52 protein-coding genes (1 of these 52 only partly in view) are annotated in these 57,671 nt (G+C 37.7%); 30 read left to right on the forward strand and 22 right to left on the reverse strand.

Features of this window, described 5'->3' with window-relative positions:
• Positions 1–99: 99 nt before the first annotated feature.
• The 5 genes from H4J62_RS03075 to H4J62_RS20615 form a co-directional block, all read right to left on the reverse strand.
• Positions 100–1,314, reverse strand: a complete 1,215-nt coding sequence (locus tag H4J62_RS03075) for an aspartate aminotransferase family protein (protein ID WP_070375700.1) — start codon at positions 1,312–1,314, stop codon at positions 100–102.
• Between the two features lie 335 nt (positions 1,315–1,649).
• Positions 1,650–2,795 carry an HDOD domain-containing protein gene (locus H4J62_RS03080; protein ID WP_182169190.1) on the reverse strand — a complete coding sequence of 382 codons (1,146 nt, stop codon included), beginning with the start codon at positions 2,793–2,795 and terminating at the stop codon, positions 1,650–1,652.
• A 115-nt stretch (positions 2,796–2,910) separates the two neighbouring features.
• Positions 2,911–3,495, reverse strand: a complete 585-nt coding sequence (locus H4J62_RS03085; RefSeq protein WP_070375702.1) for an aminodeoxychorismate/anthranilate synthase component II — start codon at positions 3,493–3,495, stop codon at positions 2,911–2,913.
• Positions 3,496–3,690: 195 nt separating this feature from the next.
• A complete protein-coding gene (locus tag H4J62_RS03090; protein WP_182213795.1) occupies positions 3,691–4,926 on the reverse strand; it encodes an alginate export family protein in 1,236 nt (411 codons plus the stop codon).
• Between the two features lie 498 nt (positions 4,927–5,424).
• On the reverse strand, positions 5,425–6,603 hold the full coding sequence (locus tag H4J62_RS20615; protein WP_182213793.1) for an MOSC N-terminal beta barrel domain-containing protein: 1,179 nt from the start codon (positions 6,601–6,603) through the stop codon (positions 5,425–5,427).
• A gap of 167 nt (positions 6,604–6,770) precedes the next feature.
• Here H4J62_RS20615 and mpl point away from each other — a divergent pair, with 167 nt between their 5' ends.
• Positions 6,771–8,162, forward strand: a complete 1,392-nt coding sequence (gene mpl / locus H4J62_RS03100; protein ID WP_182213791.1) for a UDP-N-acetylmuramate:L-alanyl-gamma-D-glutamyl-meso-diaminopimelate ligase — start codon at positions 6,771–6,773, stop codon at positions 8,160–8,162.
• Between the two features lie 2 nt (positions 8,163–8,164).
• Positions 8,165–8,782 carry a flavin prenyltransferase UbiX gene (locus H4J62_RS03105; RefSeq protein ID WP_182213789.1) on the forward strand — a complete coding sequence of 206 codons (618 nt, stop codon included), beginning with the start codon at positions 8,165–8,167 and terminating at the stop codon, positions 8,780–8,782.
• Here the strand turns inward: H4J62_RS03105 and H4J62_RS03110 are convergent.
• Positions 8,754–8,963, reverse strand: coding sequence for a hypothetical protein (locus H4J62_RS03110; protein WP_182213787.1), 210 nt, complete (start codon positions 8,961–8,963; stop codon positions 8,754–8,756). The genes H4J62_RS03105 and H4J62_RS03110 overlap by 29 nt on opposite strands.
• A gap of 37 nt (positions 8,964–9,000) precedes the next feature.
• On the reverse strand, positions 9,001–9,438 hold the full coding sequence (locus tag H4J62_RS03115; protein WP_182169200.1) for a hypothetical protein: 438 nt from the start codon (positions 9,436–9,438) through the stop codon (positions 9,001–9,003).
• 243 nt (positions 9,439–9,681) lie between these two features.
• Here H4J62_RS03115 and H4J62_RS20730 point away from each other — a divergent pair, with 243 nt between their 5' ends.
• The 4 genes from H4J62_RS20730 (at position 9,682) to H4J62_RS03135 (ending at position 13,104) form a co-directional block, all read left to right on the forward strand.
• The gene (locus H4J62_RS20730; RefSeq protein WP_182213785.1) at positions 9,682–10,146 is read left to right on the forward strand and encodes a hypothetical protein; all 465 of its coding nucleotides are present in this window, start codon (positions 9,682–9,684) and stop codon (positions 10,144–10,146) included.
• A 144-nt stretch (positions 10,147–10,290) separates the two neighbouring features.
• The gene (locus tag H4J62_RS20735; protein ID WP_182213783.1) at positions 10,291–10,446 is read left to right on the forward strand and encodes a hypothetical protein; all 156 of its coding nucleotides are present in this window, start codon (positions 10,291–10,293) and stop codon (positions 10,444–10,446) included.
• Positions 10,447–10,568: 122 nt separating this feature from the next.
• Positions 10,569–11,657, forward strand: coding sequence for a hypothetical protein (locus H4J62_RS03130; RefSeq protein ID WP_182213782.1), 1,089 nt, complete (start codon positions 10,569–10,571; stop codon positions 11,655–11,657).
• 37 nt (positions 11,658–11,694) lie between these two features.
• On the forward strand, positions 11,695–13,104 hold the full coding sequence (locus H4J62_RS03135; protein ID WP_182213780.1) for a hypothetical protein: 1,410 nt from the start codon (positions 11,695–11,697) through the stop codon (positions 13,102–13,104).
• Between the two features lie 228 nt (positions 13,105–13,332).
• Here the strand turns inward: H4J62_RS03135 and H4J62_RS03140 are convergent, their stop codons facing one another.
• Both H4J62_RS03140 and H4J62_RS03145 read right to left on the reverse strand, forming a co-directional pair.
• Positions 13,333–13,875, reverse strand: coding sequence for a DUF2780 domain-containing protein (locus H4J62_RS03140; protein WP_182213778.1), 543 nt, complete (start codon positions 13,873–13,875; stop codon positions 13,333–13,335).
• A gap of 541 nt (positions 13,876–14,416) precedes the next feature.
• Complete coding sequence (locus H4J62_RS03145; RefSeq protein ID WP_182231313.1) at positions 14,417–17,506, reverse strand: hypothetical protein; 3,090 nt, start codon at positions 17,504–17,506, stop codon at positions 14,417–14,419.
• Between the two features lie 882 nt (positions 17,507–18,388).
• On the opposite strand from H4J62_RS03145, the gene hemE reads away from it, so the two are divergent.
• The 6 genes from hemE to H4J62_RS03175 all read left to right on the forward strand — a co-directional run bounded on the left by hemE (position 18,389) and on the right by H4J62_RS03175 (position 27,690).
• Positions 18,389–19,456, forward strand: a complete 1,068-nt coding sequence (gene hemE / locus H4J62_RS03150; protein WP_182213775.1) for a uroporphyrinogen decarboxylase — start codon at positions 18,389–18,391, stop codon at positions 19,454–19,456.
• A gap of 159 nt (positions 19,457–19,615) precedes the next feature.
• The gene (locus H4J62_RS03155) at positions 19,616–22,183 is read left to right on the forward strand and encodes an EAL domain-containing protein (protein ID WP_182213773.1); all 2,568 of its coding nucleotides are present in this window, start codon (positions 19,616–19,618) and stop codon (positions 22,181–22,183) included.
• Between the two features lie 195 nt (positions 22,184–22,378).
• Positions 22,379–24,037, forward strand: a complete 1,659-nt coding sequence (locus H4J62_RS03160) for a M28 family peptidase (RefSeq protein ID WP_182213771.1) — start codon at positions 22,379–22,381, stop codon at positions 24,035–24,037.
• Between the two features lie 121 nt (positions 24,038–24,158).
• Positions 24,159–25,001: an HDOD domain-containing protein gene (locus H4J62_RS03165; protein WP_083278183.1), complete on the forward strand. Its 843-nt coding sequence runs from the start codon at positions 24,159–24,161 to the stop codon at positions 24,999–25,001.
• 239 nt (positions 25,002–25,240) lie between these two features.
• A complete protein-coding gene (locus tag H4J62_RS03170; protein WP_070375723.1) occupies positions 25,241–26,665 on the forward strand; it encodes a sodium-dependent transporter in 1,425 nt (474 codons plus the stop codon).
• Between the two features lie 95 nt (positions 26,666–26,760).
• Positions 26,761–27,690 carry a class I SAM-dependent methyltransferase gene (locus H4J62_RS03175; RefSeq protein ID WP_182213770.1) on the forward strand — a complete coding sequence of 310 codons (930 nt, stop codon included), beginning with the start codon at positions 26,761–26,763 and terminating at the stop codon, positions 27,688–27,690.
• A gap of 10 nt (positions 27,691–27,700) precedes the next feature.
• Here the strand turns inward: H4J62_RS03175 and H4J62_RS03180 are convergent, their stop codons facing one another.
• Together H4J62_RS03180 and H4J62_RS03185 are read right to left on the reverse strand one after the other, a co-directional pair.
• The gene (locus tag H4J62_RS03180) at positions 27,701–28,315 is read right to left on the reverse strand and encodes a LysE family translocator (RefSeq protein WP_070375724.1); all 615 of its coding nucleotides are present in this window, start codon (positions 28,313–28,315) and stop codon (positions 27,701–27,703) included.
• A 48-nt stretch (positions 28,316–28,363) separates the two neighbouring features.
• Positions 28,364–29,242 (reverse strand): DNA ligase, encoded by an 879-nt coding sequence (locus tag H4J62_RS03185; protein WP_182213768.1) that lies wholly within the window; start codon positions 29,240–29,242, stop codon positions 28,364–28,366.
• 135 nt (positions 29,243–29,377) lie between these two features.
• Here H4J62_RS03185 and H4J62_RS03190 point away from each other — a divergent pair, with 135 nt between their 5' ends.
• Positions 29,378–29,923 carry a hypothetical protein gene (locus H4J62_RS03190; RefSeq protein ID WP_182213766.1) on the forward strand — a complete coding sequence of 182 codons (546 nt, stop codon included), beginning with the start codon at positions 29,378–29,380 and terminating at the stop codon, positions 29,921–29,923.
• 22 nt (positions 29,924–29,945) lie between these two features.
• On the opposite strand, the gene H4J62_RS03195 is transcribed toward H4J62_RS03190, so the two are convergent.
• Positions 29,946–30,653 carry a DUF3581 family protein gene (locus H4J62_RS03195; protein WP_182213764.1) on the reverse strand — a complete coding sequence of 236 codons (708 nt, stop codon included), beginning with the start codon at positions 30,651–30,653 and terminating at the stop codon, positions 29,946–29,948.
• Between the two features lie 111 nt (positions 30,654–30,764).
• Complete coding sequence (locus H4J62_RS03200; protein ID WP_182213763.1) at positions 30,765–31,058, reverse strand: GIY-YIG nuclease family protein; 294 nt, start codon at positions 31,056–31,058, stop codon at positions 30,765–30,767.
• Positions 31,059–31,204: 146 nt separating this feature from the next.
• Here H4J62_RS03200 and H4J62_RS03205 point away from each other — a divergent pair, with 146 nt between their 5' ends.
• From H4J62_RS03205 to H4J62_RS03225, 5 genes are all read left to right on the forward strand, one after another.
• Entirely contained in the window at positions 31,205–32,041 is an 837-nt protein-coding gene (locus H4J62_RS03205; protein ID WP_070375728.1) for a DUF2797 domain-containing protein, read from the forward strand.
• Positions 32,042–32,233: 192 nt separating this feature from the next.
• Complete coding sequence (locus H4J62_RS03210) at positions 32,234–33,079, forward strand: HDOD domain-containing protein (RefSeq protein ID WP_070375729.1); 846 nt, start codon at positions 32,234–32,236, stop codon at positions 33,077–33,079.
• Positions 33,080–33,510: 431 nt separating this feature from the next.
• A complete protein-coding gene (locus H4J62_RS03215; RefSeq protein ID WP_070375731.1) occupies positions 33,511–33,849 on the forward strand; it encodes a P-II family nitrogen regulator in 339 nt (112 codons plus the stop codon).
• A 10-nt stretch (positions 33,850–33,859) separates the two neighbouring features.
• On the forward strand, positions 33,860–35,119 hold the full coding sequence (locus H4J62_RS03220) for an ammonium transporter (protein WP_182213761.1): 1,260 nt from the start codon (positions 33,860–33,862) through the stop codon (positions 35,117–35,119).
• A 262-nt stretch (positions 35,120–35,381) separates the two neighbouring features.
• On the forward strand, positions 35,382–36,305 hold the full coding sequence (locus H4J62_RS03225) for a Dyp-type peroxidase (protein WP_182213759.1): 924 nt from the start codon (positions 35,382–35,384) through the stop codon (positions 36,303–36,305).
• Positions 36,306–36,356: 51 nt separating this feature from the next.
• Here the strand turns inward: H4J62_RS03225 and argR are convergent, their stop codons facing one another.
• Positions 36,357–36,830: a transcriptional regulator ArgR gene (gene argR, locus H4J62_RS03230; RefSeq protein ID WP_070375733.1), complete on the reverse strand. Its 474-nt coding sequence runs from the start codon at positions 36,828–36,830 to the stop codon at positions 36,357–36,359.
• Between the two features lie 225 nt (positions 36,831–37,055).
• Between argR and mdh the strand changes: the two genes are divergently transcribed.
• Positions 37,056–37,991 (forward strand): malate dehydrogenase, encoded by a 936-nt coding sequence (gene mdh, locus H4J62_RS03235; RefSeq protein ID WP_182213758.1) that lies wholly within the window; start codon positions 37,056–37,058, stop codon positions 37,989–37,991.
• Between the two features lie 165 nt (positions 37,992–38,156).
• Here mdh and H4J62_RS03240 read toward each other — a convergent pair whose 3' ends face one another.
• Both H4J62_RS03240 and ispB read right to left on the reverse strand, forming a co-directional pair.
• Positions 38,157–38,729: a paraquat-inducible protein A gene (locus tag H4J62_RS03240; RefSeq protein WP_182213756.1), complete on the reverse strand. Its 573-nt coding sequence runs from the start codon at positions 38,727–38,729 to the stop codon at positions 38,157–38,159.
• Positions 38,730–38,731: 2 nt separating this feature from the next.
• Positions 38,732–39,703 carry an octaprenyl diphosphate synthase gene (ispB, locus tag H4J62_RS03245; RefSeq protein WP_182213754.1) on the reverse strand — a complete coding sequence of 324 codons (972 nt, stop codon included), beginning with the start codon at positions 39,701–39,703 and terminating at the stop codon, positions 38,732–38,734.
• Positions 39,704–39,930: 227 nt separating this feature from the next.
• Here ispB and rplU point away from each other — a divergent pair, with 227 nt between their 5' ends.
• From rplU to folA, 4 genes are all read left to right on the forward strand, one after another.
• The gene (gene rplU / locus H4J62_RS03250) at positions 39,931–40,242 is read left to right on the forward strand and encodes a 50S ribosomal protein L21 (RefSeq protein WP_070375737.1); all 312 of its coding nucleotides are present in this window, start codon (positions 39,931–39,933) and stop codon (positions 40,240–40,242) included.
• A gap of 16 nt (positions 40,243–40,258) precedes the next feature.
• The gene (gene rpmA / locus H4J62_RS03255) at positions 40,259–40,513 is read left to right on the forward strand and encodes a 50S ribosomal protein L27 (RefSeq protein WP_070375738.1); all 255 of its coding nucleotides are present in this window, start codon (positions 40,259–40,261) and stop codon (positions 40,511–40,513) included.
• Positions 40,514–40,839: 326 nt separating this feature from the next.
• Positions 40,840–41,997, forward strand: a complete 1,158-nt coding sequence (cgtA, locus tag H4J62_RS03260; protein ID WP_070375739.1) for an Obg family GTPase CgtA — start codon at positions 40,840–40,842, stop codon at positions 41,995–41,997.
• A 182-nt stretch (positions 41,998–42,179) separates the two neighbouring features.
• Positions 42,180–42,671 (forward strand): type 3 dihydrofolate reductase, encoded by a 492-nt coding sequence (folA, locus tag H4J62_RS03265; RefSeq protein ID WP_182213753.1) that lies wholly within the window; start codon positions 42,180–42,182, stop codon positions 42,669–42,671.
• Positions 42,672–42,770: 99 nt separating this feature from the next.
• Here folA and djlA read toward each other — a convergent pair whose 3' ends face one another.
• From djlA to H4J62_RS03280, 3 genes are read right to left on the reverse strand one after another with little or no spacing between them, the layout of a single operon-like run.
• Positions 42,771–43,562, reverse strand: coding sequence for a co-chaperone DjlA (djlA, locus tag H4J62_RS03270; protein WP_070375740.1), 792 nt, complete (start codon positions 43,560–43,562; stop codon positions 42,771–42,773).
• A 37-nt stretch (positions 43,563–43,599) separates the two neighbouring features.
• The gene (gene murU, locus H4J62_RS03275; protein ID WP_182213751.1) at positions 43,600–44,289 is read right to left on the reverse strand and encodes an N-acetylmuramate alpha-1-phosphate uridylyltransferase MurU; all 690 of its coding nucleotides are present in this window, start codon (positions 44,287–44,289) and stop codon (positions 43,600–43,602) included.
• Entirely contained in the window at positions 44,286–45,302 is a 1,017-nt protein-coding gene (locus tag H4J62_RS03280) for an aminoglycoside phosphotransferase family protein (RefSeq protein WP_182213749.1), read from the reverse strand. Before H4J62_RS03280 ends, murU begins: the two co-directional genes overlap by 4 nt.
• A 192-nt stretch (positions 45,303–45,494) precedes the next feature.
• Here H4J62_RS03280 and H4J62_RS03285 point away from each other — a divergent pair, with 192 nt between their 5' ends.
• The 7 genes from H4J62_RS03285 to H4J62_RS03315 all read left to right on the forward strand — a co-directional run bounded on the left by H4J62_RS03285 (position 45,495) and on the right by H4J62_RS03315 (position 54,358).
• Positions 45,495–47,753 carry an LPS-assembly protein LptD gene (locus tag H4J62_RS03285; protein ID WP_182213747.1) on the forward strand — a complete coding sequence of 753 codons (2,259 nt, stop codon included), beginning with the start codon at positions 45,495–45,497 and terminating at the stop codon, positions 47,751–47,753.
• Positions 47,754–47,773: 20 nt separating this feature from the next.
• On the forward strand, positions 47,774–49,075 hold the full coding sequence (gene surA, locus H4J62_RS03290) for a peptidylprolyl isomerase SurA (protein ID WP_182213745.1): 1,302 nt from the start codon (positions 47,774–47,776) through the stop codon (positions 49,073–49,075).
• On the forward strand, positions 49,075–50,058 hold the full coding sequence (pdxA, locus tag H4J62_RS03295) for a 4-hydroxythreonine-4-phosphate dehydrogenase PdxA (protein WP_220465259.1): 984 nt from the start codon (positions 49,075–49,077) through the stop codon (positions 50,056–50,058). Before surA ends, pdxA begins: the two co-directional genes overlap by 1 nt.
• Positions 50,055–50,867, forward strand: coding sequence for a 16S rRNA (adenine(1518)-N(6)/adenine(1519)-N(6))-dimethyltransferase RsmA (gene rsmA / locus H4J62_RS03300; RefSeq protein WP_070375746.1), 813 nt, complete (start codon positions 50,055–50,057; stop codon positions 50,865–50,867). The genes pdxA and rsmA overlap by 4 nt, the downstream gene beginning before the upstream one ends.
• Positions 50,864–51,277 carry a Co2+/Mg2+ efflux protein ApaG gene (apaG, locus tag H4J62_RS03305; RefSeq protein ID WP_259364818.1) on the forward strand — a complete coding sequence of 138 codons (414 nt, stop codon included), beginning with the start codon at positions 50,864–50,866 and terminating at the stop codon, positions 51,275–51,277. Before rsmA ends, apaG begins: the two co-directional genes overlap by 4 nt.
• Positions 51,278–51,293: 16 nt before the next feature.
• The gene (locus tag H4J62_RS03310) at positions 51,294–52,115 is read left to right on the forward strand and encodes a symmetrical bis(5'-nucleosyl)-tetraphosphatase (protein ID WP_182213743.1); all 822 of its coding nucleotides are present in this window, start codon (positions 51,294–51,296) and stop codon (positions 52,113–52,115) included.
• A gap of 224 nt (positions 52,116–52,339) precedes the next feature.
• Positions 52,340–54,358, forward strand: a complete 2,019-nt coding sequence (locus H4J62_RS03315; RefSeq protein WP_182213741.1) for a methyl-accepting chemotaxis protein — start codon at positions 52,340–52,342, stop codon at positions 54,356–54,358.
• Between the two features lie 157 nt (positions 54,359–54,515).
• On the opposite strand, the gene H4J62_RS03320 is transcribed toward H4J62_RS03315, so the two are convergent.
• The 3 genes from H4J62_RS03320 to rapA form a co-directional block, all read right to left on the reverse strand.
• Positions 54,516–55,463 (reverse strand): DUF3530 family protein, encoded by a 948-nt coding sequence (locus H4J62_RS03320; RefSeq protein ID WP_182213740.1) that lies wholly within the window; start codon positions 55,461–55,463, stop codon positions 54,516–54,518.
• A gap of 106 nt (positions 55,464–55,569) precedes the next feature.
• Complete coding sequence (locus H4J62_RS03325; RefSeq protein ID WP_182213885.1) at positions 55,570–56,253, reverse strand: pseudouridine synthase; 684 nt, start codon at positions 56,251–56,253, stop codon at positions 55,570–55,572.
• Positions 56,254–56,312: 59 nt separating this feature from the next.
• Positions 56,313–57,671 carry the 3' portion of an RNA polymerase-associated protein RapA gene (gene rapA, locus H4J62_RS03330; protein WP_182213738.1) on the reverse strand. Its footprint extends 1,569 nt past the window's final position, so the window shows 1,359 of its 2,928 coding nt (coding positions 1,570–2,928); the start codon falls outside the window, past its right edge — the gene reads right to left on this strand; the stop codon is at positions 56,313–56,315.

The following is a 57,671-nucleotide window of genomic DNA, read 5'->3' on the forward strand; positions in this document are numbered from 1 at the left end:
ATCTCATTTTTTACAAAGAAAAATGAAATTGCAGTCATTTTAGAAAAATAACTACAATTTCAACGGTGTAATTGTTTTATTAAGGTAATTTAACAATGACTATTTTGCTAGTTTAGCAACAGCTTTTTCAAAACGCGCTAAGCCTTCATCGATATCAGCATCTGGAATAACTAATGAAGGAGCAAAACGAATAATGTTTGCGCCAGCAACTAAGGTCATAACACCTTCTTCTAAAGCAGCGTTTAAAAAGTCTTTTGCTTTGCCATGATACTGCTCGGTTAGTACCGCACCAATTAACAAGCCTTTACCACGAATTTCTTTAAATACTTTATGCTTAGCATTAATTGCGTTTAAACCTGCAACGTAGCGTTTTGCTTTTTCTTTTACACCATTTAAAATTTCTGGCGTATTAACCGTATCAAATGCAGCTTCAGCTACAGCACAGGCTAATGGGTTACCACCATAAGTACTACCGTGAGTACCTATTTTAAGGTGTTTAGCAAGTTCGGTTGTTGTTATCATCGCGCCGATTGGAAAACCACCACCTAATGCTTTTGCGGTTGTTAAAATATCAGGTACAACATTTAGACCCATATAAGCATATAAGTCGCCAGTACGGCCAACACCTGTCTGTACTTCATCAAAGATTAGTAAAGCGTTATGTTGATCACAAAGTTCACGCACACCTTCAATGAACTCTTGTGTAGGAGAAACTAAACCGCCTTCACCTTGTAATGGTTCAATCATTATGGCACAAGTTTTATCAGACATAATTGCTTTTAGTGCTTCTAGGTCGTTGTAGTCAACGTGATCTATATCACCAGGCTTAGGGCCAAAACCATCTGAATAAGCTTTTTGTCCACCGACAGTAACGGTAAAGAAAGTACGGCCGTGAAAACCTTGATTAAATGCAATAATTTGTGTTTTGCCTGCGCCATGAACATCAAGTGCCCAGCGACGAGCTAATTTAAGGGCTGCTTCATTTGCTTCAGCGCCCGAGTTGGCAAAGTAAACTTTATCTGCAAAAGTATGATCAACCATTTTTTTAGCTAAACGTAAAGCGGGTTCATTCGTCATTACGTTAGATAAGTGCCAAATTTTATCAGCTTGGTCTTTTAATGCGCCAACCAATGCTGGGTGACAATGGCCTAAACAGTTAACCGCAATACCGCCAGCAAAATCAATAAATTCACGGTCTTGTTGATCCCAAACACGAGAGCCTTTACCACGTACAGGGATTACCGTTGACGGCGCATAGTTAGGTACCATTACGTCATCAAATAATTTACGGTCTACAGGAAAATGGTTAGTCATTGTTCACACCTCAAGTTATTAAACACTGCTGTGCAGTGTATCTTGGCATTACCGCAAAATAGCTCAGCAGGTAAAAACCTTATATTAGTTTATTTTTCAGCAGACATAAAAATGATGAAGCTAAAAATTAGGCGCTAAGTATGACAGAGAAAACAAGTACTGTCTTGCTCAAAATGACTGCAGACCTTATAAAACAAAGGCTTGCCATGTTTTATTCAGTATAGATGCATAACTATATAAAGAGAGTTTTATAGGCTTACTAACGGAATTGCTCGTGAGGTAACGAACACAGTGGGTTATTAACAATAGGTAAACTTTTCATAATTAATCAAAAATTATTTAAAATTTAATTTTATGTGATCAATGTCGCTTTTCTTTAATAAATTGATTTCTTGTGGTGTGATTCGTACTGTTGTTAACAGTAACTTAGCTTCATCATTACTGATTAAATCATCTTTAGCTAAGCTTCTAAAAGCAACATACGCTTTTGCTTTGGTGACTATTTGCGCTAGTGGGCACATTTTTTCTAATGTTTCTGTGTAGGCAAGATCAAATATAGCTTCGGTAATTTGCAAGCGGTCTAGACGCATCAACTCCACTAAATCTGCTGATATCTTGCTACTGCGTGTTATTAGCTGTTCGATTAATAAGTCTGGTGAAGCGTCAAAGGCAACTAATGTATCATGAAGTTTTTTATCTTTATTCTCGTAAGCAGCTTTTAATTCTGCGGTATGTAACTCACTGTAAGTGGTTAAAAAGCAGCGAGAAACAGCGATTAGTCCTAGGTGACTAAACATGCCAGCAGCAAAAGCCGAAAATTCATCCATACCTGCTTTTTTAGCCAATACTGAGGAAGACATGGCAACAGCCAAACTGTCATTCCAAAGTTTTCTTTTCATTAACGTGTAAGGAGCCGTGCTATTAGGTAACCAATGTTTGAGCATAAAGGTTGGCATGACTAACTTTAAATTGTCTAAGCCGATATAACTTAATGCTAAACTTGCGTCAGTAACTTGGACATCGGCCCGTTTACGATACTGTGGTTTATTGACCAGATTAATTAGCTCATTTGCTAACCAAGGTAATGATTTAGCTAAAGGAATAATACGATTAATCGAAGCGGCGCGCACTGACAGTATTTCCATAATACTGGGAATGGCATCTTCAATTTTTAATATTTTGTTGTAGAGGTTTTCTTTGTTATCAAATTTTTTGTTTACTTCAGTTGTCACATGGGTAAAAAATTTAGCCATGACTTGCTCAGTAAAGAAACTTTCTCCGTGGGCCTGAATGATTTTATTTTTATTTGCTTCTTCTTCAACCGCAAGTAATTCTCTGCGGCGATTAGCTTGTTCGCTGTTTTGATGGACAGCAACAGACACTTTTCCACTTTGCTTTTCAGCAAAGCCTTTACTGATCATTAAGCTCATCGCTCTTTTATATATTGGGGCGACTAGGTCGTTGTTTTCAAATATCTGCATGAGCTAATAGGGTGTTTTCCAATAAAGTTGAACTTGAATAGTCTTTATCGGCGACATACACAAAAGTATGAATGATGACAAATGAGAGTGATCGCCTGACGCTAATTTTTTTGTTTTATTTGCAGTGAGTAATAAAGTTCTTCAGTAACATCATGCCTTGTTCCGTTAAAATCGATTCAGGATGAAATTGTACACCTACAATAGGCAATGTTTTATGGGCTAAGGCCATAATTTCATTGTTTTTACCCTGTTCATCTTTGCTCCAAGCCGTTACTTCAAGGCAATCAGGCAAAGTGTCTTTATTAACAATTAATGAATGATAGCGTGTCACAGTTAAAGGGTTATTTAATTGATGGAATAAGCCACTTTCGTTATGTTTTATTCTACTTGTTTTCCCATGCATCACGACAAGTGCTTTTTCAATACTTGCACCAAAGTGTTGTGCAATACACTGATGACCTAAACAAACACCTAAAATTGGCACTTTACCGGCAAAGTGTTTAACTATCTCTAATGATAATCCCGCTTCATTTGGAGAACATGGACCTGGAGAAATAACAATATACTGGGGTGATAGTACCCTAATTTCAGCTAAAGTTATTCGGTCATTTCGTGCAACGACGACCTCTTGCCCTAATGCTTGGAAGTAATGTACTAAATTAAAAGTAAAAGAGTCGTAATTGTCGAGCATTAATAACAAAATAGTCCCTTGGGTAGGAAGATAATAAACGCGGCTATTCTAATCGCTCATCATTGACAATTCATTATATATTTCTACTTTGCTGCTTTGTTGTTGTTTTTGTTGGTTTTTTAATAACATAACAGACACCCCACATAAAAAAGGCTGATACTTACGTAACAGCCTTTAATTAAGATGATGTTCAAGCGTAAGTTTCTAGAACTTAGTTGCAACTTGTATCCATAGTTTGCTGGTATCCGTACTCAATTCATCAGCACTGTAACGGGCAAATTTTACCAGTAAGTCGTAATCCTTTTTAAAGGTATAGGCGGCGACAAGATCTAATTCTGTACCATAGTCTATATTGCCTTCATTTGCCGCTAGGTCATGGAATGTTGCCGCTAACTTAACTCCAGCCAATTTTGTTTTAACGGTAATGTATGTATCTTCAACACCATTTGGCATACCAGTACTGCTACCCGTATTTAAGAATTTATCTGAAAAACCTTGGAATTTATGTAAGGTCGCAAAAGGTGTACTAAATGCTGCTTTAGCGTTATCACTGCCTAAAACCTCAATGCCTGCTAATAATGTAACTTGACCTAAGTCAGTGGCTATCTCAGCATTGTAGTAGTTAGCATCGTAATTTACGGGGTTATCACCAACGTCGCTTTGCATTGCTGCACTTAAGTTAACACTTACCGCGCCAAATTTACCATTGTAAAGAGCGCCGAAGGTGCTTGAAGACATTGCATGTGCTCTATCAAAGTCTAATACATAGGCAAATGCTGATATTTTGTGTTCGGTATTAATTTTGTAGGCAGCATTCGCAAAATGAAAAGCACCTGAAAGATCGTCACCTTTTTTGTCATCGCCAAAAATGCGGTTTGCGTTATAGATGTAGCTGTAATCGAGGGAAAGTGCAGCGCTTGCGGTATATTCAATACGGTAACCGTCATAGGTTTGTTCATTTTGACGCCAGCCAACACCACCAATAAAACGCTGATTATTATGTAAAATACGTTGGCGACCTGCTGTTAATTTAACTTTTTCGCTATTGTATTGTAAAAAAGCCTGGTTAACGTCGGTTATTTCAGGGTCAGCAACGACAGCATCACTGCCAGAGTAATCAAAGGTTAAGTCATTATAATCATCAACAATGGCGGTTACATTATCAACCTCAAGGCCTAACGACCATTTTTTATAATTGCCTGTTTGTAGGGTTAGACGAGACTTTATTGTTAACGCTGTTGCATCTTTATCTGTGGTGCCATTTGCACCGTCTTCATCGACACCTTCATAGCGGGCGCGTAAGCTCACATTTACTTTACTGTCTGTTAGTGCTTTTTTAATACCTGAATTGAATGCCGCATCGTCTGCCATTGCAAAAGGCGCAGAAATAATAGAACCGGTAATTAAAGCCAGTGATAATTTTGTTTTCGTAAATTTCATCGTGTATATCCTATCTATTTTATGTATGTATCTTTCGGCTCGACACACGTTATTGCGACCAAACAAGGAGGTCACACACAGTGGCGTTATTTAATATGGTTTAATGTTTATTTCTTGAGAACTAATTAATGGGCTGATTTTGTCACTTTGCCAAAATGCAAAGTTTGATTTAAATCAAGTTGTGATTTTGTCTAATGATGCAGCTGTTTTATTGTTGATTTACATCAAACATTAGCTTGATACTGTTAGAGCGGATTAAAAGTAGAATGATAAAATGCTAAATACATAGCAGATAAAATATAGTAAAGAGGATTGAATTATCTCAGCGCTAAAGTAAAGCATATCTGCTTATCAACGCTTGTTCATACAAGGTGAGTTATAAAAAAATGGATAGTCGTTAAAAAGAGAACGGTATCAATTGCCGTTCACTTTAGTCACGTTACGATATATGTATCAAAGGTTTATCGGGAATTATTTTTCAATAAAAGCGGTTGCTTATTATCTTTTTGCTAACACTAAGTCTGATTGTGGCACTGAGCTACAAGCTAAAACAAAGCCTTGTTCTTTCTCATCGTCACTTAAACCGTCGTTAGCTAATTGTTTAACATCACCATCTATTAGTTTTATTTTACAACGACCACACATGCCACCACGACATGAATAGGGAAGTAGCATTCCTGCTGATTCACCTTGTTCTAAAATAGAGTCTTTTGTGTTGCCAATAACGTTTTTGTTCCATGACTCAAAGTTTAAATTAACTTTTCCTTTACGCATTTTTTTTGGCTCCTTGTTAACACTGGCTTGTGCAGTCGTTTTTTTGTTAGCTGTTTTTTTTGTTGGTTTGGCAATAAATATAGGTGGATTTTGCTTCTTTAAAATAACAATTTCATCACCTTGCTGAATACTTCCTTGATTAAGCGCAATTAAATTTTGCCCAAACATCACATCTCCACTGGCCACTTGTCGGTAGTTTATTAAGGTTGTTAGCGGTTCTTGCTGTGGATGATTTTCGGCATTGTTAGGGTTCACTGTAGTGAAAATACAACGTGAACAAGGCTTAGTTACTTCAAATTCAACCTCGCCAATACGAATATGCTGCCAAGTGTCTTCGGCGTAGGCATCGCAGAGGTTAGCCACAATATTAGGTCTGAATTGTTTCATGGTAATCGCAGGGATTGATTGTTGAGTTAGCCGGTTATTTAAATCATCGAGTGAGGCTTGAGAGGTAAGCAATAGTGGATAACCGTCAGCAAAGGCAATTTTTTTATGACTTTTGCTAACTAAACGCTGTGATTTTTTACCAAAATAAAGAAGCTGGCAAGGTTTTTTTAGGAATTGGCTGAACCATAAATCAAAATTTTCATGGCCATACTGTGCTTGTATTTCATCTTGCCATACCGTTACTTTTTTATAAATGGGTGACAATTCTTGATAAAGTAGATGCAGCGCTGGCATATCTGGAGCGGTTAATATTAAGCCCTGTGCAGATAAATTAACCTTAATAAGGCAAAGTGTTGGTTCAGTGCGAGCGGTTATAAATTGGCCATTTTTATCTGTTATGACAAAACGGCGGTCAAGGCTCAAGCCCAAGTCATCAACCCAACTAGTCGATAATGAAATACCAGCAGCCGATTTAATCGGGTAAATATGAAGTGATTGTAGTGAAGGTGATCGCACGTCGCATCCTTTAATTTAGTATGGCTATGCATACTTACTAAATTAACAAGGCATTGCAATGCCTTTTTACTATCTTATCAGGTATATTATCAGAGATTATTTTGATCTTATTTTTATTACTGGTTACCACAGCATTGCCAAGGTAACCAAGCTTTAACGGACATAACATGCATATTCACATTTTAGGTATTTGCGGCACATTTATGGGCGGTATCGCCGCTATTGCAAAACAGCTGGGGCATCGTGTTTCAGGTTGCGATGCTAATGTTTATCCGCCAATGAGCACACAACTTGAACAATTAGGTATTGAGTTAAAACAAGGCTACTTAACAGAACATTTAAAAGATGAGCCTGATTTAGTGATTGTTGGCAACGCCATGTCACGCGGCAATGTTATGGTTGAATACGTACTCGATAGAAATATCGCCTACACGTCTGGCCCGCAGTGGTTATTAGATAATGTTTTAAAAGACCGTTGGGTCATCGCTATTTCGGGTACTCATGGCAAAACTACCACTAGCTCTATGGTTGCCTGGATCCTAGAGTATGCTCATATGAAACCGGGTTTCTTAATTGGTGGTGTACCACAAAATTTTGATTGTTCGGCACGTTTAGGTGACGCCCCCTTTTTTATCATTGAAGCCGATGAATACGATACCGCCTTTTTTGATAAGCGCTCTAAGTTTGTTCATTATCGTCCGCGCACCTTAGTGATTAATAACATGGAGTTTGATCACGCTGATATTTTTAATGACTTATCTGATATACAACGCCAATTTCATCATCTTATTCGTATGGTGCCAAGTAACGGCCTAGTGTTGTCACCCAAAAATGAATCAGCCATCACTGAAACTTTAGCGCAAGGTTGTTGGACACCCACAGAATTTAGTGTCGACAATGAATTTAGTAAATCTGGCTGGTATGCAGAAAAGCTTACTGGCGATGGTAGTGAGTTTATTGTCTACTTTAAGGATGAAATACAAGGTACAGTAAAATGGAACTTAATTGGTGATTTTAATATCGATAACGGTTTAATGGCTATTGCCGCTGCTCGACATGCCGGCGTTCCTAGCCATGTTGCTATTGATGCACTGGCTGAGTTTATTAATACCAAAAGGCGTTTGGAGCTGCGCGGTGAAGTAGGGAAGGTACGTGTATTTGATGACTTTGCCCATCATCCTACCGCTATTGCTAAAACGTTAGCCGGTGTTCGAGCGAATGTAAGTGCTAACGGTGAAGGCGATCAATCATGTCGAGTAATCGCGGTATTAGAACCAAGATCAAACACCATGAAATCAGGTATTCATAAAGACACCCTTCCAGCATCATTAGCTCAAGCAGACGTTGTCTATTTATTTCAAGACGAGCAAGTGCAATGGTCAGTAAATACACTGATTAAAGAATGCCGACAGCCGTGTTTTGTTGAGACAGATATAGATGTTTTAGTGAGTCATATCGTTAACAACTCACAAGCAGACGATACTATCGTTGTGATGAGTAATGGTGGATTTGGCAATATTCACCAAAAAATATTAGATCAATTAGCAAAGAAAGGATAGTTATGAACGAGTTTCGAGAAAAAATTACTGTCGCAATTACCGGCGCATCTGGTGCTCCCTATGCATTAAGATTAATCGAATGTTTAGTTGCTGCGAATGTACAAATTTATGTTTTATGTTCAAGCGCAGCACGAGTTGTTCTTGACACAGAAGTTGGCATTAAAATACCGGGTTCACCTGACGGCGCCACTCAATTTCTCAGTGAAAAATTTAAGGCAAAACCTTCACAAATCACAGTCTTTGGCAAAGAACAATGGTTCTCTCCCGTGGCTTCTGGCTCTGCTGCCCCTAAAAAAATGATTGTCTGTCCTTGTTCAACGGGCACATTAGCCGCTATTACCTTAGGTATGAGTGACAACTTGATTGAGCGTGCTGCCGATGTTGTTATTAAAGAAAGAGGGCAGTTGATTTTAGTGGTACGAGAATCACCTTTTTCTACCATACACTTACAAAATATGCTGACACTTTCACAAATGGGCGTTACTGTCATGCCAGCGGCACCTGGCTTTTATCATCACCCCAAGTCGATTAATGATTTAATTGATTTTATGGTGGGCAGAATGTTGGATCATTTAGGTATTGAACAAGCGATTATTCCGCGCTGGGGTTATCAGCTTTAATGTTTACTTGTGGTGTTTGGCTTTTATTCTCTGTTTTACAATTGGGATCGATCTCTTTGCGGTGAATATCGCAAGGAGTTGATTGACCATTAATTATAATTTTTTGTCGACCATTGCTCATTGACACAGAGCCACAAGAAAATAAAAAAAGTATCAGTAAAGTAGATAATAACTTTTGCATATTTTTGCTCTAGAATCCTATGTGAAATCAGTATAAGTTATTTAAATAAGTTAGAACAGTTTTCAGGTGAGGCTGCCATTAACGTAACCGTTTTACCACTTCGCACTTTTACACAACTTACTGATTCAGGAATTTTTTGCTTTTGAATGACATCAAATTCACCTTGGATGGCGGAATTTAGATGGTACTGAAAAGCATCATTACTCCCTTCAAATAAAGCGGTAAATAACCCAAAAACTAATGCCCCAGCGATGGTCCCTGCAATCATATCTTTATGGTTACCGTCAAGTTCGCCTAATAAGCCAATGCCAGCACCGGTAATAATACCTGTTTTGACCTCTGAAGATAAAGTTACCGGAGTAACCGACGCAATAGTCGCATAAAATTCTTTAATTATTTGGTGTTGCTCTGCTCGGTCAACCCCATGGCTTGCACATCCGGCAAATAGTAAAGCGCTAAGTAATAATCTTTTCATGGTGTTTTCTCAATAATTTATTGTGCATATAATAAGGAGGGCACAAGGAGTATGAAAAGATGTTACCGAGAGTTACAAGCCAAAAATATTTAAAAATTGTATGTTAATTGTTTACGGTGGCTTACATAATTTTACGTTTTCAAAAAAATTATAGGTAAGGCGTTAATAGGATATTGCTTATGCCAAGTTTGGGGTAATAGGCCTGAAAAATTCTCCGGCTTGATTAGATAACCCCAAACGGTATTGAGTTCGCCTGGGGATTTAAACCATAGTGAACTTATTGATAAAATACTCAAATGGGATGAATGGCATTATAGTTTAAATACCTCACCTAAAATCGTTGTATTAGATACACGCACCCAGCGATGGTACTCTGAAAGTAATGCCGGCAAACCTTCTGGCTTAATGGACTGGCAGTCATTATCAGCCCTACAGCAAGCGTTAATTAATGAGCCTAATATTATCATGGTCTCTGCTGCACCTATTTATGGGGTTAAGTTGATTGAAACTATTCAGCGTATTTTTACTTTTTGGGGAAAGCCTTTAGCAGTAGATGCTGAAAACTGGATGGCACACTCTGGCACAGCTAATGTGATGTTAAATATTTTTAGACACAATAAAACACCGCCTAATTTTATTATTCTTTCAGGTGATGTGCACTATTCTTTTGTTTATAAAGTGACTCACCGTTTTCGTCGTAACAGCTAAAAAATATTACAAGTCACCTGTAGCGGTTTAAAAAATGAATTTCCAGCCGCTTTATTACATACCTTAGAAAGGCTAAATAAATATTTGTATGCGACTTATTCACCGCTTAACTGGTTTACAAAAAGAAGGCGGATGAAGGTCCGTGTGAGAAGGCCTAATTACATTGACTCAGCTAACGATGTAACTTTATTTAATGGCAGTGGTATTGGCTTGTTGACCTTAAGCGAAGATAACCAAACCATCACCACAGAAATCATTACAACAAAAGGAAAAGTTGTTCGCTTTGAGCAACTCTTGTAATACGGCAAAAAGCGACAAGCAACTTGAACTCAGCATTGAACAACTATTTGATTAGTTATTGATTAGTTGATACTTTATATTCAGTTTAGGCATAAACGTTAATGTAAAATGGAATTTATCTAATGGCTATTTATCAAAGAATCTTTATAGTAGGGTTACTTTTTTTACTCGTATCGTGTAGTCCAACGAAACATAGCCAAGCCTTGCAGGCATATCAGCAAGCTAAGCAAGAACTCAACCTCACTCACTCAATCACCGCATTAAAAAAACTGGTTCAACTAAAACCCTCACAATACCAAGCTGAATTAACGCTTGCCGAAAAAGCGCAAGATAAATTAATAGCGGCACAAGTTCACCTTGCTCAGGGCGATTACTATTTAGCTTATCTGTTAAGTCATGATTCTCATCAGCACTTCCCCAGTACCGAAAATAAAAAAGTATTAATACAGGCAGCTAAAAAGTTAGTGCCGATAATAAAAATAATGCAATTTATTAGCGAATCATTTACTAGTCGGCCAACAGATCTACCTGAAATTTATCAGGAATGTCTTAATCGACCTGTTGATGACTGGGACTTAATAAAGGTTAATAGCGTGATCAACCAGTTAACGCAAAGTAAAGCCAAATTAACCAAAGCGCTAAGTCGAATAAACAGCAGTGACCTCGAGTCAATACTACCAACAGGGTTTGCATTACAGCGTGGAATTAAAGCCCAACTAACGCTCATTGAGCGCGAGAGAGATTATCTACCTAAGCTCGCTAAGCACCTAAGTGCAAAGTTACTGATAGATTTAAATAAATCATTAACAGATAACACCATCGAACTGTTATCTATGTTTGACTCTGAAACGGCAAAAAGTAATAGCCAAGCCACTTTTATTGGCGCTAGAACAAATTACTCGTCCTATAAAAACCTAGTGGTTAACCTGTCTTTAGCGACAAACTTAGCTTCCGGTGATCGCCATGCAAGTTGGTATCAAGCATGGCAAACTATGGAGAGTGAGGTCCTTGATCCACAAGGTTTATTTTTAAATTATCCTCTTCAAGCAGAGCGAAGAAGTAAAAATATAAACCGCCACATCAATGTTAACGTTACTGAACCTTTACAAGCAAAGGTTGAAGATATTGATATTAATGATTTTTATTTACGCTACCCAGCCATCAATGCACTGACCAAAAAGTTAGTAATTGATAAAGCTATTTTATTATAAATATAAGTTATTCATGAATTATAGCGGAGTTACCTTAATGCACATTTTTCTAAAAATAGTTACCTTTAGTTGTTTTTTACTCTTTTCCTTGTTTGCTTTTTCAGCCGTTGAGGAAGTCGTACTGCCACCTATTCTTGACTACTACCCTAATTGTGAATACCAAGTCATTAAAGAAACGAGTGTTATTGGTATGGCTAAAGCGCAGCAAATGGCTAAAACTACCAAGAGATTATTAAATCAATTACAACAAAAAGCGATAGATGCTGGCGCCAATGGTGTGATTATCATCGATAAAAAAATAGAAGATATTAACGTTTTAGATGAAAAGGGTGGGCAACAACAAATACGTTTTTTTGCTAAGCTAATTGTGCAGTGTCAACAGAAAAAAGTAGCCCATGAAATGGGCACTCCACATGTCATCCATCAAAGATTTACCGCTTATAATCATGACGGTGTTAAAGCAAAAAGTATGATGACCTTCAAATTGACTTCTGCTGACTCTAGAGTTGGCCGGCCTGAAGTTATCAATACTGAGGTATCTTTGGCTAACGGTCTTTATGGCGTAAAGTTGGGCGATAGCTATCAACAAGTCATCAAAAAATTTGGTGAGCCTAATGTGCAATTAACCTTGCTGGCTGATGAGTTGATTATAGGTTACGGAAGACACCATTGGTTGCATTTTCAATTGGATAAATTAGTAAAGGTACAAAGTACTTTGCCATATTTATCAGCCAGTATTTTGAATAAAATTCCTTTACTTGATTTTTTTGATGCCAATGCTTGGAAGATCAACAATAAGGTCGGTCGAAAAGCACTTTTAGAGGAAGTTTATTCTGCATTAGCGTTAGATAAACCTTTAAATGAAAAGAATCAATTAGTCTTTAATAGCCAAGACAAGGTGCTAACACTAAATTTTATTGCCAGTAAAAATTCTCATACCAATGAAAAGAAATATACGTTGGGTGGCTTCTCTATGGAGCAAAGCAACTATAAAGAAAGTCGTATGCTGCCTTTTGATGATCAAGTGATTCAAAACGAGGCAATTACACAGGCGTATTTAGCCCTAGTATCAAACAAAGAGATAAACGTTAATAACCTTGCAGAGCAGCTTGGTGAAGCTAAAGGGCGGATAGTATTGCCAAGAGGGATCACTATCAATCTTTATAACCAACATTTAATGTTAAAGGTAAACGCTACTGAACTTGTTGAAATTCATTTGTTGGAAGAAGTCTTTATAAACGATAACGCTAATTCAAAAGCTATTTGGGCTTTGGGGGATTTTATTCAAGGGGGATCATTTGAACAACTTCAACAGTCTTTTCCTGACGATGCCTATGAAAGTAATTATGGTATCGAAATACCGTCGGTAGGGTATTCGTTATTTTTGCTCTTTGATGATTATAATAAGGGAAAACCCTTATATGAAGCGGTAATTAGCATATATTAATTACAGTCTAGCGTCGGTAGGGTATTCGTTATTTTTGCTCTTTGATGATTATAATAAAGGAAAGCCGTTATATGAAGCGGTAATTAGCGTATATTAATTACAGTCTATAATGAGTCGTTAAAGATCAATATTGAGTCGTTAAAAATCAATATTTGCTAATTTCACTGAAGTTATTTTTTAGTAAACTCAGTGAAATTAGCTGCAGCGATTAATCGCTAATAGATCAAGTTACCCGAGTAACTTGCCTAAACCTTGCGTTAATACTTGTTTTGCGTCTTGCCCTTGTGGAGTGTCTAAGTAGCTTTGTGCACTAGATACAAAGCTGCTTATCATTTCTGGATTTAAACCTAATGCTTCAAATTGCTTTTTTATATCATTAATAGACTTTAATGAATCGCTGTATTGTGAAGCTTTGTCAAGTAAACCGCTTAAGCCTTTGCCAGAGCTAAGTTCGCTAATATCAGGCATTTGACTAACAAGTCCATCGACACCCGGTAATGATTTAGCTAACTGACTAAACTGTTCTGTTGAAACATTACTTTTTACGTAATTAAAAATAGCACCCATACCGCCAGCTGCTTGTTCAGTATTAACATTTAATGAATTTGTTAATTGTTCAACTAAACCTTCAGTGCTTGGCAATTTTACACTTTGCTCTTCAACTTCGCCCATTCCAACAAAGCTTTTTAAGCTATCAAACCAGCTAGTTTCCTGTGCCATAGCCGAACTGCTTAATGTTGAAATAGTTAATAAAATGATAATTTTTTTCATGGGGGATTTCCGTAATGATTAAAAGTTATTAATAAATTAAGGTAATTGTACGACATTTTACAGCTTAATAGGAGCAAATATATCGGTTAAATTGTTAGAAATTCACAACCAAAGAATAAGTTTTGAAGAGAGTTTAACTATTTATACAAGCGTGTTTATTCTTTACAGGACTTAACCATTACCTATGTTCATAATACCTATTGACGCGATATTTTTTTTGGCAATGTAGCAGTAGCACGACCAAACTTTTTATTGATATCAACGAATTTCAATCGTGCTTTTTTAGCGCCTTTTTCAGTACCGTCTTTGGCAAAACGGTAATCATGAAATATTTGTTTTATCTGTTGGCTATATTTTGGGGTTAATATGAATTTTATTACTGGGGATGTAAACGGGTGTAGTGGTGTGATTATACCTTGTAGTAGCTATAAGGTATTTTTATAAGAGGATAATACTTGCACATTGCAACGGTTTATAATGTAAAAAGCCCCTTGAAACATTAATTATTATAAGGGGCTGGTCAAATTTTTAAAGTTTTATTTTACTCTTTAAAACGTCGGCGTAATCTAAGTATCAGTAGTACATAGGTAACTATATAATAGTGAATAACTCCACCACTACTTTTACTTTTTGTGGTGGCTTCATCACTAGCTCCATTATCAACAATTATATTATTAGCACTACGTGTCGAGTCTGTAGGATATGAATCAAACCAGTCATTTACTCCGTCATTATCATCATCTGTATCGGCTATGTCACCGATACCATCGTCATCTTTATCAGCCCATTCTGTAGCATCTAAAGAAAATAAATCTAACGAATCCTCGATACCATCATTGTCGTCATCATTATCAAAGTTATCACCAACATTATCATTGTCGGTATCAATGTATTCATCTAAATGGAGAGGAAACATATCTTCATCATCTGATATTCCGTCATTATCGAAATCGTCTCCTTTTAGTTTTGCCGTTACATAAGGGCCTCCAAAACCTGGGCCGTAGTAGAAGATGATTTCACTTTCTTGACCAATAAATATACGATTTTGAGCTTCAACTATTTTTGCTGGAAAATTCTCACTAGAGCCAGCAAGTTCTTGCCTTATTAATTCAACAGTATCTCCTTCCAAAGAAATTCGCTTTAAGTCTTGATAATAATCTTCTAAATATACTCCCGAAAAGTCAGTGATATAAAAATCATCACCCGTAAATGCATTAACTGTAAAGTCATTATCATTAATGATGGGACCTTTTGTTTTAGTTCCTAACATTGTCCCATCAGAAACCCATAATCTATTATTTCCTTGTGAATCGATAGAACCATAAATTATTTTTTCATAATCAGGTGTTGAGTGAAGGGTAGACATGTAATTACTTTTACCTTCAAATTCTTCCAATACAATCATTGGCAAAGTGCCATCTACAGTACCGTCACTACCCCAAATAGTCTTACCATATACAAATGATACCCCCTCTTTGAATCGTATTAATGTATCAATATAAAAATCACTTGCCTTTTTTATAACCTGACTTATTCCATTTGGCTGCCAATACCATAAATTTGTGAAGTCAGAATTGGTTGCTATAAAAATCCCTTGAGAGGTTGCTATCATGTTTTCTATATAATAGTTCGCTTCTTCACCGCTTGCAGACAGTCTAAATACTTCGCCAGTACCAGCTATTGTTCCATCAGTTTTAAATATTGCGGTACGTAAAGGTAAATACTCTTTAACCAGAATAATTAAACTAAAATAAACCTCATCTTGAAAGGTGACTATATTTCCGATTATTTCAGGATGTACAGAAGTTTTAGGTAAATTAGTTATGGGCATTGTTCCATCAACAGTCCCATCACTTACCCATAATTGACAACTCCATAAGTCACCGTTAACAACAGGGGCTTGGAAAAAGTATTTATTACCAGCAATGGCCATTTTTCTATTAGATAAATCATAATTAGCACATTGTCCCAATATATCTGTAATTACTGGGGTAACTTTCTCGCTTTGATAGTCATAAAAATCTAAGTGATATTCGCCTGCTCTGAATTCATGCTCCCTCCACCAATATTGACCTCCGTCAACAGTAATTATTTTTGCTAACCTGTTCTTTGGATATTCCCATTGAGGAACTTTAGAGCTACGCATAGTCACAGGGTCTGTCTTCCAAAGCTCTTGCTCAGTATGCTCACTGATTATTCCATCAAACTCTCCGTACCATGTCTTTTTCATAGAATAAAAAACATCACTGCCGTTACTTACTATGGGTCCTTTTTGTACCTTAGTTTGGCCATAACCTATATCTTTTGCTATTAATGTTCCTCTAATCGTTCCATCAGTACGCCATAGCTCACTTCCATGTTCTTCAGTAAAAGAAGGAAAGTAAAAGTCGTTATTTAAGAAGTGCGAAGAATTAAGATCCCATAGACTTTTTTCAATCCCAGGGGATTTAAGCTTAATAGTTCCTACTGTCGTACCATCACTTACCCAAATTTCATTTCTAGGTTCTCCAGTTATGGGATCGTTCACCAATAGAATTACTTTGTTACCTTTGCCACCAATAATTTTGTATGTAGCGTAAGGAGAACCTCCAAAATCAAAAATTTTACGAGGTGTATCAACTTTAATATCAACGGCTATTAATTTATGATCGCTTATAAAATAGATCGTATCATTCAATACAATTAGGTTAGTATTTATAAAGTAGGAACCTAAATCTATTGTGGTTTTAGTACCCTTCCCCTTGTTCTCAATAATCGAAATATCTGATGGGCTAGTTACAATAATAGAATCACCAAAACCGATACTGTCTAATGCCGTTGGTGCTATCGGATAAGTACCTTCATTTGTACCATCACTAAACCATATTTTATCGGCGGCATTAAATTGAATTCCACTTGGACTGATAAAAATGTCATATGCATTTAGTTGGGTTGTTGCAGACGAAATAATGGATACTTTATTATTACTAATAGACCATATTCTTGTATCTTTTTCAGATGATTCAGCAATTAGAAACAGTCTATTGTTCGATACAACAAATTTTCGAGGTAAGTGATAACATATGTTTCCTTCACACAATTCAACTTTAGACGTTCCTTCAACAGTTCCGTTAGAGCGCCAAAGGTCGCTTTTGGAATTTTTATTGTCTATTAGAGGAAAGTAGACGTAACCATCATAACTTGCCATTTGATTGCCAAAATTATCAAGCCTACTATGCCTAAATGAATTAAGTTTAATTTTGTTTAAACCAAAGAAATCTACAGAAAAAAGGCCTTCAAAAGTAAAGTATATAATGCGATCATCTAGAATTGCATACGGTTGAGTTTTCTCAAAGGCACTATTTGTAATGCCATTAATGACTAGATTTACACTATTGTCCCTTGAGTCTAGTCGCCAGAGAGTATTGTAGCCATATGCTGGTAATGCGGTTTGGCTTTTATTGTTTAAAAAAGGTTGATTAAGAAAAAACAAATAAGGTCCATGTTCCTTAAAAAAAGTAGGTACACTTGATTCGCTTCTTGAAAGTTCTCGGGTTGTGTCAACTTCAAAAACTTGTTGCGGTGCAGCAAATGTTTCAATTGAAATCAGTATCGCAATAACTCCCAACATGTGAGAAAGAAATTTTTTCATTAATTAATCCTTTAAAATCTTGTTTTTATTTGTGTGTCAGAGCCCAAATAAAGGTAGACCCGCAATTGAATTAGCTTCGTTTATGATTTCTACGTTTTAAAAACGAAACGAGTAAACATAAAATATTACTAAAAAGTTACATGGATGTAATAAAAGTGATAAATCAAAATAACATGAATGATTCATTAAACAAATAAAAGGAACATTTATATGACAATAATGAATGTAAATTTAGGCTTTAGGTCATCGTAAAGAACCTTTACTTTTTGAACTCTATTAATGTTTTCCTAATTTATTTTAGTTTTTTATATAGTCACGAAAAAATTTAGAAAATTCTTTTAAATGCCAAATATAAATCCCTTTTTTTACTCTGGAGATGCCAGCTAGGGATACTTTTTTTGGGAAGGGATCCTGTTTTATTAAGTCCGCATAAAGTGATAGTTCCATATCGTAACTCTAAATGTAGTGTTTCTTTAAAGCCTGCTAATCTTAATGTTTTTCTTTAGGCAATAAAAAAGCCTTACAAAGTGTAAGGCTTGAATTGCTCGCTGTAGGTCTAGTTTATACTAGCTTCTTTTTAGTTATTTCTTTTATTATTATTATTTTTATTTGTGTACTTCCTTAACGCGGGGCAATTTATAACAAAGCGAAAAAGCTAACGCAACAACTTTAATAGAGCATTTATACCACGATTTTTTTCGTATAAAGTAACTTTTGTTACAATTAATTATATTTATTGAAATTAAGTGACTGATTACTAATCGCTTATTGTTTTTATATCATAAATAGATCTAATTATTACAGCAACGAATTGATTTAGAACATAGACCCAAAAAATTGCTAATGGTAGAATGCGCGCATATAAAAATGGGAAGATACTTCATGACTGAATTAAAAAACAATACTTACTTACGCGCGCTTTTGCGTCAGCCTGTAGATTACACACCAGTATGGATGATGAGACAAGCAGGGCGTTACTTACCTGAATACCGTGAAGTTCGCAAAAACGCTGGCGATTTTATGTCGGTATGCCGCGATGCTGATCTTGCATGTGAGGTTACCATTCAGCCGTTACGTCGTTTTCCGCTTGATGCCGCCATTTTATTTAGCGATATTTTAACTATTCCTGACGCTATGGGCTTAGGCTTGTATTTCGAAACAGGGGAAGGGCCGAAATTTGAGCGTCCTATTACCTGTAAAGCTGATGTAGAAAAAATAGGCATACCCGATCCAGAAGTAGAATTACAATATGTAATGAATGCGGTACGTACTATTCGTAAAGAATTAAAGGGCGAAGTACCTCTGATTGGTTTTTCAGGTAGTCCATGGACATTAGCGACTTATATGATTGAAGGAGGTAGTTCAAAAGCCTTTACCAAAATCAAAAAAATGATGTTTGCTGAGCCAAAAACATTACACATGCTATTAGATAAGTTAGCGGATTCAGTGATTTCTTATTTGAATGCACAAATTGCTGCCGGCGCGCAATCTGTTATGGTCTTTGATACATGGGGTGGTGTGTTATCACCACGTGATTATAACGAATTTTCATTACAGTACATGGCTAAAATTGTTGATGGTTTAACTCGTCACAATGAGGGGCGTAAAGTACCGGTAACCTTATTTACTAAAAATGGCGGTATGTGGTTAGAGTCTATTGCGGCAACTGGTTGTGATGCAGTAGCGCTTGATTGGACCATAGATATTGAAAATGCTAAAGCCCGTATTGGCGACAAAGTTGCTTTACAAGGTAATATGGATCCTTCAATGCTTTACGCGCCATTACCTCGTATTGAGCAAGAAGTTGACAAAATTCTTGCCGGCTTTGGTGACGGTGGTACTGGACATGTCTTTAATTTAGGTCATGGTATACATCCTGATGTGAATCCAGAACATGCGGGCCACTTTATAGAATCAGTACATCGTTTAAGTAAGCCTTACCATAAGTAATATATTAATAGTTAAGCAATAAATTATAAAGGAGCCTTGTGCTCCTTTATAATAATGAGCTAACTCATTGCTAGTATTTTATTTCATCTAGTGGATATTTTGCTTAAATATCGTCATTATATAGAGTAAATTTATTACTCTCACCCCAAGTTGTAATGTATGACAGACCCTTTAAATAACGAACTTGATAAGCTGAACGAGAGCGATAGCTTGCTAGCAAAGGAAGCCATTTCTTTGCTAGACAAATACCGTAAGCTCGAAGATCGTTATACTGCACTTTTTAAGTTAAACCAGTTATCTCATGACTGTGCAGATTTAAGTATGTTTTATGGTCAAGTTCACCAATCCATTGCATCAGTGATGAGAGCTGAAAATTTTTATATTGCCCTTTATGACCAAACCCTTTCAACGTTAGAGTTCGTTTATGATGTGGATGAAAAAGATGATTATCCTCTAGGTAAGTCACCCCTTGAAGCATTTGAAGGTTCTATGACTTGCTATGTTATTGAAACGGCTAAACCACTCTTGGCGACCCCTGAAATTGTGACTGAATTAGAAATTAATAATTCAATCAAACGTCTTGGCTCCGATAGCACTGACTGGCTTGGTGTACCATTACTTAATGATGGTGTTGTTATTGGCGTTATGGCCGTACAAAGTTATTCCGAAGCACTCCGTTACCAAGTAGATGACCTTGAGCTAATGGAATTTACCGCTCAGCATATAGTTACCGCTATGACCCGTTTACACGACCATGAGCGTTTACAAAATGCGGTAAATTCTCGCACTCGCGAATTAATGAAGCAAATTAGAGAACGAGAAAAATCAGAACTATTGCAAGAGTCACTTTTCAAAATATCAGAGTTAACCAATGATGCTACGCTCCATATTGATGAATTTTATTCGATGGTTCATAATATTGTTGGTCAGTTAATTAACGCACAAAACTTTTATATTACTAAATATGATCAACATTCAAAAACACTAACTTTTGTTTATTATTTAGATCAAAACTCTACCAATGCAGCCGTCGACTCGCAGCCTAGGGTATTAGGGAATGGCTTTACCGAATATATTATTCGTACTGGTGAAACTCAATTACTTAATTACCCGAAAATGTATGCCTTGTATCAACAAGGTGAGACAAAAGAGCCACAAATAGAAACTAAATCTTGGCTGGGCGTGCCATTAATACATTCAGGTGTAGTGTTGGGAGCAATGGTCTTACAAAGTTATAATTTAGCAACAACCTTTACCGAACAAGATGCCGAGCTATTGAAGTTTGTTTCTCAGCATGTTGCATCAGCGATTCAAAGACGTGACATATTAGAAGTTGAACGACAGTCTCATATCCTTCTAGAGCAGCAAGTTAAGCTGCGAACTGTGGCATTAGAAGACGAAATCAAGCAAAGAAAACAAGCTGAAGAGAAGTTACAACATACGGCGTCGCACGATATTCTAACCGGTTTACCTAACCGTACTTTATTTATTAATTTATTAAACCACGCTATCGCCTGTCATAAACGAAAAGCAGATCTTAAATTTGCTGTGTTGTTTTTAGATCTTGACCGTTTCAAAGTCGTTAATGATAGCTTAGGCCACCATGCCGGTGACTTACTTTTACAAGAAATAGCCAAAGAGTTAAAAGTACTGGTCAGAGACAAAGACACTGTTGCTCGATTAGGTGGTGATGAATTTGTTATCTTGATTGAAGACCTCGAATCTAATCATGAAGCTTATGATATTGCGCAACGTATCACTGATTTTTTAGCGACGCCCTTTACTATTGAAAATCAAAGTATTTTTATTGGCACAAGTATTGGCGTGTTGTTTAATAATGAACGTTATGACAGTGCTGATATTATGCTCAGAGATGCTGATACCGCCATGTATCATGCAAAAGATAAAGGTAAGGGACGTTATGAAGTGTTTGATTCTAGTATGCAGAAAAAAGTGCAACATGCCCTGGAATTAGAAGCCGATATTCGTGATGGCATAGCCAATAGTGAATTTTCTCCTTACTTTCAACCTATCGTTGATTTAAAAACTGAAACTGTTGTTGGTTTTGAAGCACTGGCGCGTTGGCAGAGCAATAAGCGTGGTTTTGTTTATCCCGATGATTTTATCCCGTTAGCTGAAGAAACGAATTTAGTCATGGCGATTGATTTTCTTATTCTGGAAAAGTCTTGTCTACAGTTAAAAAAGTGGGAAGCAATCTGTGGTCGTAACGATTTATATGTGAGCTGTAACCTCTATGGTAATCACTTTTTTAGTGCAACCCTGCCCGCAGATATTGAAGAAATAATTCAACGTGTGGGCATTAAACCTAGCCAACTAAGAGTCGAATTAACTGAGCGTGCTTTATTAGAAAATAGTGATTTAGTGCTAGAGAATATGAATACTTTAAAAGTGCTAGGCGTTAAAATTCTGCTTGACGATTTTGGTACCGGTTATTCAAGTCTTAGCTACTTACATCGTTTTCCTATTGATGTGCTGAAAATTGATCGCTCATTTATTAACAACGCTCATGAACATGATAATCATCAAGCAATCATAAAAACAATTATAGATTTAGCTACTAATTTGAATATGGGCACGGTTGGAGAAGGTATTGAAAACTTAGCCGATGCCGAACTACTAACGGCTATGGCGTGTCGGTATGGCCAAGGCTATTATTATGCTAAGCCTATGGCTGCGGCTGACTCTGAAAAATATTTACTCAAGTAGTTTATCTAAATAATACCACCACACCTTATTGGTATTAACAGTACTTTTCCCTTTGACCTGTCAGCTTTAATTGCCATTAGTGTTAACCAATAACTTTGTCACTATACTAGCGTTTTATTTTTACAATCATTATAGTGACGGTCGATATAAATCTACTGATCTTAAAAAAAATTAAGTCATAATATGAAAAAACCAATGAAATTTAAATTAATAGCCAGCGTAAGTTTATTAACTATCGCATTCTTATCTGCGTGTGGACAAAGCGAAAAAGCAACGACAACTGTTGCCGAAAAAGCACCACAAGTTAATGAAAACAATATTCGAGCTCACATAGAATTTTTAGCCGACGATACATTGTTAGGCAGAGATACCGGCAGCGATGGTTACCAAATTGCGGCTAATTACGTAAAGTCATACTTCAAGCAATTAGGTTTAACGCCTATGGGTGAGCAAGCAGGATTTGAGCAGCAAGTTACTTTTCGTAAAGCGTTTCTTGAAGAAAATAGTGCTAAGTTATCGGTAATTAATAGCGATGGTGAAGTTGCGCTCACATTTAAAGATGCGTTTATTATGTCGGGCGACAGTACATCGACAGAATCGGCTATATCAGCGGAAACTGTTTTCATTGGTTACGGCGTTGTTTCTGAAGATTTTGGTTATAACGACTATAAAGATATTGATGTTGAAGGAAAAGTTGTTGTCGTCTTAACAGGCCGTCCAGACGATTTACCTTCAGAAGAAGGCGCTCATATTGGCTCGGGTAGTGAAAAATTAAAAAATGCTGTTAAAAATGGTGCTGTTGGTTTTATCACGATTCATACGCCAAAACGCGATGCAGTACGCACCTTTACTAAAACGGCTAGTTATGCCGATGCACCAAGGCTTAACTGGTTAGATAAAGACGGAATACCTTTTGGTAAACATCCCCAGTTGAAAGGCGGAGCTTATATCAGTGCCGAGTCTGCAGCGGCTTTATTTGTTGGTGCTGAGCGAACCTTAGCGGATATACTTAGCGACGATACAAACAATGTTGCCATTAAAGGTTTTGCATTAAAATCAACCGTTGAAATGGCCAGTAAAAGTCGTCATGAAGAAATCACTAGCCCTAATATCATTGCTGCTATTGAAGGAAGCGATCCAAGTCTAAAAGATGAGTATGTTGTTTTTAGTGCGCATCTTGATCATATCGGTCTTAGTAGCCATGGTGATGAAGAAGATAAAATCAATAATGGTGCGCTTGATAACGCTTCAGGCGTTGCAATCCTATTAGAAACTGCGCGTTTGTTATCGGCTATGCCTGAAAAGCCAAAGCGTTCTATTTTGTTCGTGGTGGTAACGGCTGAAGAAAAAGGCTTATTAGGATCTAGTTACTTTGCAACAAACCCAACGGTACCTACATCAAAAATGGTCGCCAATGTTAATTTAGATATGCCATTAATTTTATATCCGTTCGCCGATATTATTGCTTTCGGTTCTACACACTCAAGTTTAGGGCCTATTGTTGCGAGTGCTGCCGAAAAAATTAATTTATCGTTAAGTGACGATCCTATGCCAGAGCAGGCGTTATTTACTCGCAGCGATCATTACAGCTTTGTAAAAGCTGGTATTCCATCTGTATTCTTAATGACGGGCTTTAAATCTAAAGATCCTGAAATAGATGGTGGTGCGGTATTTGGTGATTTTCTTAAAAATCATTATCATCAGCACAGTGATGAAATAACCTTACCTATTCGTTACGATGCCGCGGCAAGTTTTGCCGAAGTGAATATGATGATAGGTTTAGAAATTGCTAATGGTGATAAGCGTCCAACATGGAACCAAGGTGATTTTTTTGGAAAAACTTTCGCTCAGTAAAACACCTCAATAGAAAATATAAAAACGCAGTGATGAAGATCACTGCGTTTTTTTTGTTTTCTGTTTTAAAGCAACAAGCTACACTATTAATATTATTCTATAAAAAATGATTGATAACCCAATGGATGCTCACCAATATGCGCTTCAAGCCAATGGCTCTTTTGCGCTTCCCGATGCCTGCTTTAAAATTAAAGCCTTAATGGACAATGAAGATTCAAGCATTGAAGACTTTGCTAATGTGATCAGTGTCGATCCTTCGATGACTTCGCGTTTATTACAAATAGCAAATAGTGCGATTTATAGTTTTCCTGGCGAAATAAGTACTATTTCACGTGCCATTACCATTATAGGTACGCAAGCTATTTATAACATGATGTTAGTGGATGTTGCGGCAACCGCTTTTAAGCATTTTTCAAATCAGGCTATCGATTTAAAACGCTTCTGGCGAATGAGTATCTTTTGTGGCTTAGCGACTAAAAACTTAGCCATTAAAGCAGGTATACGAGATATTGAACGGCTTTTTGTTGCCGGACTCTTGCAAAATTTTGGTGAATTGATTGTCGCAAAAATAACCCCTGAGATTGCAAAAAAATGTGAAAAATATTCAGCAGAACAATTGCCTTGGGTATTACAAAAGCAAGCCTTGGGTTTTACTTATACTGATATTTCTGCCGAACTGTTAAAGATATGGCAAATACCTGAAAAAATCATTTTACCGATCCGTCACTTTAATGAAGCGAAAACTATTCAAATTAATAAAGATGTCAAGGTACTCTATTTAGCATCTCGCTTAGCTTTAGTTGATAGTCACCCTGATCAGTTTGATTATGATGATAGTGTTGATGAAAGCTTATGCGCGAATTTAAATATTTCAAGTGATGATTTAGCTCAGGCAATAGTGTTTGCGGCAGAAGAAGCGGAAAATATTCTTACTATTATGAATGGTGGGCTCTTCTCAAAATAGCAAAACGGGGCTGTACAGAAGCGTATCTTGCTAAATATATTATTTTTATTGTCTGTTTTTCAATGGTTTGGCTGGTTGTTGTCTAAGTGCAACTATATTTATACACTTAATTACTAATACCTTCGTTCTAAAAGAAGACATTAATTATAAAGCCTGCTAGCATCAGGCAATTCTTTTTTTCGTATAGTTAATAAACTATACAAAATATGCCCTACAAATAATTATAATTAAGGACATTTATGAGCGCATCGAGAGAGCAGTTTAGCTCTAAACTTGGATTTATTTTGGCAGCAGCAGGTTCTGCTGTTGGTATTGGCAATTTAGTTGGCTTTCCAGTAAACGCAGCTAAAAATGGGGGTGGCGCATTTTTAATCATGTATGCAATATTCGTATTTTTAATTTGTTTACCGGTAATGATTGCAGAAATGGCCGTTGGTCGAAAAACCCAAAAAGAACCTGTTGGCGCCTACAAAGCGTTAAGTGGCGGCAGTAGAGGTTGGGGCATCGCTGGTATATTCGGTGTCTTAACTCCCTTTATGATTGCGGTTTTTTATATGGTGCTAACGGTCTGGATTTTTGGCTATGTTGCATTAACACTCGCGGGTAAATTAGATTACTTAGCCAGTGGCAATGGTTTTGGTGAGTTCATCAACAGTCCCTATTTATTTGTTGCTATGTTTGCCGTAGCGGCTATTGTCAACTTCATCTTAGTGGCAGGTGTCAAAGAGGGCATAGAAAAAGCGGCAAAAGTTTTAATGCCAACATTATTTGTGATGTTGATAATTATGGTGGTTTACGTCTTAACACTAGAAAATGCTTTTGCTGGTGTGAAATTCTTTATTGTTCCTGATTTTGATAAAATTACTCCTTCAGTCATTAATGGCGCATTGTCACAAGCCTTTTTCTCGCTATCACTCGGTATGGGGATTTTAATTACTTACGGTTCATATATTAATAATAAAACCGACATAGTTAATTCTGCAAAACTGGTTGCACTAACCGACACCGCTGTTGCCTTTACTGCGGGTTTAATGATTTTACCTGCGGTGTTTTCATTCAACCCGAATGTTAACCCAGCGGAATTAAGTGACAGCTCAGTCTCATTGATCTTTACTTTTTTACCTAAAATATTTTTAGCATTACAAGTGTCGCTTGGTTATATTGGTGCGAGTGCTGTTGCGGCATTTTTCTTCCTGTTGGTCTTTTTTGCTGCAATAACATCACTGGTATCGATTATTGAAGTACCCGTTTCTTACTTAGTGACTGAAAAGAAACATAGCCGCAGAAAAGCTTTATCAATTTTAATGATTGTTGGTGGCGCGCTAACAGTCTTTGCTATGGTCTCTTTTGGTATGGTGTCATTCTTTACTGAATTTACCAGTTATGCTGGGGGCACACGTTCATTCTTTGACGTGGTTTATGATATTTTCTACGATACTATTTTACCGTTAAACGGCTTTTTATTATGTGTTTTCGTTAGCTATCGTTGGAAAAAGCATAACTTGTCAGAAGAGCTGGCTATTGGTAACGATACCTATAAAGGCTCTTGGGTAGAAAAGTACGTTAACTTTTCATTAGGCACTTTTATTCCAGTCATTGTCTTGGGTATTTTCTTGAATACGGTGACACAAAAATTCTTTGCTTTTAGTATTTTTGGATTTTAGTTTATTAATCTAGACTAAACAGGCAAACGATTTGAACGTAAAGCCGCATAATTTGTTATTATGCGGCTTTATTTTTGGCCATAAAAAATTAAGTTATGAATTCAACGCTTCAAACACATCTTCAACCTATTTTAGTCCGTCTTCAAAATGAAAATAAGCTCGTCGATTGTCAGCGATTATTTCACGGTCGTGGTCATGCTTACCCTGGCTTAACCCATGTTAATGTTGATTGGTTCTCACCCGTTGTGCTTATTACGCTTTACCAAGAGGTTGAAGAGGCTTGGTTAAGTGAACAAGTTATCGTGATCCAACAGTTGCTACCACAATGTCTATCTATCCAAGTGCAGTATCGTAGCCGAAAATTTTCGCCAAGTGAAGTACTCTGGGGAGAAGAGATCAACGCATTAAACGCACAAGAACATGGTTTGCAATATCACCTTAGTTTGGGGAAGGCACAAAATTCTGGACTGTTTCTTGATATGAGTAATGGCCGCCAGTGGGTCAAAGATAACAGTGAAGGTAAAAAAGTGTTAAACCTTTTTGCCTACACCTGTGCTTTCTCTATTGCTGCCATCGCCGGTGGTGCAGAGCAAGTCGTTAATATTGATATGAGTAAAGGCGCTTTATCAACAGGACGTGAAAACCATAAACTTAATAAGCAAGAGGCTAGTAAGGTAAAGTATGAAGGTGTCGATATTTTTAAATCTTACGGCAAGTTAAAAAAATATGGTCCTTATGATTTATTAATCTGCGATCCACCTTCATTTCAAAAAGGGAGTGTCAATATTGAGCGAGATTACCAGAAAATCATTAAACGTTTGCCGGTATTAATGGCAAATAATAGTGATGTTATACTCTGTTTAAATTCCCCTGATTTAAGTGAGAACTTTTTGTTAGCGGAAGTCGCTAGAGAGTGCCCTCAGTGTCAATTTCAGCATCGTATTGAAAACCCCGAAGTGTTTGTTGAGGCTGAAGCAGGTAAGGGCTTGAAAGTACTTTATTTTCGCTATGTTGAGATGTGTTAATAAACCATACTTAGCTAATCACTATTCGTGCTGCAAGTAATATCAAAAAACTGCCGGTTACCTTGTCAACAATATGGCTGTTTTCACGTAACTTACTAATGATATTACCGCGCGATAGTGTAAAGGTTACTAGGCAATACCATAAAGCATCAATGCTGCCTACGGTGGCAGTCATTATTACTTTTTGTTCACTGCTGGCATCTCCTGCTAAAAACTGGCTAAATAATGCGAGAAAGAAAATAGCAAGTTTAGGATTTAAAAAGGCAATTAAAAAGCCATCTCGCCAGCCATTTACCTGTGTTTTTGCCGCGGAGTCATCTTGAGAAAATACTTGGTTATTTTTTTTACTTAATAATGATTTTACCCCCAAGTAAAGTAAAAAAGCAGCGCCTGCATATTGAATAATACTAAATATTAAAGGCGATTTAACGATAATTACCGCTATGCCTGTTGCTGTAATCGCCGCGTAAAGTGCAACGCCTAAACCGTGACTAATCGCCGTCGCATAACCTTGTGGTGTTCCGCCAGCGAGGGTATTTTTGATGACTAATGCTAAACTCGGGCCTGGTGATAAAGCGCCCATCATACAAATAACCACAAAAGATAACCATAAGTGAAATTCCATTAATTATTATTCTCTTTTTTAAAGGATTGAATCGTAATTTTGTCTATTTTACTGGCTCAACGCTAAGGTACGCACACGTAAAAAGCTAGCAAATTTTGGCACACCTCGCGCTGTTTTACCAATGTATTTAAAGGTAATTGTGCTACCAATCTTTGGTGGGTTTTTACGTTGTTCGTCAGTAAAACCACTACCAATTTTAAAGAGTAAGCCTGACTTCATTTTTACTCTTATCGATCCCATCATATTTTTGTACTTGCCTTTACCTGCGATATAAGCAACAACGATCGCTTCACTATCATCATATTGTTTTAATTTTATCAGGTCTTGGCTTCTCCCTATTTTATAATAGGCGGCTTGATGATGTAGCATCAGTCCTTCCCCGCCTTTTTCGACCACGTCTGCTAATCGTTGATTCAATATCGCAATTGAGTTTACTTTCTCTTGTTTTATGATTTGCCAATAGTGATTGTCAGTTGTTGCCATCTCAGCTTTCATTTGCTTAATACGCTCACTAAAAGTACCTGAATGCTTGGGTAAATCAAAAACCATAAAGCGTATTTTCTGCCAACAACTTATCGTGATTTGCTGTTGGGGGGCATGCTTTCTAACACAGCTGCTGATCTTTTCAAATTCAGCGCGCTTGCTCCATAGTTCGCCATCAAGATAGGTTAATGGCCAACCTTGAGTAAACCATTTTGGCGCATGGATAAGATTACCGCCACGGGTTAATAAGTTTTTACCGTTCCAATAACCTCGAATACCGTCAAGTTTTTCACTAACAAAATATTCGCTGATCTTTATCGGGGTTTTACTCTCTGCTTTATAAGGCGTAGCCAGCTGAATTTTTGGTAACTCTGAGGTGTAGCCTTGTGGCCAAAGGATAAAACTGGTGAATATGGCAAAATATTTTAAGGTGAATATTTTCAAAATTGAACATCCTTGCTCATTTCTCGATAGGTTTTAGTATAGAAGTTTTTTTTGTGATTGCTAATGTAATGTTAATTAAATGTACTAAGCTGTTAATGCTAGTTGTTGTTTTATTGCGAAGTTCAAGGAGGAGCTATGTATAAAGTACATTTTAAGTATAAAGTACATTTTAAACTTTTTTTTATAAGTATGGCTTTAATTTTTTCTCAGCAAAGCTTTGCTGGGAAAAAACACTGTCAGCGCTATGAAGATAAGTTAGCTAATATTCAGTCTCAGCAAAGACAAGGTCATAGTGTAAAACGAAGTGAACGTTTGAAAAAACAAGAAGAAAGTGCTCGAACAAAATGGTGGCAATGTCAACAAAGTCGATTAAAAAAGCCCATAGTAAATAAGCAAAATAAACAGAAAAAAAAGCCGATAAAAATATCTGTTAAAGGTCAGCAGTTATCGAGAAGTTCAGCTAGTGATATTAAAGAAAACCGTATAGATCCCTTCGAAACCTCAGCTGCGCTGGTCTTAAAATCTCGCTATCAAGGAGAAAAGTTGCGAGCATGGCTGGAGTACTATCAACAGCCAAAGCAATGCTCGCGACCTAAAACAATTAAAAAGTTTGCTTTTTGTGTGGAAAACAGAAGAACACAACAGCTAGCGTTTGATAAAATGATGTTAATAAAATTTTAACTCGCATCATCTTATTAAGGGGTTATTTTAAGTACTGCGCTTTTTTATCATTGTAATGATTAACGAGACTATCAATAGTGGTTTGGTCATAATCTCTTAAGCCACTGAGTAACATGTGCTTTTTACCATGACCAATCACTTTGCCATCAGCGACTAAGTCAAAAGGCAAGGTTGCTTTACCCCGTTTACCGTCAATGAGTAAGCTAGGCGTCGTTAATTGCAATTGCACGTCGGCAAAATCAACTTCATCTAAATGAATAAACATATTCTCGTACATCACCATTGGACGTGTTGGGTTGATCATGACATTTTTTTCAAACATCAATTTCACTAAAATATGTGGAAAAGTATGGCCAGAGAACTCAACGTAGGCGCGGATCAAAGCATCGATCGATTGACGGTTAGTTGTACACTGTCCTGAAGCCTCTATTTTCATATATTCTTTAGCATTATCATCAAGAATACTTGCTGATTCGACAATTTTTTCAGGAAAATTGAGTTTAATGCCATCGGTCACCATACCTGAAAAAGTAAAGCCCATATTTTGTGATAAACCTGACTTTTCTAACACTAATGAAAAAAGTAAATCACCTGGCACGCAAAAACGTTTTGCATCGGCATCGTGCAGCGGATTGAAATCATCGGCAACTATTTTAGCGAAATCGCTACCTTGCTGACGAGAAAAACTAATTTGATTGTTTGTAATATTACAGTAACGTTCTAGAAACATTTTGCATACATCTATTATGTGAAAACCGCCGTATACTAGCAGTTACTTGTCGACAAATGGAAATTATCTAATAAAAGTAATACTAAGCAGACCAGTACTATCAGGGCTTTTCTAAAAAATTATTGGCTTAAAGTTTTTCACTAAGGTCTCTTTTTTAAGCTTAGTAAACTTCTTTAGTTGATATTCGCGCTTGCAAGCGAGTTGACGATTTTCTTGGGGCTCAGCGTAAACTAATTCGACCGGCCGCCGAACCCGCGTATATTTAGCCCCTGTTTTATTACAAGTATTATGCTCACCTAAACGGCGAATTAGGTCGGTAGTAATACCCGCGTATAAACTGTTGTCTGCACAACGTAAATAATAAACAAACCAAGTTGGCTTGGCGGTTGGTTCTTTTTTTTGCATACAAGTTGGCTTGGCTGTAAAGGTTTTGCTGATATAACAATAGTATCGCAATTTTTGTTGCCGAAATCGATAAAAAGCTGGCTGTCATTTACAGAGTTTTATACCATGCCCTATAAATTTCTCCATCAAACATACCGAGACAATAAATGACCCATTACGATGCAGGTGCTTTGAGTAAAATGACTGCTCAGTTAGATGAAAACGGACTCGTTCATTACCAATTACCTATAGGCGATCAGCTCATTGATATGAATGCGTTAATTGGGAAAAATATTACTTTAGATTACCAAGGTAAAATAGCGTGTCGTCATTGTGCAAGAGTAACCAAGAAAAGTTATTCGCAAGGTTTTTGTTATCCGTGTATGCAAAAGCTCGCTCAATGCGATATGTGTATTATGAAACCAGAAACTTGCCATCATGCTCAGGGGACTTGTCGTGAGCCTGAATGGGGCGTAAAAAATTGCATGGTTAATCATTATGTTTATTTAGCGAATACCTCTGGCATTAAAGTTGGCATTACTCGCCATACTCAAATACCCACCCGCTGGATTGACCAAGGTGCAACACAAGCTTTAAAACTATTTAGAGTAAGTACACGCTTACAATCGGGTTTAGTTGAAATAGCACTGGCTAAGTTTATTGCCGATAAAACAAACTGGCGAGCTATGTTAAAAGGTGCGGGTGAAATGGTTGATTTAAAAGCGAAAGCACAAGCATTACTACCTGAAATTGCAGCACAGTTAGACGATATTAAATTACGCTTTGGTGCAGACGCCGTTGAATTACTTGACGAACCAGTAGTCAATTTGAACTTTCCTGTTGAACAGTACTTAGAAAAGATCGGCTCTTTTAACTTTGATAAAACCCCCCAAGTTTCAGGATTATTACAAGGGATAAAAGGCCAATATCTTATTTTTGATAAGGGGGTTATTAATATTAGAAAATTTGGCTCTTACCAAGTTGCCTTAACCGTTGAAGACTAATTAGACTTTTTCTGAAAATAAGTCACTTATTATTAATATAGTGTCTATACTTGAGTAAAATTTAGGTCATTGCTAATACCTTGTATATTATTGAAAAACTGAGCCATCAGCGGGTGTTAGCTTTCAATTTATTTGCTGAGTGTTTTATTTTTATATAAAAACAACCCTATATTTCTTGTTAGGATTTTTGTTATGAATGCTGTTGAATACGCCGAACAGGCGAGTGAAATATTTGTATTGTCGGATTCTTTTATCCGCATTAAAGAGTTAATTGATAACGAATCATCAACTATTGATGATATAGCGGATGTCATTTTACTTGATCCCGCCTTGTCAGCGACTATTTTAAAGCTCTCAAATAGCTCTTTTTTTAACTATCCTGGTAAAATAGACACTATTTCTAAAGCGGTTTTAATCTTGGGTATTACCGAAGTTTACAACTTAGTTATTGCTTATTTTACCACTGATGCCTTTAGAAAACTAAAAGCCAGTCCCGAATATTTAGATGACTTTTGGGAGCGTAGTGTTGACTGTGCATTAACGGTTAAATTTTTAGGCACTAAACTAAACGTACCTAATGCGGAACGATTATTTATTTTAGGTTTGCTGCATAATTTAGGCGAATTAGTCATACATCAATTTATGCCTGAAAAAGTAGAACAATGTAAGCATATTAATTCAGATGAATTGCCTTGGACTAAACAACTACAAACACTGGGTTTTTCCTACGCTGACATTACCGCTGAATTATTAAAACAATGGCAACTTCCTTACAGCTTGATTGAACCTATACGTTATCAAGATGAAGAGGAGTTTCAACATAGTACCGACGAAACTAAGTTACTTTATATTGCTAAACGAATAATGACACTGAACCACCAATGCAAAAGTCATTGCCAAGCCGATGTCATTAGTGATGAAAAACTCGATGCGTTATCAGTGCAACAAGAGCTGTTGCGTGATGCCAGCGACTTCTGTGATATGGAACGTTTAAGTATCCTTGCTGTACTTAACCCAAGTGCCTCTATGCTTTATTAACCGCTATATCTTTTGATATAATAACTGTGGGTGAGGGCAGTGATCTATTTAGCAATAGCTTTTCTTTGCTGAGCTAACCTCATCTCAATTTTTATTGCACTTACCTTGTCTGCGCAGCTAATACACTCATTAATCATGAGTTGTCACCGAGTAATAAACCTCTCAGATAGCAGAACTGTCTTTGCCATCCTTGCTAATTAACCTTTCCTTGCCTAACACCGCTAATAGTTTTATTTAACAAACGGGACTTCCTTGCATGCTAATTAAATCATGCACCAATTACTGTCATTGATAAAATTTCATGCACCAACGAAGTGCTTTTAAATAGCCTTTTTTTTATTGTTAATCTTAACCTTATGAATATTAAGTATTTTAGTCTTTGGCATAACATTTGTATTGTTATGTACAAATCATAAATAAGGCTAAACATAATGAAAATGGTTAACGCAATAATAAAACCTTTCAAACTGGATGATGTCAGAGAAGCAATTTCTGAAATTGGTGTTGAAGGACTAACCGTCAGTGAAGTAAAAGGTTTTGGACGACAAAAAGGTCATACCGAACTGTATCGTGGTGCTGAGTATCAAGTGGACTTTTTACCGAAAGTGAAACTTGAAATTGCTGTCAATGATGATGTTGTTGAACGCTTAGTCAAAGCAATTACCGAGTCGGCGCACACAGGTAAAATTGGCGATGGTAAAATATTTGTCTATGACTTACAGCAAGCTGTACGTATTCGTACTGGTGAGCAAGATGTTGAAGCTATTTAAGGGGTAAATCATGGAACAAAATATTTTTCAATTACAGTATGCAATGGACACTTTCTATTTCTTGATATGTGGTGCTCTTGTTATGTGGATGGCCGCGGGTTTCTCTATGTTAGAAGCCGGTTTAGTGCGTGCAAAAAATACCACAGAAATTTTGACTAAAAACGTCGCGCTTTATGCTATTGCTTGCATGATGTATTTGGCCTGCGGTTACGAAATTATGTACGGTGGTGGTTTCTTCTTATCTGGCATCGAAACAATCGATGCTGATGCGGTATTAAAAGAATTTTCTGGCCGTGAAGATGGTTTTAATGGCGGAGCTATATACTCCAAAGCGTCTGATTTCTTCTTTCAAGTGGTCTTTGTTGCAACAGCGATGTCGATTGTTTCTGGTGCCGTCGCTGAACGCATGAAATTATGGGCATTCCTTATTTTTACCGTTGTGTTAACTGCCGTTATTTATCCACTTGAAGGTAGCTGGACTTGGGGCGGTAATGCTGTCTTTGGTTTGTACACCCTAGGTGACTTAGGCTTTTCTGATTTTGCTGGCTCGGGTATTGTCCACATGGCAGGTGCATCAGCAGCATTAGCGGGTGTCTTGTTACTTGGCGCACGTAAGGGTAAATATGGAGCAGATGGTCGTATTAATGCCATTCCAGGTGCTAACTTACCTATGGCGACATTAGGCACATTTATTTTATGGATGGGTTGGTTTGGCTTTAACGGTGGTTCAGTTTTAAAGCTTGCCGATATCAACAGTTCACATTCAGTTGCTATGGTCTTTTTAAATACCAATGCAGCGGCCGCTGGTGGCGCTATCGCCGCGTTAATTTTTGCGAAATTACTATTTAAAAAAGCAGATTTAACCATGACATTAAACGGGGCATTAGCGGGATTAGTCGCTATTACTGCTGAGCCTTCAACACCCACGGCATTGCAAGCAACCTTGTTTGGTATGGTCGCTGGTGTCATCGTTGTCTTGTCAGTGGTTGGTTTAGATAAACTGAAAATAGATGATCCAGTCGGTGCTATCTCAGTACATGGTGTCGTTGGTTTGTTTGGTTTACTGCTTGTTCCTCTTACTAACCCTGCTTCAAGCTTTAGTGGACAATTAATCGGTGCAGCAACCATCTTTGTCTGGGTATTTAGTGCAAGTTTTGTGGTCTGGTATGTACTTAAGAAAGTTATGGGTATTCGTGTAACTGAAGAAGAAGAGTATCAAGGTATGGATAAATCAGATTGTGGTATGGAAGCTTACCCTGAGTTTACTTAATACCAACTAGTGTTATCTATATTAACAAGATAAATCATAAAACAGCCTCAGGGCTGTTTTTTTATGTACAAGATAAAGGCTAATACTTTTAGCTGCACAGAAATTATCAGTACTTGTGCTGCTACTAATAAAGGTGCGTTGGCGTAGCTGTAAAAAGCAACACGGTTTTATCTTATTTTATTATCGTAAATGATTTACTGTGAATTTTAAGAAACTGTGTAAAATTGAAATATTAATATACATTACATTTTTGGGAATTTTGATGGCAAGAGAACAATTCGGTATTTGCGCAGAACCTAGTTTGCACGGTTATTATCTGATGTTTAATGTTTTAGATGATAAAAATGCTCATGTTCGTCACGCACTTTCTCGATTACCTGCCTTATTCGATCATTACGCAGATCGTTTTTCAGAATCTAACTTAGCTGGTGTTATTGCTATCGGTGCTAACTATTGGGATGAGTTGTATCCACAAGGAAGACCTAAAAATTTAAAGCCTTTTTCCGCGCTTGAATGTGATGATCGCGCAGCTCCAGCTGATAGTTATGATCTTTATATCGAAATAAGAAGCGACCGTGCAGACGTTAATCATATTGTTAGTACCAAGGTTTGTGCTTTATTAGCCAACAGCGTTGAACTGGCTGAGCAAGTGCGTGCCTTTAGGTTTCTTGATGGTCGTGATTTAACGGGCTTTGTCGATGGCACAGAAAACCCACAAGGTTCACACCGCCGCAAAGTTGCGCTAATTGCGAATGAAGAGAGTGAAGAATTTGCAGCAGGCAGTTATTTACATATTCAACGTTATCGCCATAACTTGAACTTATGGGATAACTTAAAGGTTAAAGACCAAGAAGATATTTTTGGACGAACAAAACTGGATAATGAAGAATATTCCAATGAAAATAAACCAGCGACCGCGCATACTAAGCGAGTAAACCTTAAAGACGAAGACGGTAACGCTATCGAAATAGTACGACAAAGTATGCCGTATGGTGATATGAAGTTACAGGGCTTGTTTTTTGTTTCTTATTGCCGCTCGCCTGAGCCATTTGAGATGATGTTAAAAGCCATGATTCAAAGTGATGCTCATGGTCATTTTGATCATCTACTTAAATATACCCAAGCAGAAACTGGCGCATCTTTTTTTGCACCAAGTTTGAATTTTTTAGCGAAGTTGGCACTTTAATAAACCGGTAAAATCGCGATGTTACTATGGCTAACTGTCTTCGAACTTAGCTTAATTTAAGTTTCTTGAAAAAAGTAACTCTAATTTAGCAATGGTTTCTTTTATTTGTCCAACATGGGTTGGGGCAATAAAAATAGTATCATCACCGGCAATCGTACCCAGTACTCCATCGCTTTTACTTAAGCTATCAAGTAAGCGAGCGATTAACTGGGCAGCGCCGGGGCTTGTTCTAACAATAATCATGACTTCATTGTATTCAATATCTATCACTAGTTGGCGTAAAGGGCTTTTCGCTGTGGGAACGCCTAGTTCAGCTGGTAAACAATAAACCATTTCTTGGCGAGCGTTACGGGTGCGAACAGCGCCATATTTACTGAGCATACGTGAAACCTTTGACTGGCTGATATTATCAAAACCTTGTTTCTTCAACGCATCAACTATATCGCCTTGAGAACCAAACTGCTCTTGCTTTAATAAATCTTTAAAAGCTTGTGTTAATGCTTCTTGTTTTTGTGAAACTGTCATAATTTAACGGTACTCTTTGTTATTTTTCTACTACACTTTTTTTAATCTTAAATTCTTAATGATGAGGAAGTAAGACCTAAGTATTATTTCATTAAAAGTATTATACGGTATCCTAATGCCATATATAGTTTAATATTAATTGTTTTTTAGTGGCCGATGCTATATCTTTTGGGCACGAAAATTTACGTATTTACTCAAATATTCTTTAACTACCGGAGACATCAAATGAAAGTTGCTGTTTTAGGCGCTGCTGGCGGAATTGGCCAAGCGTTATCATTATTATTAAAAACTCAATTACCAGCGGGTTCTGAGCTATCTTTGTATGACGTAGCACCAGTTGTTCCAGGTGTTGCTGTTGATTTATCACACATACCTACAGCTGTTACCGTTGAAGGTTTTGGTGCTGACGCATTAGGCGACGCATTAACAGGCGCTGATATCGTTTTAATTCCAGCAGGCATGCCACGTAAGCCAGGTATGGATCGTGCTGATTTGTTCGCGGTTAATGCGGGCATTATTAAAACATTAGCAGAAGGCATTGTTGCTAACTGTCCTAAAGCGTTAGTCGGTATTATTACTAACCCAGTTAACGGCACGGTTCCTATCGTTGCTGAAGTCTTCAAAAAAGCAGGTACTTACGACGCAGCTCGTGTCTTTGGTATTACTACGCTAGATGTTATTCGTAGTGAAGCGTTCGTTGCTGAATTAAAAGGCTTAAACGTTGCTGAAGTTAAAGTTCCAGTAATTGGTGGCCACTCAGGTACCACTATTTTACCACTTCTTTCACAAGTTGAAGGTGTTACTTTTACTGATGAAGAAATTGCTGCTTTAACACCTCGCATTCAAAACGCAGGTACTGAAGTTGTTAACGCTAAAGCCGGTGGTGGTTCTGCTACTTTATCTATGGGCGCTGCTGCTGCTCGTTTTTGTATGTCTTTAGTTAAAGGTTTACAAGGCGAAGACGTGGTTGATTACGCTTACGTTGAAGGTGCAGGTGAAGATGCACAATTTTTCGCACAACCGGTACGTTTAGGCGTAAATGGCGTTAGCGAAATTTTATCTTACGGTAAACTAAGTGCTTTTGAAGAAAAAGCGAAAGTTGATATGTTAGACACATTGAAAGCTGACATTACTGAAGGTATTAACTTCATCAAAGGTTAATTTGTTGAACGTTAGCATTAGCTTCATGCAGTAAATTTATATTTATTGGCTGACGTTTTTGCAATAAAAAAAACCGCTGTTCTGTAAAGATTAGCGGTTTTTTTATCTCTAAAAATAATCAATGATAATGCTGTTACAGATAATATCGATGAACAGATTATAGGACTAGTCGTTAAGCTGGCTTTTGTTTAGACCACTTTGACTCAGCTGCGTACCAACTAATGACAGTAAACAATAAGCACAAAAGAAATAAAAACCAGGGCCGACAGCCGACAGTGTTTCACTGCTGATCATTAAATTGAGTTTAAAGCCCATAATACTTAACGTTTGTTGGCTTGCTGTTTCTGCATGGTCAGTAGACAAAACAGCTAAAAATATTGCCACCACAAAAACGTCAGCCATTGACCATTTTCCAATCGCACCAACAAAGCTAATAATTTTTCTTTCTAGCTGAGTCTTCCTCTTAAAATAAGACCAAGCCACTAAAGCCGTTTTCAATAAAGGAATGCAAATAGAGAAAATAAAAATGAGCACAGACACTAATAAACGATCGTTCTGCCACAGCTCTTGAATTGTAGTTAACAGGGAAAGCTCTTTGTTAATTAACTCTGAGGTCAGCGCAGGTCCGGCAATAGTGGCGCTAACATCCATGCTCAAAGAGAACATCGGTAATAATATCCCTGGAATAAATAACAAAATAGCAAGAAGATTAAGATAAAAGCCGAAATGGGTCTTCATGATTATACGCTTCTATTTGCAGCAATATGGGCCAGAGATATCAGCGCTTGCTTATGTTCAGACTCGGGTAATATTTTTAACGCATCAATGGCTTTATCCGCTTCTCGCTCTGCTTGCTTTTGTGTGTACACGAGAGAGCCTGTTTGCTCCATTGCAGCGAGTATCTCGTCTAAATGCTCCATACCATTGCAATGTTCAATAGCGTCGCTTATTAGCTGCTTTTGCTGCGCATTACCGTGCTTCATGGCATAAAGTAATGGTAAAGTCGGCTTGCCTTCAGCTAAATCATCACCAATATTTTTCCCCATCGCTTTAGCATCGGCGGTGTAGTCCATAATATCGTCAACCAATTGAAAAGCAGTGCCTAAGTATTTACCGTATTCTTGCATCGCTTTTTCAATTTTTTCATCTTGCCCGGCAATAACTGCTGCTAAACGTGTTGCGGCCTCAAACAGTTTCGCTGTTTTGCAGTAGATAACCTGAAAATAACTTTCTTCGGTGGTGTTAGGATCATTACAGTTCATTAACTGCAAGACTTCACCTTCGGCAACAATGTTAGTGGTATCAGACAATATATCCATTATTCTCATATTGCCTAACTTGGTCATCATCTGAAAAGAGCGAGTATAAAGAAAGTCACCAACGAGTACGCTGGCGCTATTGCCAAATAGGGCATTAGCAGTTTCTCGACCACGACGCATGTTTGATTCATCAACAACATCATCATGTAATAAGGTCGCGGTGTGAATAAACTCAATAATGGCGGCAATAGAGATATGATCATTACCTTGATAACCAAAAGCACGTGCGGCGAGAACCGTTAGCATGGGACGCATGCGTTTTCCACCGGCATTGACAATATAAACGCCAAGCTGATTAATTAACGCAACATCAGAATTTATTTGCGAATAAATAACATTATTTACCGCTGTCATATCTTTTTGAGCGAGGGCTTGTATGTGTTTGATATCCATAGAAGGCTATAGCTACCTTTGTTGTTGTATTTGAGAGATTTTATGAAGCATGAGTTTACACGAAAATATTTAGCAATAAAGGGCTGTAGCGGAATAGTTTATCGATAAGTAAATTAAATAGAAATAGATGCGAATTAGACTTGCCTGAATAAAAATCTTCGCGTAGAATTCGCGCCCTATATTTTAAAATCTAGCGTCTAAATAAAATGACGCTTTACGGAGTAGGTATGTACGCTGTATTCCAAAGTGGCGGTAAACAACACCGCGTAACTGAAGGACAAACAGTTCGCCTTGAAAAGCTTGAGCTTGAAATTGGTGCAACAGTAGAATTCGATAACGTTTTAATGATCGCTGACGGCGAAGCAGTTAATGTAGGCGCGCCTTACATTGCTGGCGGTAAAGTAGTAGCTGAGATTGTAAATCAAGGCCGTGCTGATAAAGTTAAAATTGTTAAATTTAAACGTCGTAAGCATTCACGTAAAGAAGCGGGCCATCGTCAATGGTTCACTGAAGTGAAAATTACTGGCATTAACGGCTAATTAGGAGCGATTTAAGATGGCACATAAGAAAGCTGCAGGTAGTACACGAAATGGTCGCGATTCAGAAGCTAAACGCCTTGGTGTTAAGCGTTTTGGTGGCGAAGCTGTATTAGCTGGAAACATTATTGTTCGTCAACGTGGTACTAAATTCCACGCTGGAACAAACATGGGTATTGGTAAAGACCACACATTATTTGCTTTAACTGATGGTAAAGTACAATTTGATGTTAAAGGTCCTAAAAACCGTAAGTTTGTAAGTATTGTTGCTTAGTAACGTTACTCAAACTTAATAAAGACCCTGCTTTAAGCAGGGTTTTTTTTTGATACTTAATTACTTGAGTATCTAATACTTATTGCACTAATTAATGGCTCATTTTTAAATGACCTAAATAGTCAATAACTTCGTTGCTTCAATCCCAATAGTCAGCTATTGCTTAACCAAGCGCCTCGTTGTTGAAAATTTATTTACTTTTAATGATGTAACTTTAATTAGTTTAAAGGGTATTCATTTTGTATAAAAAATAACTTTGTTTTCGTAAGTGCAAAAAATAACTTATAATAAGGCAATAGTTTAATCTTGGAGTGTTTCAAAGCACCATGAAATTCGTTGATGAAGTTGAAATTAGAGTTGAGGCCGGAGACGGCGGCAACGGTTGTGTAAGTTTTCGAAAAGAAAAGTACATTGAATACGGCGGACCTAATGGTGGTGACGGCGGTGACGGCGGTGACGTTTATTTAATGGCTGACGAAAGCCTGAATACCTTAATTGATTACCGCTTCGAGCGTTTTCATCGTGCTAAGCGCGGTCAAAATGGTCAAAGTCGTGATTGTACGGGTAAAGGTTCAGAAGATTTAATTTTGAAAGTACCTGTTGGTACACGTGCTATGGATGTAGACACCGGTGAACAATTAGGTGACTTAACCCGCAATGAACAAAAAATGTTAGTGGCTAAAGGCGGCTGGCATGGTTTAGGCAATACGCGTTTTAAAAGTAGTACTAACCGCGCTCCTCGTCAAAAAACCGATGGCACACCGGGCGAAATACGTAGTCTAAAGCTTGAGCTATTGTTACTCGCCGATGTAGGTTTGTTAGGTTTACCTAATGCAGGTAAGTCTACTTTGATACGCAGTGTTTCAGCGGCTCGACCTAAAGTAGCAGATTATCCATTTACTACGTTGGCGCCTAACTTAGGTGTAGTTCGCCTAGATACGCAACGTAGTTTTGTTATTGCTGATATTCCTGGTTTGATTGAAGGCGCAGCAGAAGGCGCAGGCTTAGGTACACAGTTTCTTAAGCATCTAGAGCGTTGTCGAATTTTATTACATCTTGTTGATGTAATGCCTGCCGATGGTTCTGATCCGCTTGAAAACGCTAAAACTATTATCAGTGAATTAGAGCGTCATTCAGCAAAACTTTTTGCTAAACCGCGCTGGTTAGTGTTTAACAAGCTTGATTTAATGTTAGAAGATGAAGCGAAAGCGCTAACAGATAGTATTGTTGCTGGCTTAAATTGGACTGGCGAAGTACGAAGTGTCTCTGCTATCAATAAATTTGGTACCGCTGACCTAACGCAAGGCGTGATGACTTTTATCGAAGGGCTTCCTCCAGAAATCGAAGAAACACCTGAAGATAAAACGGTTGAGTTCAAGTGGGATACTTACCACGAAGAAGCGGTATCCGGCGTTGAAGACGAATTAGGTGACGAAGACTGGGATGAAGATGAATACGATGTAGAAGTTGAATATCGTAAGTAATTATTCACTGTTCATTTAGTTAGTTGTTATAAAAAAGCCCAAGTATAATTTACTTGAGCTTTTTTTTTAGGGGGTAAATCGCTATCATCCCCTGACGAGTGATGTTAAATAAGCCCGTGAAACAATAATGAGTTATTTCATTAAGCACATAGTGAATTATTCCCTTTAGAGAGACCATGTTAATGACCCTACTTTCGATGATTGTCGCCCATGCTGATAACCGTATTATTGGCAAAGATAATAATATGCCGTGGCACTTACCGGCTGATTTAGCCTATTTTAAAAAAACGACGTTAGGTAAGCCGATTATTATGGGGCGAAAGACCTTTGAATCTATTGGTCGTCCTTTACCAGGTAGGCAAAATATTGTTATTTCACGTGACCAAAACTACCGCGCTGATGGTGTAGACAGTGCTACGTCAGTCGAGCAAGCTTTACTGCTAGCGGGTGAAGTAGACGAAGTGATGGTCATTGGTGGTGGTGCTATTTACAGCCATTGTTTACCCCTCGCTAACCGTCTTTATATTACTCATATTAAAGCCGATATCGATGGCGATACTCAGTTTCCTGAATATAATACGGTGGAAGATTGGCAACTAACCAGTAGCGTTAAACTCAGTGCCGATGACAAAAATAGTTTTGATGTGGATTTTTGTGTTTATCAACGAAAATAAACACCTTAAAGAAAAAAACGCATACGCTAGTATGCGTTTTTCATTGAGCGGCTAGCAAGCTAGGCACTAATATCTGCTGGTAATAACAGGCATTAGCGGTTATTTGTTTTTAGTGATTAATTCGTATGCCCCTTGAATATCTTGTGCTTTTTGTTTGGCAATTTCCATCATTTCTGGTGGTAAACCTTTAGCAACCAACTTATCAGGATGATGTTGCGACATTAACTTTCGATAAGCTTTCTTAATATCCTTTTCAGGTGTGTCTGCTGCAACACCTAACACTTTGTAGGCATTCTCTAATTGAGATTGAGAGCTTTTACCTGATTGACCTTGATGAAATTGTGCACCAGCGATAATCATTTCTAAGAGTCTATCAAGCTCTTTACTTGAAAAGCCTAATTGCTGCGCTATGGTGTGTAAGGCTTGGCGTTCATCACTGTCTAGGTGACCATCAGCAAAAGCGACTTGAATTTGAATCTCTAAAAAGAGTAATAATAAATCATGACGATTTCCGCAAACTTGTTTAAATTTTGCAAGGTTATCGTTCAGTGGAAAACCCGCCATTTTACCTTCTCTAAAGGCATCTTGCGCTTGTTGTCTTGACTCTCCCTGCAACGATAATTTGTCCATATAAGCATTGGCGAATTCAATTTCATGCTTTGACACTAAGCCATTCGCTTTTGCCATGTAGCCCATCACTGAAAAAGAAGTGTAAAAGAATGCGCTCTGGCGTTCACTTTCTGAGCTTTTCGAGCCTGAAAGATTATTGAAATTAAGGCCTCTGCCTTTATCAAAGTTATGACCAATAAACATGCCTATTAATGCACCTAGTAGGTTTTTACTCAGCATAAAACCAAATATAAAGCCTAAAAGTTTTCCCCATATTCTCATTATCAATATTACCTGTTTGTGTTATTAATTGATTAACTTATCTATTTAGATACGCTAAACGTTCTGGCGTACCAACATCGGTCCATGCACAATCGAGTATGCTGGCTGAAACCGTACCGTCGCTAACCGCACTTTTGAGCATTGGACCAAGCTTTAATGCTGGCATGGCATTTTTATCTTTAAAAAAATCAGCGCGAAATAAACTAATACCACTAAAGGTGTAAGTATTTTTCTGTGTTGATTCTGACTGATTTACAATATTGGTGAGTTGATTGTTATCAAAAATAAAATCACCTTTTATATTATGATCAGGATTGTTAACTAAGCAGATATGCGCTAACCGGTCTTTGGCTAATGTCGGTAAGTTAGCAAAGTTAACATCAGTAAATATATCGCCGTTTATCAGCATAAAGGCTTCATTATCGTTATTATTGCTTAATAAAGGTAGCGCTTGAATAATACCGCCAGCCGTTTCAAGTGCACCACTATTTTCTGGACTGTAGCTTATATTAACCCCGAATTTTTTACCATCACCTAAATAGTCAACGATCATCTTTCCTAACCAGGCATAGTTAATAACAATATCTGTGATGCCACACTGGGCGAGTTTATTAATATGGTATTCGATTAGCGGGATCCCAGCTACTCTGAGTAAAGGTTTTGGGCAATGATCCGTTAATGGGCGCATACGTTCACCACGACCAGCGGCTAAAATCATCGCTTTCATGTTAATGTACCTGCTTTAATATTTTGCATCGCAGGCAGTACTTTCACTAATAAAAGCTGATGTAAAGAGGCTAATTCAGGGTATTGCTTACTGATCTCAACAAGGTAGCTAAGTGTTAGCGGAATATCTTTTAAGTAGCCGCTTTTATTATCGCGATGATGTAAACGGGCAAATATACCACTCGCTTTAATGTGGCGTTGTAAGCCAGTTAAATCAAACCAGCGCTGCCATTGCTGGCGAGTGATATCGTTTAATGAATAGTGCTCTGTCATCATATCTATATAGCGGTTTAGTAACAATGAAACAGACTCGTTCGGCCATTTCAGGTAGCAGTCACGGAGTAACGAGACGATATCGTAAGTGATAGGACCAATGACCGCGTCTTGAAAGTCAATAATGCCGAAATTATTATCCTCGAGGACCATAATATTTCTACTATGGTAATCTCGGTGCACTAAGACTTGCGGTTGGCTCAGCATATTTTCTGTTAATATTGAAAAGCAATCTGTTAACTGCTGTTGCTCTTCAGCAGTTAATATAATTGATAGGTGCTCAGTTAATAACCATTGTGAGAAAATATTCAGTTCAAGCTCAACAAATGCTTGATCATAATGCGGTAATTCTTGAGTATTCTTGGGCAATGCAGACTGAATTTTTGGTAAAATATCGATAGCTTTTTGATAGGTGATAATGATATTTTCAGTCGATAAAATATCAGCTAATAGCGTTTCACCAAAATCAGCTAAGCAAAGAAAACCTAGTGATAAATCAGCCGCAATAATTTCAGGCACTAAGACATTATTATCCTTAAGACTCTTTTGCATAAAAACAAAAGCCGCGTTATTAGATTTATCTTTAGGGGCATCAACGGCGATAAATGAACGACCCTTTATCGAAAAACGATAATAGCAGCGAAAGCCAGCATCGCCAGTTAAGGGGGTCAATTGAATATGTTCGCCTGAAAATTGTTTATCCAACCATAGGTGTAACGCTTGAATTCGAGAGCTTGGCAAGTTTTCTATTCCTCAAGTAAATGGTGCTAATAGTTATCTTAGGTGAGGGCATAAATGAGTAATGCCAACCCATATTACCAATATACCGAATTAGCACCCTAAAGAAAATTGCTATATTATCTAAGTGTTTGAGTATAAAATGTGGCTCGCTTTCATCTTTGTTGCTTTAATCATTCATCTATCGGACTTTTAATGTCATTTCCGCGCTATTTAATTTTAATAATTACTTGTTTATCAATGGCTAAATATAGTGTTGCTCAACAAGTTACCGATATTCTCGATGGTATGGCTCAATGCCCTATACCGACTTACCCACAGTTAACCGCTACTCAATCTACTGAAAAGAGTAAAGCGATCACTATTTTAGCTGATAAATCGGGTATTAATAAAAATAAAGTCGCTAAATTTACCGGCAATGTAATGTTGATTAACAGTCAGCAGACAATTCTTGCTAATGAGATTGAGCTTAATAGAGAAAGTTCATCGGTTAAGGCCACGGGCGATATTCACTTTCAAAATAAAGGCATTGATATTTTTGCCGACCAATTGAACATAAGTGAATCGCTTGGCGCGACTACCTTGAAAAATACTCAGTATCAACTCGCGGGAATAGCAGGACACGGTGGTGCTGGTATTATTTCTGTGTCTAGAGAAGGAACCTTGTCATTAATTGACTCTTCTTTTACTACTTGTTATGGCGCTTCACCTGATTGGCAAATGAATGCCAGCGAAATTAATATTTCTAAAGATGAACGTTATTTAGAAGCTTATAATGCAAGGTTTTCAGTTTTTAATGTGCCGGTCTTGTACCTACCTTATTTTACGATTCCTATTGGTGATGATAGACAATCTGGTTTTTTATATCCTGAAATTGGTAATTCAGGTAAATCAGGTTTTACCACGTCAATTCCTTATTACTGGAATATTGCCCCTAATATTGATGCGACGATTACCCCAAAATACATGTTAAAGCGTGGCAGTCAATTAATGACAGAATTTCGTTATTTGCATGATGAACAACAAGGACAATTTGATCTCGAATATCTAGATCAAGACAATGAACAAGAAGATAGCACCGATGCACGATATTTAGTGCGTATGCAACATGTTGGCACCTTTTCAGAGCGCTTTCGCGCTTTCGTTGACTACACAACAATTAGTGATGATAACTATTTAGTTGATATTGGTAGTAAGCACTACAATGATAATGATGCTTACTTATATCAAACAGGTGAATTAGCTTATTTTGCGGATAGTTGGCAAGCCAAGGTAAAATTACAAGACTTTGAAGTACTCGGCGATAATAAAACAAACTATAAAGCGCTTGCTCAACTCGAACTTGCCAGCCATCAAAAAATTGATGTTTTAGACGGGTTATTCGATGTCTATTCTGAAGTCACCAATTTTGACAATGCCGATAAAACTCAAGTAACCGCACAGCGCTATCATGTTGAAGCGGGTTTAACCTTTCCTTTGGTTACGCCAGCTTGGTTTTTGAATTCAGAATTTAAAATACTACAAACCCATTACCAACAAGACAATATTCCTTTGGAAAGTGAGCTTGAAGAAAGTGTAAGCAGAACATTACCTAAAGTCCGTTTTCATGGTGGGGTTAATTTTGATAGGCAAAGTCATTTTTGGGGAAATAGTTTTACACAAACCTTAGAGCCGCAACTGCAATATCTTTATATTCCTGAAAAAGATCAAAGTAATATAGGGCTATATGATACAACCACACTACAAGATGACTATAACGGTCTATTTCGTGATAAACGTTTTAGTGGTTTAGATAGGATAGCTCAAGCTAATCAATATTCTTGGGGAATAACGAGTCGTTTACTCGACAGTGCCAATCAAGAACAACTTAGGGTCAGCTTAGGACGAATTGTTTATCTTAATGACAGTAATTTTACCTTTGAAGAAAACCAAGGAATTGTAGCCGATGCTTCGGCATTAGCGGCAGAAGTCTACGCTCGTATAAATAGTAGTTGGCAGTTCAGTAGCGACATTCAATATAATACAGAAGATGATGTTACCAACAAGAGTCAAACCAGTATTGATTATCTTTTTGGTGAAAATCAAACAATACAATTGAACCATCGATACACTCGTGATGTCTCAGGTATAACATTAGAGCAACTATCTTTAGCGGGGAATGTCAGCATAAATAAAAATTGGCAAGTTATTAGCCGAGTAACTCAAGATTTACAGCAAAATCGAAGCATAGAAACTTATGCGGGTTTACAGTACCAAAGTTGCTGTTGGTCACTGAGTTTTGCTTATCATCGTTATATTACAGCAAACTTTGATGAACCATCGAGTAATAATAAAAATCGCGATGAATTCAACAATGGTTTTATGCTAAGATTTAGCATGAGAACAAAAGACATTACAGATATGTTCAACTCAAGTATATTTGGCTACAAACGCCCTTACTTTCTCAATAATTAAATATAAGAAATAGACGATACATGAAAAAATCATTGAAATTTTTACTTTTAACAAGCGCTTTGACGGTAACATCTTTTTTTCCAGTACAAGCACAACAAGTTGAACTTGATCGAGTATCAGCCATTGTAAATGGTGGTGTTGTTTTGGAATCTGAAATAAAAGACCTAATCGCAACCATAAAAAAACAAGCACTAAAAAATGATCAAAGTTTACCATCAGATAAAGCGTTAAGAACGCAGGTCACTGAAAAGTTGATCAACGATGCGTTGATCACTCAATTAGGCGAACGTATGGGTGTGCAAGTGAGTGATGCACAACTTGATGAAACGCTAACTAATATGGCGAAAGAAGAAAAATTAACGTTAGACCAGTTTCGTCAGAATCTTGTTAAAGATGGCACAGATTACGATAAGTATCGTGAACTAGTCAGAACTGAACTTATTTCTGGCGAGGTACGCCGCAATAGTGTTAGTCGCCGTATTTATGTTTCACCACAAGACGTGGCTAATTTGATTTCTTCTATGGAAGAAAAAATTAATACTGATGTTGAATATCGTCTGGGACACATACTAATTGAGTTCCCAGCGAATCCAACACAAGATGATATGAATGCCGCTAAAGTTCGCGCTGAAAAAGTAATTGAATTGCTTAATAACGGCAGTGACTTTGCAAAAATTGCTATTGCTTCTTCAGGCGGTTCAAATGCCTTAGAAGGTGGTGATTTAGGTTGGAAAAATATCAATGAATTACCGACATTATTCTCATCAATTGTTGATGGTGAGAAAAAAGAATCAATTTTAGGACCTATCCGTACCGGTTTAGGTTTTAGTATTGTAAAAATTATAGATATTCGTGGTTTGCAAATCGTTGAAGTAGAAGAAGTGAAAGCACGGCACATATTGATTGAACCTTCTGTTATCTTGAGTGAAGCCAAAGCTGAAAGTATTCTGCTAGGCCTTATGGACAGAGTTAACGCAGGTGAAGCTGATTTTGGCGACTTAGCTAAAGAGTATTCAGACGGACCTACTTCAGTGCGAGGTGGTGATCTAGGTTGGTCAGACCCTGATGTTTACGATCCTACTTTTAAGGCGGCCTTAGCGCGATTAAAAGTTGATGAAATGCATAAGCCTTTTAGAACTTCATTTGGTTGGCATTTAGCGCAATTAACGGGGCGAAGAACACTTGATGCGACAGAACAAATGAATGAAAGTAAAGCTCGTCGCATTTTATTCAATAGAAAGTTTGGTTTAGAAAGTGCGCGTTGGATTAAAGAGCTTCGTGATGAAGCCTATGTAGAGATTTTTAGTCGAGATACAAAATAATGACAAAGCGTATAGCTATCACGCCAGGCGAACCTGCAGGAATTGGCCCAGACTTAACCATTTTCATTGCTCAGCAAGATTGGCCCGTTGAGCTTGTGGTAATTGCTTGTAAAAAGTTAATGCAAGAGCGCGCTGAAGTTTTAGGTTTACCACTCACATTTATTGATTATGATGTTTCGAAAGCCGCTAAACCTCAAAAAGCCGGGACACTAACGATATTGTCTGTCGATATGGCTGAGGCTTGTATTCCTGGTGAGCTTAATGCTGAAAATGGTAGTTATGTCATTGAAACATTAAGAATTGCCAGTGAAAAAAATATCTCTGGTGAAATCGATGCTATTGTCACTGGCCCCGTGCATAAAGGGTTAATTAATAAAGCGGGTATCGCTTTCAGTGGTCATACAGAATATTTTGCTAGCCAAGCTAACTGTGCCGATGTCGTGATGATGTTGGCGACAGAAGGCTTAAGAGTTGCATTAGTGACAACGCATATTCCTTTAGCTTATGTTTCTAAAGCGATCACCGCAGAACGTTTACAAAAAGTCACTCGTATTTTAAATACCGATCTTATTAATAAATTTGGTATTAAAGAGCCTAAAATCTACGTATGTGGCATAAACCCTCATGCGGGAGAAGATGGGCATCTAGGTCGAGAAGAAATCGATGTGATGATCCCAGCCTTAAATGTACTCAGAGATGAAGGCATCAAGCTTATTGGGCCATTACCTGCTGATACTATCTTCCAGGAGAAGTACTTAAGTGATGCTGATGCCATTTTAACTATGTATCACGATCAAGGCTTGCCAGTCTTGAAATATAAAGGCTTTGGCGCTTCGGTTAATATTACCTTAGGCTTACCTTTTGTTCGAACCTCGGTAGATCACGGTACCGCACTTGAATTAGCGGGTACCAACTTAGCTGACCCAGGAAGCTTTATTGAAGCAATCACCACAGCCATTAAATTAGCAAATAATCAATCATGAATAATAAAACTCATCTAGGCCACCAGGCCAAAAAACGCTTTGGACAAAACTTTTTACATGACGAAGGTGTGATCAGTAAAATTGTTGATGCTATCGACCCTGAGCCGGGAGAAAATCTTATCGAGATTGGTCCTGGATTAGGCGCATTAACCGAACCGGTTATTGACCGAGCGGGTGCCATTTCTGTTGTCGAACTTGATAGAGATCTTGCCCATCGTTTACGCCATCATCCTTTTATTGCTGATAAAATTACTATTTATGAAGCGGATGCCCTTAAATTTGATTTTAGTGAAATAGCGACCGCAGAACGACCTTTAAGAATTTTTGGCAACTTACCTTACAACATTTCTACGCCACTTATTTTTCATCTTTTAACGTTTAAAGATAGCGTGAAAGATATGCACTTTATGCTGCAAAAAGAAGTTGTTCAACGCATGGCTGCTAGTGAAAATTGTAAAGCCTACGGTAGGCTTTCAATCATGACGCAATATCAGTGTCAGGTTATCCCTGTTATGCAAATAGGCCCAGAAGCTTTTAAGCCAGCGCCTAAGGTTGATTCTGCTATCGTGAGATTAATCCCTCATGGTGAGATTAAAAATCCAGTAAAAGATATTAAATCGCTTAACCAAGTTTGTTTGGCGGCATTTAACCAACGTAGAAAAACGATACGCAATAGTTTTAAAAAATTGTTTACGGTTGAACAATTAGCGGCTTTAGGTATCGATGCAAGACTTCGTGCAGAGAACTTACCGATCACAGATTATATCAAACTGGCAAATTTCTTAACTGATAACCCGGTTGAGTTATGAAGGACGATTCAACATTAACTACAGTCGAATCGATTTCTATGGGATATGATATTTCGGTCAGTGTTAAAACTGAGTATATTGCCTCACAATTGATTGAAAACGAAAAGAACTATGTATTTAGTTATACGATTAGTATTGCCAATAATAGTAATAAACCGGTTAAATTATTGTCTCGTTATTGGTTGATTACCGATGGCGACAATAAGACCTCTACCGTTGCCGGTGAAGGTGTTATCGGTAAGCAGCCTATCATAGCGCCAGACAACACGTACACTTATACCAGCGGTTGTATCTTAAAAACCCCAGTCGGTACTATGCAGGGCCATTACCAAATGCTAAGTGATGATAATGACTTGCAACAAGTTGAGATACCTGTTTTTGGTTTAGCTCAGCCACACATTCTTAACTAACTGCGACGCTTCGTTTATGGCTATCTATTTTGTCGGAGATATTCAAGGCTGTTACCACGAACTACGCGCCTTACTAGACCAAGTTGCCTTTTCGCCTGAAACTGACCAGCTTTGGCTAGCGGGTGATCTGGTTGCTAGAGGTCCAGACTCCTTAAAAACGCTGAGATATATAAAAGCACTGGGTAATAGTGCTCGAGTGGTTTTAGGTAATCATGACCTGCACTTATTAGCTATTTATGGTGGCTTGAAAAAAGCAAAAGCTAGCGATTGTTTCGATGAATTATTAGCTGCTGCAGACGTTGATGAGTTAATGGGTTGGCTTGCTAGTCAACCGCTTATCCAAAAGTTACCCAATGAAAATGTTTATATGAGTCATGCAGGTTTGCCACCCTTTTGGACACCTGCAGAAGCTATGGAACAAGCAAACGATGTTAATATCAAGCTAGCATCAGCGCTAAGAAATGATTGGTTAGCCATAATGTATGGTGAAGAACCTAATCTATGGTCTTTGGCAAAATCTGCTGATGAAAAATTTCGAGTGACCGTTAACTCACTGACCAGAATGCGTTATTGCCAACTCGATTATGGCTTAGAGTTTTCATGTAAGCTTGCAGTTGAGCAAGCACCTGCCCATATAAAACCTTGGTTTGAGTTTACACAAAAACAAACAAATTATAGTTGGATATTTGGTCATTGGGCTTCATTAATGGGGCACTGTCCTGTTGACAATATTTATGCATTAGATACAGGGTGCGTCTGGGGCGGACATCTAACGTTATTACGATGGTCTGACAAGCAGTTGTTTACTGAGCCTTGCCACAGTGCAAAACAAAAATAAAAAAACTTATGATAAAGCAATAACTAAAGGTGAAAAATAGCTTAAGCTTGTTATAATAAAATTAACGGTTAAGTTTTTAACAATATTAACCGATAATCTAATCGACAATAATGACAAATAAGCTATGATTATTGGCTTTGAAAATATAGGCCTGCATTCAAGGAAGTAGCAATTAATTTAGTTTACACTCGTACTCAATACTATCTATTTACACGGTGACATTTATGAATTTAACGGTAGCAATGAAAATAATGGGTGGTTTTGCCATTATTGCAGTCTTACTAGTAATAACTAGTGCTATATCTCTATGGAATTTGAACATAATTAAAGGCTCTACTGTACAACAAAGTGAGTTGGCGATCCCTACATTAAAAGGGAGTAACAAGCTTGCTAACACCTTAACCCAAATAGGTAACCTTACTTTACGTGCATATTATCAAACCGAATTAACGCCACTTAATAATAATCTTACGGCATATAATCAAGATAAAGATGACTTTACTACTGAGCTGAAGAAATTAAAGCAAGTGGTGCGAAATGAAAATTCTTTATTAACTAATCTAGGTCAAGTCGATTCAGTTTATGCAGATCTCGAAAAAGAAATAGGATTGGTTTTTAGTAATAGGCAAGCCAGTATTAATCAAGCGCTTATTTTAAGAGAAAAAATAGCTAACCTTGAAGAAAAAGCTGATGATGCAGCTACGATGTTACTAGACCTTGCCGACCACGACTTAGCTGACACTAAGCTTCAGCGAGCTGTTAGTTTAGGTGAAAGTATTGAAACCTTACTTAATGGGCTAGTAAGCTCAGCACTTGAATATCGAGGTTTAATCGACAGGTCGTCAACAGATTTAGTCGGTAACCAAATATCCAATAGCTTTGTTGATGTAAATAAATCATTTACCGATATTATATCCGAGCTATCTAATCAAGGCGCCGAAGATGTAGCTGATGATTTGTCTGTTGCTTTGAGTGAATTAACTGAATTAATTAACTCTAACAATGATATTTTTTCTCACAAAGATAAACAACTGATTGCCCTTAAAGTCGCAACAGAAAACTTAGATGCTGCAGAACGTGACATCAAAAAAGCCAATGCCATTTTAGAAAAACAAGTCGATTTAGCGAATCAAACTGCGATGACGGCGGGTAAACTTGTTCAAGAAAAAGTGGCCGATGGTAACTCACAAACTATAGGTATTATGATTTTTTCAATTGTTGCCGCAATTGGTATTGCTTGGTTTACACTGCTTAGTATTACCCGACCACTGTCTTTGGTTAATAAAATGCTTAACATCGTTGCTTCTGGTGATTTATCTCATAAGTTAGATGAAACGGGTAAAGATGAATTTGCTGAATTATCACGTAACTGTAATTTATTAATTGATAGTTTGCGTACGCTTATTCAAGGTATTGTTAGTCGCTCTACACAACTAGCAACTGCCGCAGAAGAAACTTCAGCGGTAACCGCACAAGGTACCATTGCTATTGCAGAGCAACGTTCACAAGTTGAACAAGCCGCTTCTGCGACTACGCAAATGAGCAGTACTTCTCAAAGTGTACTATCTAGTGCTAATGATACACTAGGTGAAATAAAGCAAGCTGATGACGAAGCCAAGCGTATAAAAATTATTTCTGAACGTAATCGCCAAACTATCGGCTTACTTGCTGACGAAGTTGAAGAAGCAGCACAAGTTATCAATAAACTACAGCAAGACAGTGCTTCTATCGGTGGTATTCTTGATGTCATTCGCGGCATAGCTGAGCAAACTAACTTACTGGCATTAAACGCAGCTATTGAAGCCGCTCGTGCCGGAGAGCAAGGTCGTGGTTTTGCCGTAGTTGCTGATGAAGTAAGAACGCTAGCTAGTAGAACGCAAGTGTCTACACAAGAAATACAAAACATGATTGAGGTACTGCAAACCGGTGCTCAACGAGCTGTTGGCGTTATGGATACGGGTAAGAAGCAAGCCGCAAATTGTGTAGAGCAGAGCGAAGAAGCTGAGAAAGCGCTGCAAACTATTACTCATTCGGTTCACGAGGCATTTGATAAAAGTACTCAAATTGCCGCGGCTGCTGAAGAACAAAGTGTCGTCGCTCATGAGATTAGCGTTAATTTAGAATCTATTGTTGCCATTGCTGAACAAACAACGGCAGGTGCACAGCAAACGGCACAATCAAGTAATGAAGTCGCTAAGTTAGCTGAAGAATTACAACAGTCAGTGCAAGAGTTTAAGCTATAAGTGCTAATCGCTCTGCTGATAATGGTTAGCTAATGAATTAACTTGTATTAACGATTAAAAAGCCCCCGCTGAGGATAACTTCAGCGGGGGCTTTTTGTTGATTGTAGCTAACGGGGTAGTAACTTATTGAGATCAGCGTTTGAGTTTATAGCAGATGTTACCAACCAATAGATTTAAGCCAGCCATTTATTGACCTTAACAACGCTTTTTCAGGGTAATAGCCAATTTGATTATTGTGCAGTTCAGTTTGTCGATAATAGACTTTCATTTCTTTAACTGCTTGTGCTTTACGAATTTTAGCGGCAGAGGTCGCTAATTGCTGCTCTCTTGACAGATAGATATCTAAGAGCGGAAACTCACTGGTCGCCAGTACTTTAGCAAATGAGAGGCTTTGCTCTGTAGTATTCATATAACCACTAAGCATGACCATAGCACTTGGCGATTGTAGTTTACCGGTACTGTATAAATTGGCCAGTAATATGGCATGACTGCCTTTTGATACCACGACAAATATACCAGGATAATCTTTAGCTTTTTCCATCACCGCCGTCATTAGTTCGGTCAAATGTTCTTTGTGTGCCAGTAAGGTTTTATCATCGTCTTCGAGTTGAATCGATCGCTTTAATGCGCGAGAAGGGTAACCTAAAGGGATACTTGGTGGCTGAATAGCTATGGTTGTCCAACCTTGGCTAGGCAGTACTTTTTGTAGATAATTTAAAGCGTTGCTACTTTTTGCACTCATTCCCCAGTCAGGGAGCAGTATCATTACCCCTTTTTGATTACTGGCGGTATTTTCATTGATAATGGTAATAAAGTCTTGAGCGCCAGCTAACATAGGCGTTATTTTTTCAGCCGTTAGGTAATGAGTCAGATCTTGTTCTTGTTGCAGTAGCGAATTAATAGGGGCGAAAATTTCTGGACGTTTTTTAGGAGCTACTTTACTGGCATCACCGGATTCATCCGCTGTTTTTGTCGCCTCTTGCTGCTCTGGAACTTTTGGCTTTTCGGTTTTATTTTCTTCTTGGTATAACAATGCATAACTGTTAATAGTAACAAGGCTAAATAGACAGAAAATGATTAATGAAGCTAAAACACGTAAAGACATATGTTCCTTAAAATTATAGGCGGTGAGTACTTACCGAAAATTGTTTAATGGACGTATGATCAATTATCGGCAAATACTTTATTTTCTTAACCAGAAAAAATGCTTATCAAAGAAACGGGCAAGGAACTTTGAAAGTGAGTGTCTTTTCTATACATGGATGTGCGAGCTCTAACATTTGCGCATGCAATAATAACCGTGCACTTGCCGTAACCGCTGACTCATGTGAGTATAATCTGTCACCCAAAATAGGGTGGCCTAAAAATAACATATGGACACGTAGTTGATGAGAACGCCCTGTTATCGGGGTTAATTCAACTAAGGTACTTGGCACCGAGTTAGCATCAGTATCGCGTGATAATACTCGGTAATGGGTCAACGACTGTTTACCACGTTCATGGTCAACCATTTGTCGTGGACGATTTGGCCAGTCACAAATAAGCGGTTGATCGACCGAACCATTATCATCTTTCATATGACCATAGACACGGGCAATATAGCTTTTTTTCGTTTCGCGTTGCTGAAACATTCGACTAATTGCGACATGTGCAGGTTTATGTAACGCCATGATCAATATACCAGATGTTGCCATATCTAATCGATGAACTACCGTTGCGGTTGGCAGCACTTTATTCACTCGACTTTGTAAACAATCTTTATGAGCGGGTAAGCGACCTGACACGGTTAATAAACCACTTTGCTTGTTGAGCACCACAATATCATTATCGCGATAAATTATATCAAGGTAAGGCGACATAGGCGGGCAATAAACAAACTCTGGGTTTGGCGCCATAGGCACAACTTTTTGTTGTGCCTGCTGATCGTTTGGAATTTCGTGTTGGCTTGACATCGTTAGTTACTCACCACTATTAAACGTATCGCTTCAAATTTCAACTGTGCTTTACCTATGTAGTGGCTTAATTCACTTTGCTGTACTTTGATAAAGTCGAGCTCTTGCTGGCGAACACTTGGGTTGATAGTTTTTAGTGCTGTTAAGCGTTGAAATTCTGCATCTAGCGTTTTATGCATATTGGCTAGGGCTTTTTCTTGAATGCTCAAAACCTGTGGCTTAGCATGTGCTTCAGCTTTTGCTACTAAAGGTGTTACTTGATCTTTCAAGGCTTTAACCAATTGTAGCGCTACTTGTTTTTTAACGGGTGCAAGCTGTTGATCTAGAACATTTTCACCCACTTTATCTGCCAAGTCAGTGCCATTCTTATCAACCAAAACACGTATGGGTGTCGTCGGTAAATAACGACCCAGCTGTAAGTGATTGGGAGCAGTTGCTTCGATAGTAAAAATACATTCAATAAAAAATGTTCCTGCCGGCAATGCTGGGTTTTTCAATAAACCTATGCTCGAGTTACCCGTTTGATCACTGAGCACTAAATCCATTGCTCCGCGCACCATAGGGTGGTCCCAAGTTAATAAGTGATAATCTTCACAAGCTAGCGCAGTATCTCGGTTAAAAGTAATGGTTGTACCATCATCAGGCAGGCAAGGGAAATTACCACAAAGCATGTGCTCACTAGGCTGTAAAGCGATGGCATTATCTGACTTGTCATCTTGAGTGATACCAAAAACATCAAGTACTTGAAACATAAATTGTGGTAATTCAATTTGTTGGTCCAGTGCTGAAATTTCTTTAACTAGTTGGTGAGAGCGGCCTTGACCAGAAGAACGTAATTCTAGTAACTTATCCCGTCCTGACTCTAATTCTGCTTTAAGGGTTAAGTGCTCATCATGGCTTTCATTGATTAACTTTTCTGCGGCGGTCGACTGCCACTGCGCCGTTAAGGCTAAATCAAACAGTTTGTCACCAAACTTATCAAAAATTGCTCGGCCAGTGATACAAGTATGTTCAAAAGCGTTTAAACCATTTTGATACCAGTCAAAAAGTAATCCTTGTGCAGAGTCAGTAAAATAGGGGACATGCAAACGAATGGTTTGTGTTTGTCCAATACGGTCTAAACGACCAATACGCTGTTCTAAAAGATCAGGGTTGCTCGGTAAGTCAAATAACACTAGGTGATGGGCGAATTGGAAGTTTCGACCTTCACTGCCTATTTCAGAACAGAGTAAACATTGTGCACTGTCTTCGTCTTGGGCAAAATAAGCAGCGGCTTTGTCGCGTTCGAATATACTCAAACCTTCATGAAAGACCGCTGCACGAATACCTTCTTTTACGCGTAACGCCGCTTCTAAGTCAAT

The organism is Colwellia sp. BRX8-5, from assembly GCF_014077325.1.
In the GTDB taxonomy this organism is placed as follows: domain Bacteria; phylum Pseudomonadota; class Gammaproteobacteria; order Enterobacterales; family Alteromonadaceae; genus Colwellia_A.

Excerpts from the sequence above, each read along its gene's own strand:
- H4J62_RS03075 (WP_070375700.1), bottom strand. The coding sequence starts at position 1,314 with ATGACTAACCATTTTCCTGTAGACCGTAAATTATTTGATGACGTAATG.
- H4J62_RS03080 (WP_182169190.1), bottom strand. The coding sequence starts at position 2,795 with ATGCAGATATTTGAAAACAACGACCTAGTCGCCCCAATATATAAAAGA.
- H4J62_RS03090 (WP_182213795.1), bottom strand. The coding sequence starts at position 4,926 with ATGAAATTTACGAAAACAAAATTATCACTGGCTTTAATTACCGGTTCT.
- mpl (WP_182213791.1), top strand. The coding sequence starts at position 6,771 with ATGCATATTCACATTTTAGGTATTTGCGGCACATTTATGGGCGGTATC.
- H4J62_RS03105 (WP_182213789.1), top strand. The coding sequence starts at position 8,165 with ATGAACGAGTTTCGAGAAAAAATTACTGTCGCAATTACCGGCGCATCT.
- H4J62_RS03110 (WP_182213787.1), bottom strand. The coding sequence starts at position 8,963 with ATGCAAAAGTTATTATCTACTTTACTGATACTTTTTTTATTTTCTTGT.
- H4J62_RS03115 (WP_182169200.1), bottom strand. The coding sequence starts at position 9,438 with ATGAAAAGATTATTACTTAGCGCTTTACTATTTGCCGGATGTGCAAGC.
- H4J62_RS03130 (WP_182213782.1), top strand. The coding sequence starts at position 10,569 with ATGGCTATTTATCAAAGAATCTTTATAGTAGGGTTACTTTTTTTACTC.
- H4J62_RS03135 (WP_182213780.1), top strand. The coding sequence starts at position 11,695 with ATGCACATTTTTCTAAAAATAGTTACCTTTAGTTGTTTTTTACTCTTT.
- H4J62_RS03140 (WP_182213778.1), bottom strand. The coding sequence starts at position 13,875 with ATGAAAAAAATTATCATTTTATTAACTATTTCAACATTAAGCAGTTCG.
- H4J62_RS03145 (WP_182231313.1), bottom strand. The coding sequence starts at position 17,506 with ATGAAAAAATTTCTTTCTCACATGTTGGGAGTTATTGCGATACTGATT.
- hemE (WP_182213775.1), top strand. The coding sequence starts at position 18,389 with ATGACTGAATTAAAAAACAATACTTACTTACGCGCGCTTTTGCGTCAG.
- H4J62_RS03155 (WP_182213773.1), top strand. The coding sequence starts at position 19,616 with ATGACAGACCCTTTAAATAACGAACTTGATAAGCTGAACGAGAGCGAT.
- H4J62_RS03160 (WP_182213771.1), top strand. The coding sequence starts at position 22,379 with ATGAAATTTAAATTAATAGCCAGCGTAAGTTTATTAACTATCGCATTC.
- H4J62_RS03165 (WP_083278183.1), top strand. The coding sequence starts at position 24,159 with ATGGATGCTCACCAATATGCGCTTCAAGCCAATGGCTCTTTTGCGCTT.
- H4J62_RS03170 (WP_070375723.1), top strand. The coding sequence starts at position 25,241 with ATGAGCGCATCGAGAGAGCAGTTTAGCTCTAAACTTGGATTTATTTTG.
- H4J62_RS03175 (WP_182213770.1), top strand. The coding sequence starts at position 26,761 with ATGAATTCAACGCTTCAAACACATCTTCAACCTATTTTAGTCCGTCTT.
- H4J62_RS03180 (WP_070375724.1), bottom strand. The coding sequence starts at position 28,315 with ATGGAATTTCACTTATGGTTATCTTTTGTGGTTATTTGTATGATGGGC.
- H4J62_RS03190 (WP_182213766.1), top strand. The coding sequence starts at position 29,378 with ATGTATAAAGTACATTTTAAGTATAAAGTACATTTTAAACTTTTTTTT.
- H4J62_RS03195 (WP_182213764.1), bottom strand. The coding sequence starts at position 30,653 with ATGTTTCTAGAACGTTACTGTAATATTACAAACAATCAAATTAGTTTT.
- H4J62_RS03200 (WP_182213763.1), bottom strand. The coding sequence starts at position 31,058 with ATGCAAAAAAAAGAACCAACCGCCAAGCCAACTTGGTTTGTTTATTAT.
- H4J62_RS03205 (WP_070375728.1), top strand. The coding sequence starts at position 31,205 with ATGACCCATTACGATGCAGGTGCTTTGAGTAAAATGACTGCTCAGTTA.
- H4J62_RS03210 (WP_070375729.1), top strand. The coding sequence starts at position 32,234 with ATGAATGCTGTTGAATACGCCGAACAGGCGAGTGAAATATTTGTATTG.
- H4J62_RS03215 (WP_070375731.1), top strand. The coding sequence starts at position 33,511 with ATGAAAATGGTTAACGCAATAATAAAACCTTTCAAACTGGATGATGTC.
- H4J62_RS03220 (WP_182213761.1), top strand. The coding sequence starts at position 33,860 with ATGGAACAAAATATTTTTCAATTACAGTATGCAATGGACACTTTCTAT.
- H4J62_RS03225 (WP_182213759.1), top strand. The coding sequence starts at position 35,382 with ATGGCAAGAGAACAATTCGGTATTTGCGCAGAACCTAGTTTGCACGGT.
- argR (WP_070375733.1), bottom strand. The coding sequence starts at position 36,830 with ATGACAGTTTCACAAAAACAAGAAGCATTAACACAAGCTTTTAAAGAT.
- mdh (WP_182213758.1), top strand. The coding sequence starts at position 37,056 with ATGAAAGTTGCTGTTTTAGGCGCTGCTGGCGGAATTGGCCAAGCGTTA.
- H4J62_RS03240 (WP_182213756.1), bottom strand. The coding sequence starts at position 38,729 with ATGAAGACCCATTTCGGCTTTTATCTTAATCTTCTTGCTATTTTGTTA.
- ispB (WP_182213754.1), bottom strand. The coding sequence starts at position 39,703 with ATGGATATCAAACACATACAAGCCCTCGCTCAAAAAGATATGACAGCG.
- rplU (WP_070375737.1), top strand. The coding sequence starts at position 39,931 with ATGTACGCTGTATTCCAAAGTGGCGGTAAACAACACCGCGTAACTGAA.
- rpmA (WP_070375738.1), top strand. The coding sequence starts at position 40,259 with ATGGCACATAAGAAAGCTGCAGGTAGTACACGAAATGGTCGCGATTCA.
- cgtA (WP_070375739.1), top strand. The coding sequence starts at position 40,840 with ATGAAATTCGTTGATGAAGTTGAAATTAGAGTTGAGGCCGGAGACGGC.
- folA (WP_182213753.1), top strand. The coding sequence starts at position 42,180 with ATGACCCTACTTTCGATGATTGTCGCCCATGCTGATAACCGTATTATT.
- djlA (WP_070375740.1), bottom strand. The coding sequence starts at position 43,562 with ATGAGAATATGGGGAAAACTTTTAGGCTTTATATTTGGTTTTATGCTG.
- murU (WP_182213751.1), bottom strand. The coding sequence starts at position 44,289 with ATGAAAGCGATGATTTTAGCCGCTGGTCGTGGTGAACGTATGCGCCCA.
- H4J62_RS03285 (WP_182213747.1), top strand. The coding sequence starts at position 45,495 with ATGTCATTTCCGCGCTATTTAATTTTAATAATTACTTGTTTATCAATG.
- surA (WP_182213745.1), top strand. The coding sequence starts at position 47,774 with ATGAAAAAATCATTGAAATTTTTACTTTTAACAAGCGCTTTGACGGTA.
- pdxA (WP_220465259.1), top strand. The coding sequence starts at position 49,075 with ATGACAAAGCGTATAGCTATCACGCCAGGCGAACCTGCAGGAATTGGC.
- rsmA (WP_070375746.1), top strand. The coding sequence starts at position 50,055 with ATGAATAATAAAACTCATCTAGGCCACCAGGCCAAAAAACGCTTTGGA.
- apaG (WP_259364818.1), top strand. The coding sequence starts at position 50,864 with ATGAAGGACGATTCAACATTAACTACAGTCGAATCGATTTCTATGGGA.
- H4J62_RS03310 (WP_182213743.1), top strand. The coding sequence starts at position 51,294 with ATGGCTATCTATTTTGTCGGAGATATTCAAGGCTGTTACCACGAACTA.
- H4J62_RS03315 (WP_182213741.1), top strand. The coding sequence starts at position 52,340 with ATGAATTTAACGGTAGCAATGAAAATAATGGGTGGTTTTGCCATTATT.
- H4J62_RS03320 (WP_182213740.1), bottom strand. The coding sequence starts at position 55,463 with ATGTCTTTACGTGTTTTAGCTTCATTAATCATTTTCTGTCTATTTAGC.
- H4J62_RS03325 (WP_182213885.1), bottom strand. The coding sequence starts at position 56,253 with ATGGCGCCAAACCCAGAGTTTGTTTATTGCCCGCCTATGTCGCCTTAC.